Raw genomic sequence first — 57671 nt, 5'->3', positions numbered from 1 at the left:
GCAACGGGCGATAACTTCCTGCCGGGCAACGCGCCAGCGGGTTCGGTGTTGTTGTGCAAACCTTATAATGAAAACGACGTCCGTTCAGCCATCGCTCAGGCCATGAGTGAGTGATATAAGGTCGGCTTAGTAACCGCGGCCCATGTCCACGGTTGCTGGCAGGTTTCCTGTCTTCCGCCATGCGCTGATGTTTCCGGCAACGATGGCGGCGGATGTCTGCCGGTTGGTCGGCGCGGAAATATGCGGCAATACCGTCACGCGCGGGTGTTTCCAGAACGGCGATTGCTCATCAAGCGGTTCCTGTTCGAAAACATCGAGGACGGCGTGAGATAGATGCCCGGCGTCCAGCGCCGCCAGCAAATCCTCCGATACGATGACTGCCCCGCGTGCGAAATTGATAATCGCGGCGTTGGGTTTCATGGTACCGAGACGATCCTTGTTCAGCAGCCCTTTCGTATCGGCAGTCAGCGGAACGAGGCAGACGAGAATATCGCTTTTGGTCAGCAAGGTCTGAAGACCGCTGTCACCGGACAGCGTTTCGATGCCTTCCAGTGTCTTGGGTGAACGGCTCCATCCGGTGGTGTTGAAACCCGCCTCACGTAATCTTGCAGCGGCGGCTGCTCCGAGAGCACCGAGGCCGAGGAGGCCAACGGTGATATCTTTCGGATGGCGATATTCCAGCTCCTTCCACAGCGCTTTCTGCTGGTGGTCCCGATAGGCTGGCATATCGCGGTGAAGATAATAGGTCCAAGCCAGCACGGCCTCAGCCATGACGCGGGTCAGCTCCGGGTCGGTCAGCCGCACGATGGGTGGTGCTGTTATGCCAAGTTCCGCCACGAGACGTTCCACGCCCGCCCACAGGCTGTGTATCCATTTCAGATTGCTCAGCTTGGCAATATCGGCCGGATCAGGGTTGGCGACGATGGCGATTTCCGCTTGCGCCTTCTGTTCGTCACTCATTACTTTGACTGAAATGATCGTTTCGCCGGGCAGGGCGGAAGACAGCATCTCGATCCACTCCGCTTCGTTGGCGTCGGTGGTGCGGGAAACGAAGGCGATGGGAGAGGGCATGAGGGACGTGTCCTGCGCTGATATTCGTGACGTCACATCAATGCGTAAAACTTCTCTCGGAAGCCAGCCATTATTGGTCGATAGCGGGCAAAAAAATGCCCGCTTGACGCGGGCATCTTGATTTCATTTTAGGCGGGTTCGGAAACCGGCTTTTTGGCATCGCCGTAATAGGCGGAGAACTGCTCGTGATAGTGTTCCGAGCCACCTGGACCGGCATAACGCTGCAACTCGGTCATGTCGGTCTTGTTCAGTACGATGCCGAGTGTCTTGTTGGCGATCTGCGGTTCGTGGCTCATGAGGTTTTGCACCATCTGGATCGGCGTCTTGCCCCATTCGGTGACAAACACGAAGCCATCCACCTGCGAGGCGAATGCCTTGGCATCGATAACAGGCACCACTGGCGCAAGGTCGACGATGATGTAATCGCAGGCTTCGCGCGCCGAATCCATGAACTTGCGCATGCCGGATGAGGCAAGCAACTCGCTGGAATGGGCAAACTGGTTGCTGGTGGAAACCGGCAGAATACCCATCTTGGTGCGGCTATCGACCTTGACGGCCTTGGTCCAGGGAACCTCGTCCAGCACGACTTCCACGAGACCAGCGGACTGGCGCGTCGTCAACATGCGGCTGAGGCCCGGATTGCGAATATCGGCGTCCACGACCAGCGTGCGCTTTCCAGTGGTGGCGATGAGGCCGGCAAGGTTGAGCGCGACCACGGACTTGCCCTCGTTGGGCAGGCAAGAGATGACGCCGATCACACGGCACTGGCGTTCTTGAATAACCACGTCGGCTGTGAGTTTGACGTTTCGCAAGGTCTCCGTGAAGCTGGAACGGGGGCTATCGACCGCCAGCCGCAGCATCTTCTGGAATGAGACCTGCCCATTATCCTCGATGTCGGTCTCCGGAATTTCCGGTGTTGCAGCACCCGTTTCGGATTTGGCTGTCTCCACGCCTTTCTCACCGATGAAAGGCAGATAACCAAGGAAACGCATACGCAAACTGTCTCGCACATCATTGCCAGTGTGGAAATAGCGGTCACGGAACTCCAGAACAGCAGCCACACCACCACCCAGCATCAAGCCGAGAATAATGGAAAGCGCCATCGTCATCGTCTTTTTCGGGCTGGAAGGCGATGTCGGCAATCCGGCTTCGGAAATGACGCGCGCCTTGGCAATCGGGAAGGATTGCTTCTGCGATGCTTCTTCGAAGCGGCCGAGATAGGATTCGTAGAGCGTCTTCAGCGCCGCTGCCTGCTGCTCAAGCTCGCGGAGCTTGACCATGGTCATGTTGGCTTCGGAGTTGCGCCCGGCGACGCGGTCAATATTCTCGCGAAGAGACTGTACGCGGGACTGGGTCACGTCGAATTCATTCTTGAACCCACCGGTGAGCTGCAAAAGCTCCTGATAAATCTGGCGAGCGAGATCGCTTTTTTCGCTCTCAAGCGCGATGGCTTGCGGGTGATCCTTGCCGAATTGCTGCACGACACCGCGTTCCCTGTCGGAAATGGCGATGTAGCGTTTGCGCAGATCCTGGATCACCGTGTTATCCGTATCCCGCGCCGAGACGATGGCGTTGTTGACGGCGTTATCGGGACCCTGGTCGGTGATGGATTTATACTGTGTGTAGCGGGCAGAAGCCGTCGCTGCATCTGCCTGTGCGGCAATCAGTTGACCGTTCAAATCCGAAAGCTGGCTCTCGGACATCAGCTCGCCGCGCGAGGATACGATGTTGTTGTCCGACTTGTATTTTTCGACTGCGAAGGACGCGGCCTGCGAACGCTGGTTAAGGTCAGTCAGTCGCTCTTGCAACCAAACGGAAGCACGTTCCGTCGCATCGAAATTCGCGTTCAACTGCTCCGTCAGGTAGGAATTCGCATAGGTCTTGGCGATCTGTGTCGCCAGTTGCCGGTCTATCGATCTTATGGAGATCGAAATGACTGAGCTTCGGCCGACGCGCTCGACTGTCAGTGCCTGCTGGATGACCGCCGCTGCTTTTTCACGGCGGCCGTTACGCATGGCTTCTTCGGAGGCCGGTGGGGAATTTGGCGTCAGAAGATCGACCACGCCTTTGACGGAAGACTTGATCAGATCAACGGGCGACATCGGTGGATTGATGATCGTTTCGTTTTGATCAAGGGCCGCCTTGTCGACCACGGTCAGCGCCATTTCCTTGGATTTCAGAACTTCGACGGCGCTTGCTATGCGGTTATCGACAACCTGCGCGGCTGGCACGGGTGTTTCATCTTCCGCGTAACGCGACAGGCTTTCATCCAGCAGCACCTGCGTCATCGCAGTGTAGACCGGCGTTGCCAGAACGAGGTAGAGCCCTGCCAGAACCATCGTCGCGATAACGCAGGCTGCGATGATGTTGGCACGGCGCACCACGGCGGCCCAGAGGCGGTCGAGGTCGATAAATGTGTCGGCGTCCTTGGACTGGTCCGGGAAATTCATGTTCGATCTAAAGGTCTTGTGGTGCATTGACCCACCTGTGTTTAAAAAAATGACGAGCGGGACGGCAGTTTTCCTGCCCTCCCGGCTCTCCTGTTTTTAGTTTCAAGCCGCTTTGACACGGCTTTCATGGTTCAAAACCAATTCTTTGATGGAGGCCAGAACCTGGGCTTCCATATCCGAGCGCATCAGCGAGAAGGCAACGTTTGCAGAGATAAAGCCTTGCTTGCTACCACAATCGAATGTGCGTCCAATAAATTTCTGGGCATGGAAGGGCTGCGTTTCTGCAAGACGTTTCATACCATCCGTCAATTGAATTTCATTGCCCGCGCCACGTTCCTGCTTTGCGAGAATATCGAATATCTCAGGCTGCAGAATATAGCGGCCATTCAGGTAATAATTAGACGGAGCTGCGGAAGGTTCCGGCTTCTCCACCATTTCCGTCACGCGGAAGCCGTGGCTGACCGTGCTGCCGACGCCGACGATGCCGTAGGATGAGGTTTCTTCAGCCGCGCATTCCTCTACGCCGAGGATGTTGCCGCCGACTTCGTCGTAAAGTTCCATGAGACCGGCGATGCAACCGCGCGCGCCGTAAGACACCATGTCCGGCAAAAGAAGCGCAAAAGGCTCTTTGCCGACGAGTTCGCGTGCGCACCATACGGCATGGCCAAGGCCTAGTGGAACCTGTTGGCGCGTATAGCTTACGGTGCCTGCGACCGGTAGCATCTTTTCAAGCTGAAGGACCTGCATCGTCTTACCGGATTTGGTCAGGGTGTTGACCAGTTCCGGCGCGCTGTCGAAATAGTCTTCGATGGCTGTCTTGTTGCGGCTGGTGACGAAAATGATGTGTTCGATACCGGCCTGCATGGCCTCATCGACGGCGTATTGAACGACGGGACGATCAACGATCGTCAGCATTTCCTTCGGCATTGCCTTGGTGGCGGGCAGGAACCGTGTTCCATTGCCTGCTACAGGGATGACGGCCTTTCTAACAGTCCTATTCAAATCCACGGCATTCTCCTTAATTGATTTTTGAGTATTGAGGTCGGGCAGATCAGGATGCTTGCCTGTTCACCCGTTTTGAAACTGACTTTGCGGTCATGGCATCTTTGAATTTTCTCAACCGGACCTCGATGGGCATGCGCAGGTGTCGAAAGGCGATGGGGTCGCGGAAAGCGATCTTGACGATGCCGGAAACGGAGCGGTTTTTGATGCTGGATATCAACATCAAAAAATGACTCGCCTCGACAAGGCTGCGGCTGCGTTGTTTCTGTGCGTCGCGTGCGGCAGGCGAAAGGGTATAATTGGCCATGAACTCGCGATCGGCATCAATCATTGCATCGACGTGGCGAAGCTCGAGCACACGGGAAATCGAGCCTTCATGAATATTGTACACGTAGCCGGGCGACGGCTCGATGGTGCAGCGGCCACCAACGGCCAGTGCGGACGCCAGAAGCAAATAGTCTTCCCCGATCCGCAAGGTGGGGTGGAAACGCAGCTTGTGATCGTTCAGGAAATCCCGCCGGAACATCGGTTTCATGTAACCGAAATTGAAGGTCGAGCGGAAAAGGACGTTCGAGGCGATGAAATCTTCGAGCGTCAGAACGCCGCGTTCCCGCAGAAAAGCGTCGGCAAACATCGTCTCCTTCGGGCGGCCATCCGTGTAGACCACATCGAGATTATCGACGGCGATGTCTGCGCTTGCCGCCTCGGCACGAGCGATCATCTGCGCCGTGCGGTTAGGAAGGATGACGTCATCGGAATCCAAAACGGCGACCCACCGTCCCTCTGCTGCATTAAGCCCGGCATTGCGAGCGCCGCCGGGGCCGAGGTTTTTTTCCAGTGCGATCAATCGCACGCGCGGGTCGTTCATGGCAAAAGCCTTGACGATCTCTCGGGTAGCATCGCTCGACTTATCGTCCACGACGATGACTTCCAGCGTCACCAGTGCCTGCGCCAAGGCGCTTTCAACGGCCGGGACAATCGTGTCTGCGGAATTATAGGCGGCGATGACGAATGTGACGTCCGGCTGTATCGAGGCTTCCATCATGTCGCCTCCACGGTGCCGTATTGGCGAATTTCCTTTACGCCGACCGCACCGCTGACGGAACCGCAATGCAGCGCGACGCGCAGCAATTGGCGCGTCCGACGAACCGGATCGAAAATGGCAAGCAGCGCCATTCCGGCGCAGGCAGCCGCTTTCGCAGCGGCAACAGCCACCTGTGCAACGCGACGAAGCCCGGGTTTTTTCTCCGCGAGCAAACGTCCATGCGTCTGGCCTGAACGGAAGCGGCGCTTTGCAAGCCATTTGAAACTGGCGCGCGTGTCAGGCACCGGCTCGGAGAGAACGGCTTTTTCCGCATAGGCGATGCGGCCACCGGCGGCATGCATGTGCGAAAAGAAGTGCGTGTCTTCGCCACCGCTTTGGCCCAGCGACAGCGCGAAGCGACGACCGGCGACGGACGGTGCCGACATGCGAAGCAGGGTGTTGCAGGTGTAGCCGGTGATGATCTCGCCATTGACCCAGACGGGAAGCGTGGAATGAAAATCGCCCTTGCGCATCCAGTCCGGGACATTCGATTTGTAGATCGCCGTCACAGGTCCCAGCACGGTTTCCGCACCGGTTGTCTGCGCGGTCTGCAACAGCTCTGACAACCATTCGCGTGGCGCGGTTTCGTCGTCATCGATGAAGGCCAGATAATCGGCTTGCGATGTCGAAAGGCAGGCGTTCCGGGCAATCGAGATATTCGATTTGGGGCAGTGGACGTAGGTGATCTCGAAAGGTGATGTCTCGCGCAGATTGTCGATGGATGCTTTTGCGCTCGGCTCGGCATCATTATCCGCCACGATGAGGCGCACGGTCGTGCCTTTGGGAATATCGAGTTCGAACAGGGACTTCAATGTCGCAACGATCGCCGGACGGCGGTAGGTGCAGATGCCGATATCGACGGTGACGGGTGCGGAGGGGAAGGAGGTTTCAGTCATGAAACTGCCTTTCTCGCCACAGGCGCTGGTGTACCGAGGGAGCCGAGCAGCTCAAGCCAGAAACCGGTGGACCACGCAAAATGCATGACCATCGCGGCGAAGGCTGCCAGCGGGCCGTAGGAATTCTTCTCGGCGACAGCCATCCAAAGCCCGTAACCTACACATGCGCCAACCCACAAGAGAAGCGGAATGAACGCTGCCCAATGGAAGAAGCCGAGAAGCGCAAACACGGCAACTGGCATAACCGCCAGCGGTATCATCTGGCGGATCTTGGGTAGCGAGCGGTGCTTCAAAAGGTTTTTGGCGCGCCCACGGCCATAGGCCATATATTGCTTGAACAAGGGCGTGACGTTGGAACGAGGGTAATAGGTCATGCGGGTTTTGTCGGTCATCCATATGCGGAAACCGGCCTTGCGCAGCCGGTAATCCAGTTCGGCATCCTCGTTGTGGCTGAAGCTTTCATCGTAGCCGCCAGCCGTGGTGAACGCGGATATGCGCATCAACGCGTGATGGCCGTGATCGATCCAATGACCTTTCGATCCTTCACGATGTTTGGAACCGCCATTGCCGAGTTTGGAGTTCTGGGCAATCGCGGTGGCTTTCTGGAACGTGCCGTGACCGACCGTATCCATGGCGACGACGACCGAGTCCGCGCCGGTCTTCACCGCATCTTCCAGCAGGCGGTGGCAATAATCATCCGGATAATCGCCGTGAGCGTCGATGCGGATCAGGTAATCATAGTCGGCACCAAACATTTCGACCGCTAGGTTGATGCCGGCGCTCTGGATGCGTTTGGGGTTTGCAAGCAGAATGACGCGCTGGTCCTGCATGGAAAAGCTGGCGACGATATCGCGCGTACCATCGGTGCTGCCGCCATCGGCGACGATGATGCGGTCCTGCGGGTGGTTGAGACTGCTCGAGAATTTCAGCAACAGATCATCAATCGTGCGGGCTTCGTTGAGGCACGGTATGACGATCAATGTTTTGACGTCTGGAATAGTTTGCAACTTCATGGCTTAGACCCCGGCGGTTGAGAGTGCCGCTTCCACGGCGCGGCCATTGTGCGGCGCTGCCAGGGAGGCGAGTTTGTGAACGAGTTGAACGCAGTCCTGCCGGTCGATAACCCATTGTTTCTGGTCGATCGCAGCAAGCCGGGCGAAGGCATCGAGATAGGACTGTTCGGTCAGATCAGCGAAGAGCTCCTCCAGAGTGCTGACATTCGCATGGGGCAAGACCTTGCCGATGTGCCTGCTCTCCAGAAAACGTGCCGTTTCCGTTCCCGCAACGGCAATGGGTAGGGTGCCGTAAAGGCATCCCTCATAGAGGCGGTTGGGCAGCAGCCAGCTTGAGTTCTGGCCTTCTTCGAAGAAGTCTATGGCCCAGGTGAACTGAACCTCGTTATAGATCGAAGCCAAATCCTCGGGGTTCTTGTACGCGCCGAGAAAGCTGACATGAGGGGCTTTGGCAACCAAGCCATCGAAATTATCGAACTCGGAATAGGCTGGGCGCCCACGCAGGATGATCTCCACCTTGCCATCCATCTTTGCTGCAAAATCGGTCAGAATTTGCAGAGATTTGGCGCAGCGCAATGCTCCGAACCAGCCAATTTTCCAAGGCTCGCCGGGCTTTGGCGCGCGCGGCTTTGCCGGAGCTTGCCCGACAGCATCCAGCATCAGCACTTTGTTTTCCTGTAGGAGCACCGGCAACTGTAAACCCGAACGGGGCGCGAAATACTGCGCCACGAAGGCAGGTGAACTGGTAATCAAAAGCTTTGCGTCTCTTGCAAAATACCGTTGGGCTGCGTTGACGAGTTTGCCGACCGGCCCTTCGTTGAGGAGTAGCCGGTGAATATCCAGGCATTCGTAAACCACTGGCACATCACGCCCGTAAATACCCGATGCACGGCGGGCCAGTGCCAGCATTTCAAGATTACGGGCAATGATGACATCCGGCTTGCGCACCTGCCGCAAAGCGCGCGGCAGCGACAGGCTGGACTTGCCGATGGACAGGATGCGCTGTGCAAATTTTCCATCCGCGGTTTCGCCAAGCACGATCGGTGCCGTGCCATCGACATCCGCCAGCTTGTTTTCGCCACGCGTAAAGCCTGCGAGGCTAACCGTTGCTCCACCCGTCTGCAACGTCATAACCCGCCGGCGAATGGCCGGGTCGGCGAGGTCATGAGCAAAATAGAGAACATGCGTCATCAAAAACAGTCCTGAAGCGAAGGGTCATCGGGCAGTCTAGAGGTCAAAGGTGTCAGTTCGACAGGCAGGCGACGGATTCCGGAAACTGGCACTTATCGCCAAGAGCCGTAAACGCCATACGATCGACGTTCATTACCGTCGGGCCGCTATAGGCGAACTTGCCCATCCAGCTTTTCAGCGTGTCCGTGCCCCACAGGCTGAAGAAAATTTTCTGGGGGTTCTGGGGAATTTTGGAAGGATCGGTAACTTCATGGACCATCTTTCCGTTCACGAAGTAACGCAGACGCTGCGGCTCCCAGACGAAGGCATAATCGTTGAAGGCCTTGTCGGCTCCGCCTGCCACGTCCACCAGCTTTTCATTGCCGCCCTTAGCCGAAATATACTGGTTAAGCTGAACCTGAGAGGTGTTCTTGCCAAGAACCTCCATATCGATTTCATCATGCGGCTTTTTATCGGTCGGGCCGATATAGGTGAAGAAAGCGGAATTCAGGCCCGATCCCGTTGCAGTCTTGATGCGTGCTTCGTAGGTGCCGTAGCGGAAACGACCCTTTGTCTGGATTTCGCCGCAAGAGTAATTGCGATCGCCAGCCTTGCCCTCTTGATAGCCAAGTTGCAGCTGTCCGTCTTCAAACTTGACCAGCTTTTTGGACCATGTGCAGTTCTGATGCGGACCGTTGTTCCAGCCGTCAGAGACGTACCAGAAAGAGCGATCCATGCTGTCGAAGTTCTCCACGAAAGACTTGCCATTGTCTTCCTGTGCCACTGCGGCAGATGTGCCAACGCTGAGAACCAAAAGAGCAGAAGCGATGATGCGTGAGTGAACGCTGCTGAGAAATGCGGTCATGGGGTTCACCTTTGTCGTTGTGGAACGGGAGTGTCTACAGACGACCGAAGAGGATCGGCCTTCACGGATGGTGTGTTTTGGGAAACCGCCTTCGGCTTCTTGCCCCGGCTACCAGTCAAGATGCCGTATAGAGACGGTAGCTTGGCGCGAACCTGCGCGTTGCTGATGATCAAGATCACAAAGGAAAGCAGGATGGCCCCGACGTAAAAAGCTGGGTAGAAATCCGGGCCACCTTTGTTCCAGATCATCCACATGATGACGAGGAGCGGGTAGTGGGCACAGAAAATCCAGAAGCTCAGACTTCCCGTATTTGCGAGACGTTTTCCGATACGGCTCTGGATCAGCAGGGAAGAAGATGCCCACAGACCCACCGCGCCAACGACCGCCAGAAGGTTTCGCACCAGATTGAGTTCGAATGTGAACTCCGGCCCGGTGAAATAAAGGCCCGTTGCCAAGAGCGCGGTCGCAGCAAAAAGCGCAACAGTGATTTTGATTGCATATGGGTCGAGCGTTTTCAGATCGATCTTATAAAGCGCAAGCGCGATGCCAAGCGTAAAGCTGAAGAGGATGGACTTTTTCTGGACGATGAGCAGCGTCAAATCCGGCCACGCAGTGAGAACCAGAAGCGCACCTAACGTCAGCAGGGGGGCCCGTCGGACCAGAAACGCGAGAATTGGCGACAGCAGGATGCAGACGAACAGATCGCGCAGGAAATAGAGGGGAACGTTGACGGGAAACTCTTCCAAGGCCGCACCATGGCTGATCATTTCACGCGGCGTCGCATTCCACAAATCCGGGAAATATCCATCGCCCAAGCCCACACGCTGCATGGCGAGAACGGTGATCAACAGCGCTCCATTCCAGAGGAAGAACGGCAGTAAAACGGTTTTTGCTTTTGATTTGACCGTTGCAGAGTAATCGAAGGCGCTCATTCCACGGCGAAACAGAAGGTAGCCGGAGATGGCACTCAGACACGGTACGCCGACGCGAAATAGGGCGTCGCCGAGAAATACCCGTATCCAGTCAAAGAAACCGTAGAGTCCCAAGAATGGGCTGGTTTCAGGATTGTGTGGCACATGCACGAAGACAATGCCGGAAATTAAAACGATACGCATCAAATTGATGCGGGAAGATAGGTTCTGATCAAAAGTCACATCAGTTCCCCTTTATTGGGCGGTGTCTCCCCTCACCGCGTTACAACTAAGAGCGAACATAAGCCCACCCATAGAGTCTGGTTTTTACTTTGGGGTAAAATGTGGCAACGCGGGAAAAACGTATATCGAATTGTAAGGGGTGAATCTCTGGATAGGTGCATGATCCCCAAAACGGGATTCAGTTAACTGTCTGTTTTGTATAAACTAACAAACCGAAAACACGAGAAATCGCGGACGGCTTCTCGTTGCAAACTAAGCCCGGATTATGTTGCGACGCACAAAATAAAATAGACCTCACGTAACGGGATCGTGAAGAGCGATTTCTAAAATGGGCGGATTGTGGCGAAAAAGGTTTGCGCCTCACGCTACGGCAGGTTTGGCCTTGCGGTTCTTTACCATGCCGAAAATCTTTCTCAGCAACTCCCGCTCCGTCAGCAAGATCAGCACGCCGTAGATTGCGCCACCGGCGATAGCGCCGACCAAAACCTGCATATAGGCATGAGGCAAGCTGGCCTCGAACACGTGCAATATGTAACGCACGGCAAGCGCCATGACGAAAGACGCGATCATCGGGCGGCTGCTAATATAGAGACCTTTCAGCAGTGGCATTTCGCTGGCCTTGAACACCGCCCAGGAATAAGCAAACAGCGTCACGCCGTTGACGATGCAGAGCCATACCATAGCGTCGATCAAGGTGCCGTAGGTTGCGGCAATCCACACAGCAAGCGTGGTGACGACGGCGCGAATGGTTGCCGACCAGAACAGGACACGGCCGTAGCCCGCGCCTTTCAGGTAGGGGATGAAAGTACTACACGGCGTCAGGATTGCCTTGGATAGAGCGAGAAGACCAAGAACCGGCCATGCATAGGCCCAATTCGGACCGAAGATCACCAGCATCGCCGGTTCTGCAATGGCCCACAGACCAAACATCATCGGGGCCAGCAGCACTGTCAGCACCTGTGTCGAGAACATCAGGGCATCTCGTCGGCGCTGCTTGTCATCCATCATGCGGCTAAAAGCGGGGAAAAGAACGCCCATGACGGCAGATAGAACAACCTGGTTGGGAATGCTGGCGAAACGGTTAGAAGCGGAATAGGCACCCGCGTCCGCAAGGCCTAAATGCCGAGCGATGACGACCATCGGCGACTGGAACGTCACGAAATTTGCGATTTCCGATCCCATCAGGCCGGAGCTGAAGCCGAGCAGGGGGACAAGCCGCCTGGGCTTCATCACGAACCGTGGCCGGTAATGCGAGACCGCGTAAAGACCGACCAGCCTGATCAGCGCTGCGGCAAAAAGCTGAATGATGAGAGCCCAGACGCCGTAACCGGCAAAGGCAAGTATGACGGCCACAATGGCGGCAGCGCTTTCCGAAGTCATACTCCAGATGGCGTCCTTGCTGAAATTCATCCGTCGTGCCAACAGCGAGTAGGCGACATCTCCCGCCAATTGGAGGGGAATGAGAAAGGCCATGATCCGCAGCAGGTAGGCGCTTTCGACGGCACCCAGCAGTTCTCCGAAAAATTCCGCGCCAAAATAGAGAATGGCCGCCATGGTGCAGGAAATGGCAAGGTTCGCCCAGAAGACGGTATGGATCGTGTCCATGTCCTCTTCCTTTTCCACGATCAGCGCAGAGGTGAGGCCAGCGCCCGCAATCATCGTCAGGAACTGCACGACGGTGAGCCCGACGGCGACGACGCCGAATTCTTCAGGTGTCAGCAATCGGGCGAGAATTGGCACCGTGACAAACTTAAGCCCGAATGTGCCTGTTTTTGACAATACGCTCCAACCGACATTCGTGGTAATCGTCTTGACGCTCGGAGCAGGGGGCATACGTGCATCCTATAATTCTGGAGGCCAGTGGGGGCTGGCGGGAGATTTGCCACTCATCGGGGCCGCTCTTTATCGGGCCCGACACTTCTTGATCAACACAAGGGGCGAAACAATGGCGAAATTTACAGTCGTTATTCCTTATTATCAAAAACAGCATGGCGTTTTAGGCCGTGCATTGACATCGGTTTTTGCGCAGACCGTTCAGGATTTCGATCTCGTCATCGTGGACGACGAATCGCCCTATCCTATTGAAAATGAAATCGCCGAACTGAGCGAAGACCAGAAAAACCGGATTAAAATCGTCAAGCAGAAGAATGGCGGGCCGGGCGGTGCGCGCAATACGGGGCTCGATAATGTCCCGGCGGAAACCTCCTATGTCGCCTTTCTCGATTCGGACGATATCTGGATTCCAGACCACCTGAAGAACGCGGCCTACAGCCTCGAAACGTTTGGCGGTGAGTGCTATTGGGCCTCCATGCAGGCGAGTGACGAGTTCTATTATCACTTCGCAATTTCCGAACTGGAGAATGACGAGGGTGCTACTCGCCTCTCCGAATCACCAAAGGTTATCGAGCTGCCGGATCTGGCCAGTGTCATGCTGCGCAACTGGAGTTTCCTGCATCTGTCTTGCATGGTCATCGGCAGGCCGTTGTTTGAAAAAGTCCGTTTCGACCCGATATTGCGGTTGGCCGCAGAAGACGTTCTGTTCTTTTGCGATTGCATCATGGCATCCAAGCGCAGTCTTTTGTGTGACGATGCCGGTGCCATGCGCGGCATGGGCGTTAATATCTTCCACAGCATCGACAATACGTCGCCAGAGTTTCTGCGCCAGCAGTTCAATACCTGGGTGGCGCTGGATACGTTGCAGGGCCGCTTTGCCAAGCGTCCCGCCGACGTAGCATCCATTGCATCCTACAAAAACACGGCGCGCAAGCAGGCACTATGGAGCCAAGCCGGCAAGTTGAAACAACGCAAAGCGCCGGAACTTGGCCTGTTGTTCAAATGGATGATGCGTGACCCGGCTATTTTGCGTGCAGCGCTCGAATTGGGAACCGGCAAATTTGCCCGCCCGAAATGAGCCCGCGACCAACAGTCTTTTTATTCAGGAGTAGTCCATGAAACCATATCACTGGGAATCGCATCACGGTAATTTCGGCGACGACCTCAATCTTTGGCTTTGGGATTTTCTGTTGCCGGGCCTGCGCGACGTTCACCCTGATGTCCTGCTGGTCGGTGTCGGCACCGTTCTCAACGATGTTCTTTTTCCGCCCACCCAGCGCAAGCTGATCATCGGCAGCGGCTATGGCTATGGAGCAGTCCCGGATATTTCCAACAAGGAGCTTTGGGACATCCGCTGCGTGCGTGGTGAGATGACGGCTGGCAAGCTCGGCCTGCCTGCAGAGATGGGCATAATCGACCCTGCCGTCATGGTCACCGACATGCCGGACTTCAAAAATCTGCCGAAGCTGCATAAGAAGACTTTCGTTCCGCATTGGGAATCGGCTGAATTCGGCATGTGGGAGACCGTCTGCGAGCCAGCTGGGCTAACCTATCTCGATCCACGCGGTGAAGCGAAGTCGGTTATAAAGCACATCGCGCAATCGGAGTTTATCGTCGCTGAATCGATGCATGGTGCCATTCTTGCCGATGCCTTCCGGGTGCCATGGGTGGCAGTCAGCACGTCTACTTCCATCAACAGCTTCAAGTGGAGCGATTGGGCGGGTAGCGTCGGCGTGAAGTACGAGCCGCGTTACATTCCGGTTTCGACCCGTGCGGAAGCGGCCAAGAAGGGCTCCAAATTCTGGGGCATGAGCTTTCCACCACCACCGCCAGCGGAAATTGTCGAACACACGACATCTCATCATGACGGTGAGTTGCTGGTTCGACCGCAGCAGGAACAACTCTCCTTGAAAAAACTGGCAAAGCAGGTGCTGGCGGCACCATCGACATTGGCTCTATGGCAGGCTAGCCGTGCCGAGCCGCGTCTGAGCCCCAATGGTCGTTTGGAAGAGCGCAAAGAGCGTTTCCAGGCTGTGCTGGAAACGATCAAGAAAGACTATTTCTAACGACAAACAAACGCCGCTCGGCTCAAGAGTTGAGCGGCGTTGCTCTCAGCAGATAGCGAATATCTGCGACCTGTTGCGGCTTTTTGCGAAAACGCGCCGTCTTATCGCGCCATAGACCCTGCGCAATGGCCGGAGTAGCCGCCACGCGGTTCAAGGTATGCGATAAAGCCCCACCAAGACCGCCCTTTGCCTTAGCATCTAGAAAATCGCGGAGCTCGAATTTCTCGCGAATGTGGCGCTCATGCTCTTGGAGAACGGCCTTCTCATGTGGTTTCAGAGAGTAATCCGCTAAAATTTTACGGTCGGCTTCGTAGAGTTGGCGCAAATCTTCCGTCCGGTGACGACCGCTGAGCGAGTCGCCTCTCACGATGGCACCATAACCGCAATTGCGGATGACCTTGTAGCGCGCGCCGCAGGCCAGTGCCCTCACATAAAGCTCGTAGTCTTCGCCCAATCTCAATGCTTCGTCATAGCGCAAGCCATGCGCCTGCAGAAACGACCGGCGGATGACGGGTTTCAGAAAGCCTGTTTCACCACGCTCGACACCGCGTTTGGAAATATTGCCTTCCACGAATTCGGCCAGTTTGAGGAAATGCGTCTCCGGTGCAAACCGGTCTGGCACCATCGATGATGCGCCAGCTACGGATTGCTGAATGAACGCGATATTATCGGCTACCAAATCCCAGTCGTCATCTTCCAGCATGGCGGCAAAGCGGCCTGCGAAAAAGAAATCGTCGGCATCGAGAATACTGACGAGCGGGGCAGACGAGATGGCAATAGCGTGATTGCGCGCGGCTGATGGGCCGCGATTGACGTCGAACCGCTCCACTTTCAGACGCCCGGTTTCATCGTCGCAGGATTGCGCTATGGTCGCTGTCGCGTCCGTTGATCCATCGTCAATGACGACCACTTCTGCAACTTCAGGCTCAGCAAGCGCTGATTTGATAGCTGTCGCGATCGTATCAGAAGCGTTTTTTGCGGCAATAATCACGCAAATGGATTGCGAATCTCCAGTCATGACAAATCCCTGCTTGTTGCGTCGCTATTGTTTCGACGCAGAAAATGTCAGGGATAAGGACGTGACAGGATTATTTCGCACCTGCGAGAAATCCGGGTGAAGCCCGATTGCAGTGCAAACTAGAAGTCGCTGAGCTTAGGGCTGTGCGGCGACACAACAGAAATGGTTTCCGTCACCGACTTCTCCGGTGTCGGAGCAACGTCTTTCTGGAAGCTAAGCGTAGCGCGCATCTGACGTTTTTCTTTTGCAACAAGAACAAGCACGCCTATAAAATATCCAACTTGTATAATGACAAGACAGATCAGCGTTTGAATAAAGCTTGTATAGAAAGAGCCATAGATAAAATATGTCGCGATGGCGAACACCAGCAAGGCACACATCATGCTGATGAAAACACGCGGGGCGTACATATCTTTCTCCTCCGCTAAGCATTGTCCCTCTGTAGAGAAATGCATCTTTATGGCTTTCTTTTGTTGGGTTTATATTACGAAACGAATACCGGTTCAACACAGTTATACTTTCCTTAGACCGGTCAGCGTGAAATTTCGGTAATTTTTAATGGTAAAATTTGCCCAAATTTTCGTTATTTGATCCATCCGCCCGCATTTCTCTCCTGTGACCTTATCGTAAGGTTAAGGAGATGTTCTCTCTCGCTTCTTCGCCAAGCTTCAGTTCAACGTAAAGGCGAAGGATTTGACGGTGATTCCTGCACAACCAACGGCTTTCTGCCGCTTCTGTAGACTTCGTTAACCATGCGCCCGCTAAAGATAGGTGGTTGATTCCCGAAGCAGTAAGGTGTGCGTGTGACAGAGCGTTCAGAAGTAATTGCGTTTCCCGCTAAAAACCGTGTCGCAGACATAAAGCGGTGTGTTCAGATGCTTGAGGAGCTTCACGGCGAAGAAGCGAACCGCTTCTGGCGCGACGAGTGCAGGGCGCTCGCCAAGCATCTCACCAATCTTGGCTATGATGATTCTTCTATGCGGCACGAAGTCATGGCGTTTCAAGGTGCCGTTCAGGCTGAGCTATGGGCTGCCTGCCAACAGGACGAACCCGCGCGGCGTGACGCGTACTAATATAAAGGCTGGTGTCAGGGTCGAGATGACCCGCCATCCACCATCCGTTATTTGTGGGTGAACCTTTTGTTCGGCGCGCCAACGGAATTGCGGACGATAAGATCCGGTGTCAGCAAGATCTCGGGGTGGTCCGGTTGCTGGCCTCCGAGAAGATCAAGAAGCAGTGCCATCGCGTGTTTGCCGATGGATGTTCTCGGTTGGCGAATGGTCGTCAAAGCAGGGGACATGAACACCGCCTGCGGAATATCGTCAAACCCGGTTACTGAGAAATCCCTGGGGATGTCATAGCCGCGTGCCGTCAGCCCGATCATGACACCGATTGCCGTCTGGTCGTTCACGCACATGAATGCCGTTGGCAGCGTATCACGCATGAACAGCTGTTCGATGGCCAACCGACCGCTTTCCAGCGTTCCATCACCTTCGATGATCATGGCAGGCGCAGGTGTGAGGCCAGCGGCGAGCATGCCTTCGTCATAGCCTTTTCTACGTCTGTTGTAAGCGAGACGAACACGGGAATCGCCGATGAAGGCGATGCGTTGATGCCCTTCGGCAATCAACATATCGACGATTTTGCGCGCACCCGCGGTGTCGTCCACTCCCACATAGGGAATGCCACCGTTATAAATCGGCTCAAAAACGCCAACACTTGGCGGTAACCGCGCCGTCATGGCCTGATGCCCGAAGGGCAAAATTCCGGTGAAAAGGATCAGCCCGGCGGCCTGGTTGGAATTGAGGAATTTCAGATATTCCAACCCGCGCTGCGCGTCATTCTGTGTATGGCCGATCAATATGCCATAGCCATGTGAGCGCGCCTCGTTTTCGAGGCCAACGAGAATATTGGAAAAATTGGGATCGCCAATATCAGGTGCGACGACGAGAATCATGTTGGAGCGACCAAGCCGAAGGCTGCGCGCCATGGCATTGGTTGTATAACCGGTAACGGCAATGGCCTGATTAACCTTCAGACGTGTTGAATTCGCCACCTTTTCGGGATTGTGGATTGCTCGCGAGACGGTCGCGATCGAAACCTCGGCAATTCGGGCAACGTCTTCTATTGTGGCAGCTGAAGGAATGGACAAGGAAGGCCTCGGATATGTGCGCGTCCGGACACTACACAGACCTGCTGACGCGTCAAATACGATCACGCAAATCTGTTAATTCAGCCGAATGTAAACCTTTACATAAATCGTGTAAAGGTTTACATCAACAGCAGGCGTAGGGAGACGTCTGGAGGAAATCATGGATACGGACATTGCTGACGACAGCGCCACAGTGCTGTCGGCGCGTCGGGTTTCTAAATCATTCAACGGCGTCCAAGTGCTGTTTAGCATTAATTTCGACCTGAAAGCTGGCGAGATTCATGCTTTGATGGGCGAGAACGGTGCCGGTAAATCGACGCTCGTCAAAGTTCTCTCAGGTTTCGAACAGCCGAGCTCGGGCGAAATCCTTCTGGATGGCAAGCCGGTGACGCTTCCACCGAACGGTGCCGCTGAAGCGCTCGGCATTGTCATCATCCATCAAGAATTCAATCTCGCAGAACATCTGACCGTGACCGAAAGCCTGTATCTAGGCCGGGAGATCACCCGTTTTGGTATGCTGGACCGCAAAGCGATGCGGTCCGAGACGCGGCGCGTTCTCGATGTTCTCGGCTGTCATGTCGATGAAAATGCCCTGATCGGGACGTTATCCATTGCTGAAAAGCAGATGGTCGAGATTGCCAAGGCCATCAGCCGGGATGCGCGCATCGTTTTCATGGACGAGCCAACCGCGGTTCTATCTCGTGAGGAAACGAATTATCTTTTCCAGCAAGTGCGCAAATTGCGCGATAAGGGCACCAGCTTCGTCTTCGTGTCGCACAAGCTGGATGAGGTCATGGAGTTGACCGACCGCGTCACCGTTTTGCGTGATGGTCACTGGGTCAAGACCGCACCAACCTCTCTGCTTGATGGCGAGGCTATCGCCCAGCTTATGGTGGGGCGAGAGCTTTCCAGCCTTTACCCCGCCAAGCGCGAACCCGATGTGGACGAAGCAACTGTTTTAAAGGTCAGCAACCTCTCGACCCGCTATGTGCAGGATGCGAGTTTTGAGCTTCGCAGAGGCGAAATCATCGGCTTTTCCGGTCTGATCGGCTCCGGTCGCACCGAACTTGCCGAAGCGATCGTCGGTCTGCGCGGCCGTTCGTCTGGCGAGGTCGAGGTCAATGGGACAGTGTTGCCGCCCCACGATCTGCATGCATCGATAGATGCCGGTCTTGCCTATATGACCAAGGACCGTAAATCCAAAGGCTTGCTTTTGAGTGCGGGCATGGGGTTGAACCTCACGCTGCAGTCGCTGGAGCGACATGGCAAGTTTGGCTATCTCAGTGCATCGAGTGAAGCGAGGTCGCTGGAACGAGCACGTCGCCGGTTCGACATTCGCGTGCGTGATGGCAGTGTGGTCGTCGGGCGTATGTCGGGTGGCAATCAACAGAAGCTGCTGCTTGCCAAGGTCATGGAAACCGAACCAAAAATCATCATCATCGATGAGCCGACGCGTGGCATCGATGTGGGGACGAAACAGCAGATTTATCATTTTATTTCGGCATTGGCGCGCGATGGGCATTCGGTCATCGTCGTCTCATCCGAAATGCAAGAAGTCATCGGGCTGTGCACCCGTGTGGCGGTGATGCGCGAAGGGCGCCTCGTCGGCATGCTGGAAGGCGACGAAATCAATGAGCGGGAAATCATGCGTTATGCGGCTGGACTAAAAACAAAAACGGCAGCGTAGCGTCGGTCAAACGACCGGTATGACAGGGCGGGAGGTCTGTTTTGGGTATGAGTGTGAGTGAAGACAGCAAAGAAAAGAAGGCCGGAAGGTCGCTGCGCGATATCGATCTGCGTGCCGTTGCGCCATTTGTCGCCCTGTTTCTGCTGCTGATCGTCGGGGCTATGGTCAATCCCAACTTCATCAGCATCAATAATCTGGCAAACGTTGCCACGCGAAGCGCGTTTATCGCTATCATCGCTGTCGGCGCGACCTTCGTCATTTCGGCAGGCGATCTCGATCTGTCCGTAGGCTCGATGGTTGCGTTTGTTGCAAGCCTGATGATCCTGCTGATGAATTCCGGTATGGTGGCCGATCCGTTGCTCATGCTGGTTCTTGCGGTGGTCTTCACGTTGGTTGCGGGTTCTCTCTGTGGGCTAGCAAATGGCTTGATCACCACCGTTGGCAAGATCGAACCGTTCATCGCCACGCTCGGTACGATGGGTGTGTACCGCGGACTGACGACATGGCTGTCTCAAGGCGGTGCGATTACGGTTCGGGAGCCGCAATTGCAGACCCTGTATCGCCCCGTCTATTTCGGGTCGTTCCTGGGCATGCCGATACCGATCCTTGTCATTCTGGGTGTGACATGTGTGGCGGCGTTTATTTTATACCGCACCCGTTATGGACGCCATGTCACCGCCGTCGGCTCCAACCGCGACGTTGCCAAATATTCGGGCGTCGCCGTCAACCGCGTTCGCACCATCGCCTTCGTTATTCAGGGTCTATGCGTTGCCATAGCTGTGTTGCTGTACGTGCCACGTCTCGGCTCTACATCCGCCACGACCGGCATGATGTGGGAATTGCAGGCTATCACAGCCGTTGTGGTGGGTGGCACAGCGCTGAAAGGCGGGGCAGGGCGTGTGTGGGGAACTATCTGCGGCGCGTTTATTCTGGAACTCGTCGGCAACATCATGCTGCTGTCGAACTTCATCAGTGAATATCTGATCGGCGCGATCCAGGGCGCGATCATCATCATTGCCATGCTGGTTCAGCGGTCGCTGATGCGCCGTTCATAAAGTTACCGGGTTAAGGGGTCGCCCGGGCAAGGACATCGAGACCTTTATTTGTGTGGGAGGAAAACACATGCGGAAAAGACTATTGGGAGTGACTGTCGCGCTTTTGGCGATAGCGGTTGGAGCGCAAGCACAAGACAAGAAGGTAACGATCGGCGTCTCAATTCCAGCGGCAGATCATGGCTGGACTTCCGGCGTCGTCTATCACGCCGAGCGCGTGGCAAAGCTGCTGATGAAAGAACACCCCGGCCTCAACGTTATCGTCAAGACATCGCCGGATGCGGCAACCCAGGCCAATGCGGTGCAGGATCTGGAAACACAGGGCATCGACGCCTTGGTCATTCTTCCATCCGACCCGGACCCTCTGGTCAATGCCATCAAGGAAGTGAAGGGCAACGGTAAATTCGTCGCTCTTGTCGACCGTGCGCCTAGCGTCAATGACGACAGCGTTCGCGATCTCTACGTTGCCGGTAACAACCCGGCGCTGGGTGAAGTCGCTGGCAAGTACATCGCCGACACGACGCCGGAAGCGCAGGTCGTCGTCATTCGCGGCCTGCCGATCCCTATCGATCAGCAGCGTCAGGATGGTTTCGATAAGGGCATTGCCGGTTCCAAGGTGAAGGTTCTCGACCGCCAGTTCGGCAACTGGAACCGCGATGATGCCTTCAAGGTGATGCAGGATTATCTGACCAAATATCCGAAGATCGATGTTGTCTGGTGCCAGGACGATGACATGGCCGTTGGCGTTCTTCAGGCCATCGAGCAGGCGAAGCGCACCGATATCAAATACGTAATCGGTGGTGCCGGCTCCAAGGACATGATCAAGAAGGTCATGGACGGCGACAAGATGATCCCGGTCGATGTGCTTTATCCGCCAGCGATGGTCGCAACCGCCATGCAACTGACAGCGGCGAACTTCTACGATCAGGTTCCTGTGCGCGGTACCTACATTCTGGATGCGACACTGGTGACCAAGGACAATGCGGAAGGTTTCTACTTCCCTGATTCACCGTTCTGATACGCAAAATCGTGATGAAGGCCCGCTTGAGAGAGCGGGCCTTTTTTTGTTTGGCATCAGGAAAAGCGGTTGGCCCTGAAGGGATCGACCGAAATTGCCGTCTCTGCGCCGCTCACCAATTCAGTGACGAGCCTTGCGGTTGCGGCCGATTGCGTCAGTCCCAGATGCCCGTGGCCGAAAGCGTAGATCACGGACTGACTCGCCCGCGATGGACCGATCACCGGCAGGCAATCCGGCATGGACGGACGAAAGCCCATCCACTGCGTGCCACCTTCGGTTTTCAGGCCTGGCAGGAATTGAGCCGCCTTTTTCAGCATGACCTCGGAGCGCCGGAAATTTGGCGGCAGATCAAGGCCTGCCAGTTCCACCGCACCGCCAACGCGAATGCCGGAGGACAATGGCGTCACGACGAAAGCGTGATCGTTGAAATAGAGCTGTCGCGTCAGGTCGAAGGAACCGACCTGCAGCGTCGTATTGTAACCGCGCTCGGTTTCCAGAGGCGTCGCGTCGCCCAGTGATGCCGCCAGCGTCTTGGACCAAGCACCACAGGCAATCACGACCTTATCGGCGGTGATTTTCTCGCCAGTTTTCAAGGAAACGATTGTGCTTTCGCCAACCGTCTCTACGCGTACCGCCTCACCTTTGCGCAAGCTCGCACCGCGCGCGATGACGAGATCGGCAATCGCCCGCGTGAACTCGTAGGGATCACCGACCTGCAGGCCACCGGGTGTGAACATTGCATGTTGGAAACGCGGCGCAAGACCCGGCTGCAAGCGTTCTATCTCGTCGCGACCGACGCGGGAGAAGGTGAAACCGGCGCGTTCCTTCTCGTCCCAGTCCCGGCGGGCAGCGTCAAAGCTTTCCCGCGTATCGTAAAGATCAAGCGTTCCGGTGTTGGTAATGTAATGCGCCAGCTCGGGCATGGCAGCGACGTGCTGGATTTCGCTGGCGGCAAGCCACATCATGTTTTTCTGGACTTCGAGACCATGCTGGAACTTGCGAGGCGAACTCGCCTGCCAGAAACGCCATAGCCAGGGGGCGATCTTCAAGGCGTATGACGGTGGCACACTCAGCGGACCTACAGGGTCGATCAACCACTTCGGCGCCTTCTTCATGATGCCGGGGGCGGGGATGGGAATGATTTCAGGGAAGGCAAGAATGCCGGCATTGCCAGAACTTGCTCCGCGCGCAATCTCACCACGCTCCAGAAGCGTAACCGTCTTGCCAGCATTTTGAAGATACAAGGCCGTCATCACGCCGATAATGCCGGTACCGATAACCAGCACTTCGCATTTTTCTGAAGGGTTCATCGAAAATATCCCAAGGTTTGATGCGCACCGATAGCATGTTTAAATACAAACTGTCGACAAGATTGACTGCTTAGGTCCAGCTTGATTTACTGCTCTATGTCGGCTGGTCTGACGATGGCGTAACTGATGCGAAGCACTTTCCCCTTCACCGGATAATACATCGGAATATCCAGCGTGGATCGCTGCACGGTCTTCAGATTCACTTTCATCTGTCCCTCCAGCCATTCCGTCAACAAGGGGACCTCGTTGTCATCGCCGGTCCAGACCATGAGGGCCGGATGCTCATCGGACACGGTAAAAGGTGGGTCGTAATCATCGTAGATATTGGTGGCGACAGGGACGTCTTGAAACAGGAACCGAAGGTTTCCGCCGGTCGGCCAATTTGGTGTGATGATAACGGAGGGTGAAAGTTTCTCGACCTCAACGACATGGCGGTAATAAGCCTGCCAGTTGTCATTCGAATTCGATGTCCGGCCAAGGGCCGCCATGAGCGGATGCGAGACGAGCAGGGCGACCGGCACCAGCACCATCGTGATGAGGGGAATTGGCAAAAAACGCGCGACGAAGCGTGCCGTGTCGGCAAGGTACCGTTCGAGGTAAAGAGCGGCAAGGATGGGAGCTGGAAGGAGCAGCGGCAGCAGCCATCTGTCCCGCAACTCCGTCATCGTCGCCATGACGATAACGAGTGCCATCAGCACCGTGATCGCGATGAAATAGTGGAGGAAAAAGCGGAACCAGACGCTCTGCGGCGTTTGCGGCCGTTTCTCTTCACGGTGGGCCGCCAGCCAGAGCAGGAGGGCAGGTACTGCGAAGATGATGAGGGAGCCGGTGACGAAGCGACCCAGCCCCCGCGCCACTTGCAGCAAACGGGTGTCGGGTGCGTCTTCGGCCATTCGTTGCAACGTCACTTCGGACGCAAAACGGAGATTGTCGATCAGCCAGAACAGGTGAGGCAGGAAAATGATGAAGCTGACAAGGATCGTCAGCAGGAAGCGTCGATCCAGTATCCTTTCGCGGCCCTGCGGGTGCAGCCACACAGCCAGCAGCAATGCCGGCAGAGCAAGGGCGAAATTGTACTTGGATAACATTCCCAAGCCTGTGACGACGCCGACCAGAAGGTAGCCAGTCAAAGTTGGACGCTGGATCAGCCTGATGCTGCAATAGAGCAATGCAGCAAAGGTCAGCATCAGCATCGCGGTATGGGTTAGATCGCGCTGCGCCTGCCAGAATACCTGTGGAATGACGAAAAGCGCCATCGTGGCCACAACGACAAAGCGTTTGTTTTCCAGCACAAGTTCAGCTGTCTTTATGAAGACCGCGAATGTCAGAAAGAGTATCAGGTTCTTGGCGAAAGCGATGGCCAACATCGAGGTGCCGAAAACGGCAAAAACTGCCTGCTGATACCAGTTGTAAAGGGGCGGTTGGGCATCATAACCGAGCGCCAGCCATTGAGCGAACAGCACCTGCTGCGCCTCGTCGATGCGCAAAGCGGGTGGTGCAAGTTCGCGCAGGACGATCTGCAAAAGAAAGTAGGCACCGAACAGCACGATCACTGCGTTCGGACTGTCGGCCAGACGCAGCGACAACCTTTTGAACGTTCCCATAGTCTTTCCGTGCAGCGATGACCCTGCCTGCTGTCGCGATATATCCATGCTCCATCCGTCCCGCTGCCAAGCGGCAGAATCGATTACTACCCACCTTATCGCGGTGACAAAACGGAACTATGTGGCCGAACCATGGAGTGGGGTCGGGCATTCACAACTATCTTCGTGGCGTGTCTATCGGGTACCGCAGGATGACGCCCCATCACGGGGCGTCAGGTCGTCACTGTCCAGAATTATACGCGGCGATTGCGGCCATGTTGACGATATCACTGTCTTTTGCGCCCATGGACGTGATCTGCACGGATTTATCCAAACCGACGAGAAGCGGACCGATAACTGTTGCGCCGCCCAGTTCCTGCAGCATCTTCGTCGAGATGGACGCCGAATGGATGGCAGGCATGACCAGCACATTGGCCGCACCCGAGAGACGGGTAAACGGATACTGGCTCTGCATCTTCTGGTGATTGAGAGCGACGTCTGCCGCCATTTCACCATCCACCTCAAAGTTCACATTGCGCTTGTCGAGAATGCGAACGGCTTCGCGAACCTTTTCCGACCGCTCACCCAGCGGATGTCCGAAGGTAGAATAGGCCAGCATGGCAACGCGCGGCTCGTAGCCGAAGCGACGAGCCAAACCGGCTGCCTCAACCGCAATATCGGCCAGATCTTCGGCTGAAGGCATGTCATGAACGGCGGTATCGGCAACAAAAACCGTGCGGTTACGGGAGACGACAAGCGACACGCCGATAACGCGATGGCCCGGCTTGGTGTTGATGCAGCGGCGCACATCTTCCAGCGCGGTGGAATAGTTTCGGGTCGTACCCGTAACCATCGCGTCGGCATCGCCCATCGCCACCATGCAGGCGGCAAAATGGTTGCGGTCGTTATGAACAAGGCGCTGCACGTCGCGCAGCAGGAAGCCCTGGCGTTGCAGGCGCGCATAGAGATAGTCGATGTAGATCTCTACACGCTCCGACAGGCGAGCATTGGTGATCTTGATGTTGGGGCGGTCCAGGTCGATGCCAGCGCGTTCCGCATTGGCCCGGATGATGTCATCACGACCAAGCAGGATTGCAGTGCCCAGACCCTGTGCCGTGTAGGAAATGGCGGCGCGCATGACCTGCTCTTCTTCGGCCTCTGCGAAAACAACACGCTTGGGCGAACGGCGAACACGCTCGTAAAGACGCTGCGTCGTTGATGCCATCGGGTCGCGACGGGCGGAAAGCTCGTGCGCATATGCTTCCAGATCGGGCAGTTCGCGGCGCGCAACACCCGTTTCCATGGCGGCCTTTGCGACAGCGACCGGGATGGCCGCAATCAAGCGCGGATCGAAGGGGACTGGAATGATGTATTGCGGCCCGAAGCGAGGACGTACGCCCTGATAGGCAGCGGCGACATCGTCAGGAACATCTTCGCGTGCGAGATCAGCCAGAGCCTTGGCGGCGGCAATTTTCATCGCATCGTTGATCTGGCTGGCGCGAACATCCAGTGCACCGCGGAAGATATAAGGGAAGCCGAGAACGTTGTTGACCTGATTTGGGTAGTCGGAGCGTCCGGTCGCCATGATGGCGTCGTCGCGAATGCGCGCCACCTCTTCTGGCGTAATTTCCGGATCAGGATTTGCCATGGCGAAAATAATCGGCTTCGGTGCCATGGAACGGATCATCTCTTCGCTGAACGCGCCCTTCTGGGAAAGACCGAAGACGACATCCGCGCCCTTCATCGCCTCGACCAGCGTGCGGTTGTCGGTCTTCACCGCGTGAGCCGATTTCCACTGGTTCATGCCCTCGGTGCGACCCTGATAGATGATGCCTTTTGTGTCGCACAGCGTGATGTTGGCAGGGTTGAAGCCCATGGCCTTGATGAGGTCCATGCAGGCGATGGCGGCAGCGCCGGCACCATTGCAAACCAGTTTCGTCGTTTTGAAGTCACGACCCGTCAGCGCGATGGCGTTGATAAGGCCAGCCGCCGCGATGATGGCGGTGCCATGCTGGTCATCATGGAAAACCGGGATATCCATGAGTTCGCGCAGGCGGCTTTCGATGATGAAACATTCCGGTGCCTTGATGTCTTCCAGATTGATGCCACCGAAGGACGGGCCGAGATAACGCACGCAGTTGATGAATTCGTCCGCATCTTCCGTATCGACTTCCAGATCGATGGAATCCACGTCGGCAAAGCGCTTGAAGAGAACCGACTTGCCTTCCATGACAGGCTTGGACGCGAGCGCGCCGAGATTGCCGAGACCCAAAATGGCGGTGCCATTGGAGATGACCGCGACCATGTTGCCACGGGTGGTGTAGTCATAGGCCGTATCCGGGTTTTCGGCGATTGCCTTGACGGGAACGGCGACGCCCGGAGAATAGGCCAGCGACAGGTCGCGCTGGGTCGCCATGGGCTTGGTTGGTGTGATCTCGAGTTTGCCGGGTCGTCCCTGGGAGTGGAAGTCCAATGCTTCCTGATCTGTAACCGATGTCTTGCCGGTTGCGGATTTCACTTTTTCTGGCATGGCCCACCCCTTCTCGTTTGTTATAAATTCGTGGTGGTAGTTATTGTATTTTCTGGAAGGCTGCCAAGCGTTGAGTGCCGTTCGGTGCAATAAATCCAAGGATACATAGGGGTCGCGAACACTTCAATCGATTAACCGAGCTCAAATTTCGGAACCCTCGGCCTGTATCACCGTTGGTCAACGGGCTCGCGGACACACAATCGATGGATTCGATGCAGCAATTGGTTGTGTTGACCTTGGCATTCATGCTCGCACATGGTTTGCTGGCGGCCTTTAAAGCGTGATGAGTTGGAATTTGAAAGGTGAATACGTGAACGCACAGACAAGAAAGATTATCCCTGTACTTTTGGCAGGCGGGGCGGGATCAAGATTGTGGCCTGTCTCACGCGATCAATTGCCGAAGCAGTTTCAGCCGCTGGTGGGAAGCCTTTCCACCTATCAGCAGACTTTGCAGCGTGTCAGCGATGAAACACTTTACGGCGAACCGCTGGTCATAACCAACGAGGATTTTCGCTTCTTCGCCCGCAGACAGGCAGAAGAAGTCGACGTGTCCGCGACCGTCGTTCTGGAACCTGCACGCCGTGACAGCGCCGCCGCCATGGCCGCTGCCGCAGTGCTTGCGGAGCGGCGTGAACCGGGCTCGCTGGTTCTTGCGTTGGCCGCCGACCACGTCGTACTCGACAACGACAAGTTCTCCGAGGCCGTTAAACTGGGCGCAAGCGCGGCAGAGCAGGGCAATATCGTCGTGTTCGGCTTGACGCCCACGGAACCCCGCACGTCCTACGGATATATCAACCCCGGCCAGCCGATTGATGGTAATGAAGACCTTTGTGTCGTGGAAGCCTTCGTGGAAAAACCCGACGAAGAGACCGCCGTATCCTATGTCGAGAAGGGCTATCTCTGGAATTCCGGCAACTTCCTTTTTCGCTCCGATGTCATGATTGCCGAGCTTAAAGCGCACGTGCCGGAAATACTCGAAGCCGTGACCCGTTCAGTCGACGAGCATGAGACCGACTTGGGATTTGTTCGTCTGCACAAAGAAAGCTTCGAGGCATCGCCGAAGAACTCGATCGATTATGCTGTCATCGAAAACACGAAGCGCATGGCTGTCGTGCGTGGGCACTTTCGCTGGTCCGATATCGGTAGCTGGGATGCAATCTGGGAGATTGCGGACAAGCAGGAGAACGGCAACGCCGTCGAAGGGCAGGGAATATTCATCGATTCCGAGGGATGCCTGATCCATTCAAACAGCATTTTGACGACGGTCGTGGGCGCGAAGGATCTGGTCGTCGTGGCGACGAAAGACGCGGTTCTCGTTACGCCAAAGGATCGGGTGCAGAGCGTCAAAGGCTTGGTCGAGGCTTTGAAGGAAAGCGACCATTCTCGCAAAACGGAAATCCATAAACGAGCCTATCGCCCTTGGGGTCATATCGAGCAGACAGACTCTGGACCACGCTACCGCGTCAGCCATATCAAGGTAGAGCCCGGCCATAGAATATCGCTTCAGCAGCATTATCATCGCTCGGAACACTGGATCGTTGTACGCGGCACGGCGACGGTGACGATTGAAGATGAAACGCGTTTGTTGACGGAAAACGAGTCGGTCTACATTCCCGTAGGCAAGCCTCACCGCCTTGCCAATGAAGGGCAGATACCACTGGAGCTTATCGAAATCCAGACGGGCTCCTATTTTGGAGAAGACGACATCATTCGCTTGCAGGACGACTACAAGCGGGCCTGACGTGAAGGAGTGGTCTGGGCGTAGTGTTGTCCAGACCACTCGCTTTGATCAGGCGACGAGTTTTCGCCACGCACTCTCGATCAGGAGACAAACAGGCGAAGTGAGGTGGTAATTCGGTATGCAGATGCCACGCCCTAACTGCGCCTCAATACGCTCTTAGCCCATCAGTCAGTTCTTCACTCGAAGGCTCACCTTCGCTGATTTGACCTTCAAATGGATCGATTTTCCAGAACGAACGTTAAAGCAGCGCCATTCATAATCCGAAAAGGGCAAAGGGCTGCCGCGGGTCAAGAATCTAACAGGAGAAAACAAAATGAAAAAAGCTTTTGCCGTAACTTTCGCAGCGATGACTCTCGGCCTCGGCGGCACTGCCAGTGCAATTGCCGCAGATCTGGCGAGATCTCCCGAAGTTTATCAGGATCAGGACGACCGCAACGGCGTCAAGATCGGTTACCTGACATGTGATGTTGGTGGTGGCGTAGGCTACGTGATCGGTTCCTCCAAGGAGCTTGAATGCACGTTCCAGTCCACAGTTGGCGCACGCCGCACCGATCACTACAGCGGTGCGATCCGCAAGATGGGCGTAGACCTCGGCTTCACGACACAGGGTCGCGTACTCTGGGCAGTGTTCGCTCCAACTGCCGGTTACCACAAGGGTTCGCTTGGTGGCCTCTATCAGGGCGCGACAGCTGAAGCCACGGTTGGCCTGGGCGTCGGCGCAAACGTGCTGGTTGGCGGTACTGCCGGTTCCATTCAGCTTCAGACAATCAGCGTAGGCGGTCAGGTCGGCCTCAACCTTGCTGCAACAGGTACATCTGTGACGCTGAACCCGATCAACGGCTGATCGTCACTGCGGTCAATCTGACGCATGTAATGACACGCCCTCTTCGTCGTATGACGGGGAGGGCGTTTTGCTTTTCGCGTGAGGTATAGGTGTGTACATGGCAATGAGGTTGAGAATTTTGGCGGCTATGTGCCTGATCATATCCGCTTCGCCATCAATGGCGGAAGGTGATGCTGCGCGCGGCGAGCGGGCTTTCAGCAAATGTTCAGCTTGTCATAGCATTGACCACCCTCGCACCCGCTTGGGTCCCCACCTAATGGGTGTCGTAGGAAGACCCGCCGGTACGGTGCCCGAATACAAATACTCGGCAGCGATGACAGACGCCGGTGCCGGAGGTCTGATCTGGACGGAAGAGAAACTGCACGCGTTTCTGTACAGTCCAAAGAAGACCGTGCCCGGCACCTCCATGCGCTTTTTCGGGCTTTGGAGCGATAGCGAGATCGATGATTTGATTGCCTATCTCAAAACGGTAGCCGCGCCGCAATAATCTATAGCGGGTTTTGATCCAGAATCTCTTCTGCGTCCTCAAGGTTCATTTTATAGACCTTATTGGCAATCTCGAAACTGTATCCGTTGCGCGCGAAGGAAGAGATTTCCTTTTGCATGCGCTTTTCATCAGGCTCGTCGCGACGAAACGGTCCAAAACGGCGCTTTCGCGCCATGATCACAGCGGAATAAAGATCGTCCTTATCAACAAGTGCCTGCTCGGTAATATCCTTGCTGACACCTTTTATGCTCAGCTTCTGGGCGATCGCACGTCGTGATTTGCCGCTGCGAATAGCAGACCGCGTGGCGCTTTCAGCGTAGGCTACATCGTCAAGCGCTTTGATATCATAAGCGAACTTGACGGCCGCGTTGGCCAAAGCCTCGATTTGTTCTGAGGTGATATCCTCAAACTTCTGTTTTGCCTTGCGTGTGATCGCGTCGAACAGCTGCCGCTCGGTCATCATCCGCCGTTCGAGCCGGTAAATCGTCGAGTTGCGGACCCATGTCAGCATTCTTTTTGTGGGAGCATTCGCCGCTTCCATTTGGTCAGTCAACGCAATCAGTCCTTGTCGCGAATTTCCACATCACCCTTTTATCGCCTATCTAAGGCGCAACACGACAAGTGTAAAATCCGAAGCTTATGTTCGCAAGGCGTAGACGTTGATAGGATTTTCGAGGCCTCTAAGCGCATGCGCACCGACGCTTTCGAAATGCTCAGGCCCGCCTGCCATGTTTACGAACTTCTCGGACATCAGAACGGGGCGCAAGACCTGCTTGGTCAAGGTTTCCAGTCGCGATGCTATGTTGACGGCGGGGCCGATGACGGTGAAGTCCAGCCGGCTTTTCGAGCCGATATTGCCGTACATGACGTCGCCGACATGGACGCCTATTCCATAACCGAGTGGATCATGCCCGCGTTCGATATTGGCCTCGTTCAAAGCCTTGAGATGGATTTGCGCTTCTGCGATGGCCGCTAGAAGATTGGTGCAGGCATCGGGATTGCTCAACGGAAAAATTGCCAGCAGGCCATCGCCCATGAATTTCAGTATTTCACCGCCGAATTTTTCAATCGGCTCCGACATGGCGTCAAAGTAGCCGTTCAACAGTTCGATCACATCGTCTCTGGGCCAAAGGTCCGAAATATGGGTGAAATCGCGCAGGTCGCAGATGAGAATGGCCGCACCAACTGTCATGCCGCTGCCGCGGCGTGTCGCTCCATCTAAAATAGCCTGGCTCGCATGTGGTCCTACATAGGTTTCCAGTAGGGTGCGGGCTATGCGGTTTTTGAGGCGAATTTCTGAAACCAGGGATATTGCGGGAATGAGGCTTCGAAGCATCTCGATCTCCGCCTCGGTAAATCCACCGGGTCGATCGCTGCAGAATGTGACGACGTGGCGTTTGCCGAAAGTGTGCTTCAGCGGCCAAGCGCAATATTCCGTCAGGCCTTCAGCACGAAGATCCGTATAGATAGCGTGCTCAGGGGAAGTTGGCGGCGGAACATCAAGCCGATAGCGCAGTTCGGCGGCTCCTGAATGTATTTCGTAGATTGGACTATTGCGATATTCTGCTGTGTTTTCCGTGCCATAGGCATAGGTCGCGAACTCGGCTTCGGGTTTGCCCTTCAACCACAGAATTCTGGCACCGCGCCATTGCGGGTGCTCGACCATGAAATTCAACGATGCTCTGGCAACGGAAACGCCCGCCTCAGTCAGCCGTTGGCAAAGCTCGATGAAAATATTGTCGATGAAACGCTCATCATGGGTCTCCAGCACCAGCCAATTCAATATCTCATAAGGCTGGGACGGCCACGCGCTTTGCGATGAATGATGATTGGACAGGTCAGCGTGATGTGCTTCTGTCATGAGGTTCCCACAGGTCAGAGATGATGCGCCCTGCATGTGGTGGATTGTGAAAGCTTTTTGAAGGGGTAAGCCGAAACGTTTATTGTTTCGCCCGTCCTATCAAGAAACCAGTTTTCTTGGGCGACGGGCGAAAAAAGTCCTCGTTATCGAGGACGCATGGGTCAGACGATGTTGGAAATCGGGATTTGCAGCGCCGCTGCCACACGCTGAATGTGCGACGGATTGCTGTCCGTGCCGTTTTCAAGCGCTTCAATTTCCTGCGTCGTCAATCCGCAGGTAATAGCCAGTTGCTCGATCGTATAACCCGAGCTGGTTCTGGCCGCTGCGATCTTCTGCGCAAATGGCGTATGTGTCTGATCACTCGAATGGGGATGAGAAACGGATATTGTCATAATAATCTCCCTGGAATGGACATTCAATAGAACCGGGGTCCATCAGGTTCACCGGCATTTCATGCGACAACGTCGCATAAGGAGAGTTCATGTTGCAACGCAGCAGGAAAATAGCCATCTTTATGGCACTAGCAATAGTTAAATTTTGTTAAGGATTGACGAAGGCTTTTTCGGCATGTGCATGGTGCAGAAATATTATTTTAATTCAGCTACTTATATAGATTAAACGATGCTAATGCGCATGTCGCGACGAAAGTCAGAGGGCGACATTCCCGCCACCTGACGGAATGCCTTGTTGAAAGCACTAACAGAACCGAAGCCGCTCTCCAGGGCAACATGTAGAATATTGTCATTGTTCTCGATCAGCATTGCCTGCGCGCGCGACAGCCGCAACAGCGTCAGATATTTTATCAGTGTCATGCCTGTCGACTTCCGAAACAGGTTCATGGCATATTTCGGATGCAGGCTGGCCGAGCGGGCGATATCTGTCGCATCGATATCTTCCAGAAAATTTGCGGCGATGAAATCGCACATGCGAACGACGCTCAGTGAATGGGAGCCTTCGGTGTCGCTGACTTGGCTGTCAGGAGGTACAGAGGCCACCACCGAATAAGGTTCCAGAAATATCCGTTCCACCCGTAGCAGCAATTCCTCGACGGCGTTTTCTGACTTCTGCGCATCACCGGAGTTGACGTATCGAAACCAGCGGGAAAAATTTTCCTCGTCCGAGGTATCAGTCACCGATGTCAGCATGGTTGCGCCGCCCATCAACATGCTCGACACCGAAGCTGGCAACCGCATCCGAAAGAAATGGACGAGTGGAAGATGAGCCCCGGCATAGAATGAATCATCGGATGACTGGTCCATCTGATGGGCCTGCCCACCCCAGAACAGGCACATTTGCCCCGCCTCCAATCTCAGCGCGTGGTCACCCATACGGTAATGTACATGGCCGGAAATGACGTAGTTTACCTCCACCTGCGCGTGCCAGTGCGGCATGGGCATGACAGCAGGGTGGGTGCGAAAAAACTGGAGTTTGGTCGGAGAGCCTTCGATGGTGCTGGCACCCGGGTGATACACCGCCTTTTCAAGCACCTTACTTTCCGCCAAATCCATGTTCCCTTTTTACGAGACAGATTTCCTTGTGTCGCTAGTCTGCCCGTGTCGTTGGAGGACGGCAATTGAAAAGGGAGGTTTTCAATGGGTTTTAAATTTATCGGTGCTTCGGTGTCGCTCGCGCTTCTGGCTGCAACACCTGCGGCCGCGCAATCCACCACCATTACAATCTGGAGCTGGAACGTTGCAGCATCCGCTTTGAAGTCGACGCTTGAAGGCTTCAACAAGAAATATCCTGATATCAAGGTTGACGTTCAGGACTTGGGTAACAGTCAGGTTTACGACAAGTCGCTTGCGGCTTGTGCAGCTGGTGGGGAGGGCCTGCCGGACATCGTAACCGTTGAAAACTTTGAGGCTGAGGTTTTCTGGAACCGGTTCCCCGATTGCTTCACGGATGTGACAAAGCTTGGCTACACTCCTGAAAAACAGGCGCTTTTCCCGGATTTCAAACGCACTGAGCTGGAAGTGGATGGCGTTGCCTATGCGGTGCCGTGGGATTCCGGTCCAGTCGCCATGTTCTACCGCCGTGATTTCTACCAAAAGGCTGGTGTCGATCCGGCGACTATAAAGACCTGGGATGATTTCATTGCGGCTGGCAAGAAGGTGATGGAAGCCAACCCCGGCACCGTCATGACGCAAGCGGATTTCAACGGCGATAGCGAGTGGTTTCGCATGATCGCCAATGAGCAGGGATGTGGTTACTTTTCGACCGATGGCCAGAGTATAACCATCAACCAGCCAGCATGCGTTGCTACGCTCGAAAAGCTAAAGCAGATGAAAGATGCAGGCATTATCACCGCCGCGATCTGGGATGAGAAAATCCAGTCCAACACCTCTGGAAAGGTCGCAACGCAAATGTATGGCGGCTGGTTTGAGGGCACGGTTCGCTCAGGCTCTCCCGATCTCGCCGGGAAATGGGGCGTATATACCATGCCCAGCCTGACGGCGGATGGTCCCCATGCAGCCAATCTGGGTGGCTCTTCCCTCGCCATAAGTTCCGCTTCGCAGCACAAGGAAGCGGCATGGAAGTTCATCGACTATGCTCTTTTGACCAATGAGGGGCAGGTCACCATGCTGAAATCTTTCGGCCTTGTTCCATCACTGCTGACGGCAGACAAGGAACCGTTCGTGAAAGAACCGCAAGCCTATTGGGGCGGGCAGGCAGTCTGGTCGGACATACTGGCCACTTTGCCGAAGATCGTGCCGAGCCGTGGCACGGCATTCCAGTCCGATGCGGAAGGCATATACCGCGTCACGCAGACTAAGTACCTTGCGGGTGGATTCCCGGATGCCAAGGTAGCGCTGGATGATGCCGCCAAGCAGATCGAAACTGCAACAGGGGTTCCGATAGCAGAATAGTCTCCCAAGCCGACCGTTGCCGGGCGCTCTCATCGAGGGCGTCCGGCCCCCATCCCCTTCTGGCTTTGTGAGGTCGATATGCCTTTGCGCACCAGGGTCGCATATGCGTTTCTTGCCCCGTATCTTTTGATCTTCGCGACCTTCTGGCTGTGGCCGATCATCAGTTCATTTCTTTTGTCGTTCCAGAACACCCGCATCAATCCTTGGCGTTTTGCGCCGTCCATGAACTGGGGGCGTCTTGTCGGTGACCCGGCGTTCTATAACGCGCTTCAGAACACACTCGTCATTCTGGTCGTGCAGGTGCCTGTCATGATCGCGCTCGCCACGGTTATGGCGGTGCTGTTGAACTCACCCCTTCTGAAGGCTCGTCCACTGTTTCGCTTCGCATTCTTTGCGCCCGTCGTTGTCGGGGAAGTTGCTTATGCGGCGGTGTTTCGTTTGATGTTCAGCACCGATTTCGGCATCGTCAACAAGCTCATTACCTCGGTGGGACTGCCGCCCGTCGCTTGGTTCGACAATTCCACGGCGGCCATGGCGCTCATCATCATTGCTGTAACGTGGCGCTGGGCAGGTTATAACGCCATCATTATTCTAGCAGGTCTCCAATCCATTCCCGGCGATGTCTATGAGGCGGCGAGGCTGGACAATGTCAGCAGACGCCAGCAGTTTTTTCATATTACGCTGCCGCTGCTAAAGCCCATCATCATGTTCTGTGTCGTTTTGTCGGTTATCGGCACCATGCAACTGTTCACAGAACCATTCCTCATCACCAACAGGGGTGGCCCCGGTGGTGCGACCGAGACGCTCGGCATCTTCCTTTATCGCCAAGGCTTTACGTCGCTGAATTTCGGCTACGCGTCGGCCATCGCTTACACAATTGCAGCGCTTGCCGTCGTCATTTCGCTGTTCAATCTTTGGATCGGGAGGGAAGCGAAATGAGATCAAGGTCCAAATCCGCCCTGTGGCAGAAAATTGCGCTCCATGCTGCTTTGACGCCACTTGCCATCATCTGGCTGTTTCCCATCTGGATGATGTTCGTTTTCTCGACCATGCCTGACAACGGCATTTTCAGCCCTGATATCGAGCTGTTGCCATCGACGCATTTTCTTGAAAACTTTCGCAACCTTCAGGCCGACACCGATTTCCTGCGGGCCTTGTTCATTTCCATCGGCGTGGCTGTCATCTATACGGTGCTCTCAGTCATGCTGACATCCATGGCTGGCTGGGCCTTGGCACGTTACCGCTTTGCCGGGCGCTCTGTGGTGGTGGCAATCATTCTGGGCACGATCACCTTGCCCTATGCCGTCGTCGTCATTCCACAATTCATCATGGTGGCGCGTGAGTTCAAGCTCGCCAATAGCTGGGTCGCGCTCATCGTGCCGCCGCTGTTCAACTCCCTCGGCGTCCTCTTCATGCGGCAATCCTTCTCCATGATGCCGACCGAGCTTTTCGATGCCGCGCGTGTGGAAGGTGTCAAGGAATGGCAAATCTTCCTGCGCATCGCTTTGCCGTTGGCAAGGCCAACCATGGCCGCATTGTCTATCATTCTCTTCCTTGCGTCCTGGAACAACTATCTCTGGCCGCTGCTGATCAATTCCAAACCCGGCATGATGACGGCTCCGGTCGCACTCGGCACCTTGATCGGCCTCACCAAAGTCTCATGGGGCGGCATCATGTCGGGAGCCATGCTTCTGACCGCCCCAATTCTCGTCATTTTCGTGCTGTTGCAGCGCCATTTCATCGCCGGCATTTCCGCCGGTGCCGTCAAGTAATCCGGGAGGAACCGCATGGCGGAATTATCGCTTAAAAATGTCGTCAAACGTTATGGTGCCTTAAAGGTCATCCACGGTGCAAATCTTGAAATTGCAGACGGGGAGTTCGTCGTTTTCGTCGGCCCCTCCGGCTGCGGCAAGTCCACCCTTCTTCGCATGATCGCCGGGCTGGAGGATATCTCCGGCGGCGATATCAGCATCGGCGGCAAGGTGGTCAACGACGCCGAACCGACGGATCGCGGCATCGCCATGGTGTTTCAGTCTTACGCGCTGTATCCGCACATGACGGTGGAGGAAAACCTTTCCTTCGGTCTGCGGATGAACGGCAATCCAAAGGCCGATACGCAGCAGCGTGTGCAGCGTGCAGCCGACATCCTTCAGATCAACGAGTTGATGCAGCGCCGACCCAAGCAACTTTCCGGCGGCCAGCGGCAACGTGTCGCCATCGGTCGGGCCATCGTGCGCCAGCCTCGCGTTTTCCTGTTTGATGAGCCGCTGTCCAACCTCGATGCAGAACTGCGTGTGCAGATGCGGGTCGAGATATCGAGACTGCACAAACAGCTGGGTACGACGATGATTTACGTCACCCATGACCAAACGGAAGCAATGACGCTTGCCGACAAGATCGTCGTGCTGCGAGCGGGTCACATCGAACAGGTCGGCGCTCCGCTCGATCTCTATGACGACCCCGCCAACCGCTTTGTTGCTGGTTTCGTCGGATCGCCCAAGATGAATTTCTTACCCGGCAACGTTGTTGGCCAGACAGCCGATGGTGCCATTGTGCGGCTGACAGACGATCCCGGCGTGCAACTCGTCCTTCCACTGACGTCAACCATCGCGGAAGGCAGCGAGGTTGCCCTGGGTATCCGTCCAGAACATTTTGGTGAGGCAGGCACTGGTGACGCCTATCTCGCCGTCGAGATCGATGTGGCTGAGCATCTGGGCAATACGAGTTACGTCTATGCGCGGATGGCGGGGGATACGCCGCTGATCATCGAACGCCCGGAGTCACGTCATTCCGTCGACCAGCAGCGCCTGACGGTTTCGATTTTCGCCAACAAGACCTTCCTTTTCGACAGCGCAGGTGCCCGCCTGCGCTGACATAGAATCTCAAGACAATCCAAAGAGGATCTACAATGACTGACGTTCAACCCATCCGTTGGGGCATCATCGGACCCGGAACAATCGCCCGCACTTTCGCTGATGGCGTTGCGCACTCCAAAACGGGAAAGCTCGTGACCATTGCCAGCCGCAACCCGGACAAGCCCGGTCTGGGTGATGGATTCCCGGGTGCACGCATCGTGCATGGTTATGAGGCGCTGCTGAGCGACCCGGAGGTGGATGCGGTCTATATTGCAACCCCGCATACCGGCCACGCGGAATGGGCCATCAAGGCAGTGCGGGCCGGCAAACACGTGCTGGTGGAAAAGCCCATCGCGCTGTCAGCCTATGATGCCGACGCGGTTTTCCACGAGGCGAAGAAGGCCGGGGTTTTTGCCGGTGAGGCCTATATGTACCGCCTGCATCCGCAGACCGCGAAAATCATCGAACTGGTAAAAGCCGGTGCAATCGGCCAGCTCCGCATCATTCGCACGAGTTTTGGGTTCAACACGGGTGGCTTCAAGCCGGAACATCGCCTGTTTGCCAATGATGCGGCCGGTGGCGGTATTCTCGATGTCGGTGGTTATCCGGTCTCCATGGCGCGCCTTATCGCTGGGGCGGTTTCTGGCGAGCCGTTTGTGGAACCGGAAAAGGTGTCCGGCGTCGCGCATCTCGGTCAGTCGGGAGTGGATGAATGGGCGTCTGCCGTTTTGAAATTTCCAAATGGGATCGTTGCGGAAGTCTCATGCTCCATTATGGCGCAACAGGACAACGTCCTTCGCATCATCGGCTCTGAGGGTCGCATCGAAGTAGAAGACTTCTGGTTTGCCTCTGGCCACAAGGGTGGCGTTGGCAAGATCGACATCATTAAGGGCAGTGACCAGCAAACCGTTGAGGTCCAAGAGGACGGCTGGCTTTATGCTTTTGAGGTCGATGCGGCTGGAGACGCCATTCGGGCGGGCAAATCCGAGTTTGCCTATCCCGGCATGAGTTGGGCCGATAGCCTCGGCAACCTGCGCGTCATGGATCAGTGGCGTCATTCTGTCGGTCTTGAATATGGCGTCGAAACGGCGGCTAAACGCGTGTTGAATATCACAGGCGAGAAGGTCGTTGCTGGAAACGCGGTGCCAAAGAGGTCCATCCCCGGCCTGTCCAAACCTGCTTCCGTCGTCGCCCTTGGGTTCGAGTTTTTCCCGAATTTCGCTTCTGCGTCGCTGACACTCGACACCTTCTACGAGGCAGGCGGCAATCTGTTCGACACGGCCTATGTCTATGGTGCTGGCAAGACGGAAAGCATTTTCGGGGATTGGCACACCAGCCGCAACGTGCCGCGTGAAGAGATCGTCGTTATCGGCAAGGGCGCACATTCGCCGCTTTGCTATCCGGACATGATTGCCAAACAGTTGGATCAATCGCTGGAACGGTTGAAAACCGATTATGTCGATGTTTATTTCATGCACCGCGATAACACCAATGTTCCGGTAGGAGAATTCGTGGATGCCATGGATGCGGAGGTAAAGCGCGGCCGTATTCGCGGCATTTTCGGTGGCTCCAACTGGACTCGCGAGCGCATGGATGAGGCTGCAACTTACGCGCAGAAAAACGGGAAAGCAGCGCCAGCGGCACTGTCCAATAACTTCTCGCTTGCTGAAATGCTGGACCCCATCTGGGCAGGCTGCGTTGCAGCCTCTGATGACGGTTGGAAAAAATGGCAGAAAGAGCGCCAGATCCCAAATTTTGCATGGTCGAGTCAGGGTCGCGGCTTCTTCACCGAAAGAGCAGGGCGCGATAAGCGCGATGATGAGGAAATCGTTCGCGTCTGGTACTCGGATCGCAACTTCGAACGGCGCGACAGAGCGATTCAGTTGGCACAAGAGCTGGGTCGCAACCCGATCCACATAGCGCTGGCCTATGTTATTGCACAGCCCTTCCCGGTTGTCCCGCTCATCGGGCCACGTACGACTGGGGAGTTGGAAGACAGTCTGTCTGCGCTTGATATCCAGTTGACGCCCGAGCAGGTACGCTGGCTGGAAGCCTAAGGGCCGCTTGAACCTTTCGCCGCCATCGAGATTTTGATGGCGGCGAAAGACACGTTCTTACCTGTGCATTTGCGCCAGCACGTCTTCCGCCTCATATATTGCGCAGACAATGTGATAAAACGTACTGGCAGGCGCGGGCTCATCGATCATCGGCGCATCGTCTGGCCACTTGTCGAACCACAGCCCGGCGACCGGCGTGTCGAGAAATGGCTGCAAAGCGCCGATGGCACGAACCGCGGATGTCAGATATCGATAACGATCTTCGCCGTGGGTCACGGACGCAAGCCGCACGGCTGCTTTGAGCCATTCCGTCTGCGGCCACAGGCGTGCCAGCGGATCGTGCACGGTAAAATCATCGTAGAGGCTCATGACCGCAACCTTGCGGCGCGGGCAGATGCCGTATTTTTCGCCGATCTCGAACAAGCGCTTTGCCTTGGCGATCGCGGTGTTGTCGTTGCGCAAAATTCCCCAACGCGCCAGCAGCCACGCCCATTCGAACTGGTGGCCGGGTTCCATGATGCGGCCTTTGTCGCCCGGCATCGGGTTCCAGTCATGGTCGAAGAATTCACGTAGTCCGCCGGACGTCGGGTCGATGAACTTCTGCATCGCCAGATGGGCGATCTGATCGGTCAATTCATACCACGATCCATCGGGATCAACCTTTTCCCAAGCCAGCATGGCCTCGAAAAAGTGCATGTGGGGATTGGAGCAAAGAGGTTCGCGTGGCGGGTTGGCTTCCTCGAAGCCTGCGACCGGATGTGCATAGTCGTCTTGAAGCGTCTTGAGAATCGAAAGCGCGCGATCACGCATCTCATTTCGGCGCTCTGGGAAAACCATGGCAGTCTGGGCTCCAGCGAAAAGCGCGAATGCCTGATTGTAGAAATCGAAAGTCGGGTCGATCAGTTTACCGGAGGAGTCGGCGAGATTTCCGTAGAGCCCGTTTTCCAAACGGTAGACCTTATCGAACCAGTTCAGTCCGTGAGTAACGGCCTTTTGCCAGTCACCCTGCCAGCCTCTTTGTCCGGCTGCTGCGTAACAATAGGCTTGGCGCGGCTGAACGCGGGAACGACGGTTGTCTCCCAGCATCGGTTTTGCATTCTGACCTATGCGTTCGTAGAAGCCGTTGTCCCGTTTGCTGGCACCGATTTCCCACCACATGGGTAAGGCGTCTTCGTCTAGCCAGCGGCGCAATCGCTTCACTTCGTCGGAAAGTTGGCTCGTTGTGCTCATTGGTTGATCTGCCATGTTCATCCCATTGTATGTCTGCTTTTACGTCCGGTTTGTCAAAACCGCATTCATTTCAATCCCTATGGCTAAGCAAAGTTCCAAGAAAATGGCTCTCTTGCACCGGCTGCGCTGGCTCTGCTGCCACGACAGCGGAAGGCATGGGCAAAATATGATATTGCTAAATCGTTATCCTCAAGTATTTCATGCCAATGGCCTTTTCAAATCTGATTCGTTGTGTTCGCGACCTTGCAAGCATCGGTAATGCTGCGGGTTTGACGACGGCAAGAACCACTGCTCTCGTCCTTTTGCCGGGCATTGCGATGGTGCTTTCCGGCTGCAACAATCCTGGAGGCATTAGGCCATCCGGTGCGCCTAAAATGCTGCCGCCGGAAGAGGCATTGATTTTTCCACCGCCTGGTGGGCCTGAAGTCATCAGCGTTATCAGCCGTACCTATTCCAATGCCATCGAACAGCAGGTGATTTTGCGGTCTGACGCCAGAACGCCGGGTCAGAACTACCTGAAGGTCGAACTTTACGGGCCACAGCGAGCCGAAGACACTGGCAAGGATGGGCTGTCCAGCAGCAGCCTGCGCGCATCGTCCATTTCTCGTGAAATCCGCTCGGCATTTCCGGGCGCGCATCTGGCAACATCCGCCGAATATTTGCAGAACGCCTATGGCGCGTTTTCCTATGCGTCCGGCAGAGGTGCTGGCGACGATACCTGTATTTACGGTTGGCAGCACATTCGCTCCCCAGAGGATATGCGGCAGGGCTTCAAGAATCTCGGCCGCATCAATGTGACGTTAAGGCTCTGCCAATCAGGGGTGACGGTGCGTGACCTCCTGACCGTCATGTATAATTACACCATCACCGGCAGCTATGATGCCGAAAGCTGGAATCCTTATGGCACGGCGCAGAAGCCACCCGAAGGCATGGGCCGTTCCGGCAACCCGATGTATCCGGTAACAGCAACCGATGTTCCCATGCAGCCGGGCACGCAAACACCTCCACCTGCACCCGCTAGGACCATACGTCCGGCGGTTCGCGCAGCAGTCGTCCAGCCGCCTCAGCCTTCGATACAGCCGCCGCCCGTTGTGGCACCGGTACAATCGCGTGTCGTCATACCGTCTCCTTCGGTCAATCCGCCCAGCGGCGCGCGCCCTGCCGACTTGCCGCGACCCTCGGCGGGCAGCGAGACGAAACGGATCGCCATCCCTTCACCCAGTTGCGTATCTTCGGCACAGGGTACGCAGGCATGCAATTAACCATTTTTGTATAGTTTTCAGCAATAAGTATCGTCACGTCGTTATTGCCGTGAGGCTTAGCGTGCGCGTGAGGAGGCATTATGCCTTCGGTGGATTTGAAAGCGAGGGTTTGCATGAGCAAAGCCATCTCCGTTATCGTTTGGGTGCTGGTCTCGGCCTGCGTTCTCGTCATCATAACGCTGCCCGTCAGTTTGCAGACCCATCTTATCGCAACGGCGATTTCGCTTGTTTTGCTTGCGACGATCAAATCCCTGAACGGGAAAGGCGCGTGGCGGTTGATTGCCCTTGGTTTCGGCACGGCCATCGTCCTGCGCTATGTCTATTGGCGCACCACCAGCACCTTGCCGCCCATCAACCAGCCGGAGAATTTCATTCCGGGTTTTCTGCTCTATCTCGCTGAAATGTACAGTGTTGTGATGCTGGCACTCAGTCTGGTCATCGTGTCGATGCCGTTGCCGTCGCGAAAGACGCGGCCCGGTTCTCCCGGCTATGTGCCGACGGTCGACATATTCGTGCCCACCTACAATGAAGACAGCACGTTGCTGGCCAACACCCTGTCGGCAGCAAAGAACATCGACTACCCCGCAGACAAGTTCACTGTTTGGCTGCTGGACGATGGCAGTACGGTTCAAAAACGCAATGCGACCAATGTTCCCGATGCGCAAGCTGCCGCAAAGCGGCATGAGGAATTGCAGAAACTCTGCGCTGATCTGGGCGTCAAATATCTGACCCGTGAACGCAACGTGCATGCCAAGGCTGGAAATCTCAACAACGGGCTTGAATATTCGACCGGTGAACTGATCACCGTCTTCGATGCCGACCATGCGCCGGCGCGCGATTTTCTTTTGGAAACGGTGGGCTATTTCGAGGAGGACGAAAAACTTTTCCTCGTCCAGACGCCGCACTTCTTTCTCAATCCAGATCCGATCGAGCGCAATCTGCGAACATTCGAGACGATGCCGAGCGAGAACGAGATGTTCTATGGCATCATTCAGCGCGGTCTCGACAAATGGAACGGCGCGTTTTTCTGTGGTTCAGCTGCCGTTCTGCGCCGTAGCGCGCTCAAGGAAACCGATGGTTTCAGCGGCGTTAGTATCACCGAGGATTGTGAAACGGCGCTTGCGCTGCATTCACGCGGCTGGAACAGCCTCTATGTCGACAAGCCGCTGATTGCCGGACTTCAACCTGCCACCTTCGCCAGCTTCATCGGCCAGCGCAGCCGCTGGGCGCAGGGTATGATGCAAATCCTGATCTTCCGCCAGCCACTGTTTCGTCGCGGGCTCTCGTTCACGCAACGCCTTTGCTACATGTCATCGACACTCTTCTGGCTGTTTCCTTTTCCGCGCACGATCTTTCTTTTCGCGCCATTGTTCTATCTGTTCTTCGATCTGCAGATTTTCGTCGCGTCGGGTGGAGAGTTTCTGGCTTACACCGCAGCCTACATGCTGGTGAACCTGATGATGCAGAACTTTCTCTATGGCAGTTTCCGATGGCCGTGGATTTCCGAACTTTACGAATATGTGCAGACCGTGCACCTTCTGCCAGCGGTCGTTTCGGTGATTTTCAATCCTTCCAAGCCTACCTTCAAGGTTACGGCAAAGGATGATTCCATCAGCGAAGCGCGCCTTTCCGAAATCAGCCGGCCATTTTTCGTGATCTTCGCCGTGCTGGTCGTCGCCATGATCTTCGCGATCTACCGTGTTTACGCAGAGCCCTACAAAGCTGATGTGACGCTTGTGGTGGGCGGCTGGAACCTGCTCAATATCATTTTCGCAGGCTGCGCGCTGGGCGTAGTGTCGGAGCGGGGGGAAAAGTCTGCGTCACGCCGTATCACTGTCAAGCGTCGTTGCGAGTTGCAGGTGGGCGATAATGACACTTGGATGCCTGCGACCGTGGAAAATGTTTCCGTGCACGGAATGCTCATCAATATCTTCGAGCCGGGCCTGGCACCGGTCGAAAAAGGAGCCCCCACCACCATCCGCATCAAGCCATATAGTGAGGGCGCGCCGACCACGATGAGCATCAATATCGTCCGCTCCGTCAAGCAGGACGGGTTCGTTCAGGTAGGTTGCACATTTGCACCGAAACAAGCGGTAGATCACCGGCTGATAGCGGATCTGATCTTTGCTAACTCTGAACAATGGAGCGAATTCCAACGCGTTCGCAGAAAAAATCCCGGCCTTATAAAAGGGACGGCGACGTTCCTTGCCATTGCCGTGTTCCAGACGCAGCGCGGGCTTTACTACTTCTTCAGATCGTTCAAACCGGAATCACCTCGGAAAACGAAACTGGAAACGGCGAAGTCATGAGAAAGGCGCTTCTTCTCACCGCATTTTTGGCGTCTGTTTCAACTGCGGCTTTCGCGCAGTCCACACCGTTTGATATGTCTCCGGAACGGCCAGCCGTAGCCCCGCAGCCTATACGCCCGCCACCTGTCGCGCCGCCGCCGCCACAGATTCAGCCGCCTGCGCGTGTTGCTCCCGTGTCCCCCGCCGCGCCCGGCGCATCAGCGCCGCTGAATGCGTCTCCGGCGGTTCCCACGCGCTTGGCAGCCGGCAGCCCGGACGATCGGCGTCGATATATCCTGCCGTTTTCCGATCTCAGCCTTTCTGGAGAAACGGACCAGCGGCAGTGGACGCTTCACCTGACGCAGGATCAGGCCAAATCGGCTGTATCGTTGAACATCGGATATCAAAACGCCATTGTCGTTGCGCCTGAAAGCTCCAATCTCGAAGTGTCGGTCAACAACGTGCCGCTTGAGCGTAAAAGCGTGTCGTCGCCAGATGCCGAAGGCAATGTGACGATGACGATACCGCCCGGCGCGCTTCAGGCCGGTGCGAATATCGTTTCCTTGGGCGTGCAACAACGCCACCGAACGGATTGCACCATCCAATCCACCTACGATCTCTGGACCGAAGTCAGCCCCGCCAGCACTTACATTTCATTCAATTCAGACGTGGGCAGCCGGTTCGATACGATTGACGACATCCAAGCGACGGGTGCTGATCCCGCCGGTTTGACGTCCATCGAGATCGTGGCTCCGGGTCTGGCGAACCCCGTCTCTGCGCCGCCGCTTCTCAGGTTGGCGCAGGCGATTGCTTTGCGAACGCAGATGCCAAACCAGAATGTTACATTCAGCACGACGCTTCCGACGGAGCGAAAGGCTGGCACGCTGGTCGTGATCGCTGGAACATCTCGTGAGATTGCTACCGCTACCCGGTCGGTTCCGCCTGAGGCACTGGCCGGCCCCTATGCAGGGTTCGAAAACAATGTCGTTCCCGGTGTTTCGGCGCTGATCGTCAGCGGCCCGACCCCGCAAGCGGTGCAGACTGCCATCGAATCTCTGTCCTCGTCGGTGGAGCGTCCCGTCGGGACATCGCGCGCGGCACTTTCCACCAAGGCATGGCATACTCCGGATGCTCCGCTGGTGATGTCCGACCGTCGTCTGCCTTTGTCTGCTCTTGGCGTCAGGAGCAGCGAATTTTCCGGCAGGCGGTTCCGCACAGAATTTACTATAGGCGCACCAGCCGATTTTTACGCTTCCGCATATGGTGAAGCGACGCTTCTTCTGGATGCAGCCTATTCCAACGAAATTCTGCCCGGCAGCCATATCGATGTCTATGTGAATGGCAACATCGCCTCGACTGTGCCCGTATCCAACCGGGGCGGTGGCATATTCCGCCATCTTCCCATCAATGTCACGATGCGGCATTTCGTACCGGGCGTGAACACAATTGCCATCGAGGCGGTGCTGGTAACAGAGGCAGACAATGCGTGTCTGCCTGGCGCGCCGGCCAACCAGACACCGCGTTTCGCGCTGTTCGATACCTCTGAACTGCATATCCCGAACTATGCCATGATCGGCCGCGCTCCTGATCTCGCCGCCATGAATGGCGTTGGCCAACCTTACCGTGAGGGCGGCCAGCCCGTTGCCGTCTGGCTGGAGCGTGTCGATGTGGATACCATGTCGGCAGCTGCCACGTTGCTGAGCCGATTGGCACTGGCGGGTGGGCATCCCGTTCCTGTCGAACTGGTCGCGACGCCAGCAGCGGTTGGTGACAGAAACGCGCTTTTCTTCGGCACACTCGCGCAGATGCCGCAAGGGCTGGTCACCCAGCTCGATCTCGCATCCGCCAGTCAGGTGGCGTGGAAAGAAAGCGAAAATGCCGTACAGCCTGCGCAGACCGATCAACTGTTCGATGACTGGCGTCAGCGGGTCGATGGCGGTGTCTGGCAGGGACAGGTGTCATCCTTCGAGGAATGGCTGAAGCGCAATTTCGATATCAGTTCCGATACCCTCCGGTTCCTTCCCGGGGCCGAGCAAGTCTACACGCCGCCGGGGAACGTCACTTTCATGCTGGCGCAGGGTATGAGCCCGGGCGGGGAAGGCGTGTGGACCATGGCCACAGCGCCCACATCTGAGGATTTGCGAACCGGAATGGCTGCCATTGTCGAGCAAAAGCGCTGGTCGGCTCTGGCCGGGCGTGTCGCCACCTATGATGCGACCTCTGACAAGGTAGAAACCATTGCCGCCGAACAACCCGCCTTCATCGTCACGCGCCCGTTCAGCTTCTCCAACTGGCGGCTGATTGCGGCGAACTGGCTGTCCACCAATACACTATCCTATTCGCTCGTTTTCATTGGTTTTCTAACGCTGCTGGGATGCGTCACCTTCCTTATGCTGCGTGGAATGGGGCGTGACAAATGAGACGTCTCTTCGATTTGTCACTCAAACTTCTGGTGATGCTGACAGCCATGCTTGTTCCGATCAGTGCAATGGCAGCCTCGATTACGCAAACCGACTGGAGCACCTACAAAACAGCGTTTCTGGACCCCACCGGTCGCATAATCGATACGGGAAACAACAATATCAGCCACAGTGAGGGCCAGGGCTACGGCATGTGGCTGGCCGTTCTCGCCGATAGTCCCGCAGATTTTGAGCTGATCTGGTCGTTCACCAGAACGGAGCTTCTGGTTCGCGATGATGGTCTGGCCGCGTGGAAGTGGGATCCGCAGGCAAATCCACATATTTCCGACATCAACAATGCGACGGATGGGGATATTCTGATCGCTTACGCTCTGGCGCTCGCTGCAAAGCAGTGGAGCAAGCCGGATTATGCCGACGCAGCAAGGTCTATTGCAAAGACCGTGATAGAAAAGGCTGTGGTGGTGCGGGCAGGGCGCACCCTTTTGCTACCTGGTACGGTGGGTTTTGGTGAAAAAGATCGCCCGGATGGCCCGGTCGTCAACCCATCCTATTTCATTTTCGAGGCGTTTCCCGTCTTGAACGAGCTTGCGCCATCGCCGCTTTGGGGTGCGTTGACGCGCGATGGGCTTGCCCAGATATCGTCCTACGCGTTCGGTCCCAAAAAACTTCCGGCAGACTGGGTTTCTGTCAAAACCAAACCACGCCCGGCGGACGGCTTCCCGCAGGAGTTTGGATATAATTCCGTCCGTATACCGCTCTACCTGGCGCGTGCTGGCGTCGGCGATGCGAAGTTTCTTGAGAGATTGCGCGCTGCTACCGTCATCGACGGCGGTAATATGGCGACGTTCGATCTGCGAACCGGCAGCACCCAGGATGTTCTCTCCGATGCCGGATATCGCATCATTCCTGCATTGACGGCGTGCATAATCGACAGAAAACCCATTCCGGATGACCTCCGTCGCTTCACGTCAACACTTTATTATCCATCTACGTTGCATCTCTTGGGTTTGTCATTCGCGACTCAGGCGCATCAGGAGTGCTTATGAACGGAAAATCGCTCTACATATCTGCCGCCATATTGGCTGTTGGTGGTGTTGCAGCGTTCCAATGGCGTGACGAGCTTTTGGGCAGGGTGTCAAATGTTCACACGACGGGCTCGATCAACCCCGGTGGGCTGGGCAACCGTGTGTCCTTCGATCAGTCTCCGGTCAGAATCAATCCGGTGCCATCAACTGCGGGAACTCGCGTCGCGCAGACCGAAACTCTAAGGGCAGAACCCCCGGTCACAGTTCCAGCTATCGATGGGTCACAGGAGCCGACTTTGGCGCGTATGCAACGTGCTGCGCCCGCATCGTCACAAGTCGCCCCGCCGGACGCGGCTCAACCTTCTCCGGTGGTGGACGAGAGCGCACTTCGTTATTTTGCAACGCAGGGGGATACCGCCCGGCTACAGGCTGAAATTGCGCGTTTGAAAGCGCTTTACCCCGGCTGGACACCGCCGGCTGACCCTCTGGCTGCGCCTGAGCTTCGTGATCCGCAACTGGACGCCATGTGGCAGCTTTATGCCAACGGTCGTTATGCTGAGGTCAGAAAAGCCATTGCCGACAGACAATCGACAGATGCGAACTGGCAGCCGCCCTCCAATCTTTTGGATATGGTCAATCTTGCCGAGGCGCGCCGACGGCTGGTCAATTCATCCGATCTGAAACAATACAACGCGGTGATCGAAACGGCATCGACCAATCCCGGCCTGTTGACCTGCAGCGAAGTGGATGTGCTGTGGCGTCTGGCAGACGCATTTGCTCGCACGGCCAAACCGGAGCGCGCTCGCGACGCCTACACCTACATCTTGACCAATTGTGACGGCGCTGGCGAGAGGCTTGCAACGGTGCAGAAGGCCTCTGCCGTTTTGCCAATCGCAATGATGGACGATCTTCTTTCGAAGGAAAGACCCGGAGCGGACGGACAGCTGGAATTCGAGCCCATACGGGACGATCTGGCCCGCCAGCTTGTTGCAAATGCGGGCGAAGATAAGAATGTCGCCGTTCCCCCAACCTACCTGATGCGGTTGGAGCGCCTTGCAGAAAGCAATAAACTGGCAAGTGATGCTCTGCTGCTCGGCTGGTACAATCTGCGTCGCGATAAGATGGAAGATGCTGAGAAATGGTTCCGCCAGGCCAGAGCAGCAGATGATTCCGCACCTGCGTCTCAGGGCCTTGCTCTTGCATTGATTGCCAGGGATGCCCCGCAAGAGGCAGAAGCCGTCATGTACAAATGGCGCGCTTCGTCCGATGACTCCCGCAAAACCTATCTGGCGTCGGCTGCCAATCTTCTGGCGCTTGATCCACCTGTCGCTCTGGAGCCAGAGGTTCTGAAGCGTATTGCAGAAGAGGCCGTATCGCAGAAAGACGCAGCGACGGCACAGGAATTCGGCTGGTACTCCAGAGCGTTTCAGCAGCCGCAATTGGCTTTGCAATGGTTCGGCACGGCTTTGGGCTGGAAAGCAGATGATGAGGCCTCGGCCTATGGGCTGGCATTGACCTATCAGGACTTGAACAATGTTGCGGAAGTGCGCAAGCTTCAGCAACAATGGGGTGCGCAGTCACAGCGCATTGTGAACATCGGCAGGCAGGAACCCCAGAGTGCGGAACGCGTAGCGCGGCAACCGCAGGCAAGCGCTGGATCGGCTCAGGCCGTTGCGGTTCGGCCAACCGACGTTGCTTACACACAGTATGCGAACACAGTTACTCCTAGGCAGGCTCGTATTGCTGGCCAGAGCCAACCATCGCGCAAGACCAGCAGATGCGCGCCAAGTTTCAATCCAGATAGTCTCCCACCTCAGCAGGCCCTACAAGAAGGCTGGTGCCTGATGGAGGCCAACAGGCCCGCCGAAGCGCTCAAGGCATTCGGGTCTGCGCTCAAAGGTGGTCAGGAGTCTGTCAGAAGCGATGCGGCCTATGGCCAAAGCCTCGCCTATCTTCGCATGGGGCTGACCGATAATGCGGCAATATCGGCGACGAAGGCTGGGATGGACAGAACCAAGGCGACTGAGCTCCAGATCGCGATTTTGACCGACCGCGCTTTGGCGGCCTACCAGAACAAACAATATGAAAAAGCGCTGATCCTGCTTGATCAAAGGGCGCGTTTCGCAACCGAGCGTAGCGATCTGATGGTCATCAGGGGTTATGCCTACCTCAATTTGAAACGCTATGGTGAGGCAGTTCAAGTGTTCGAAGGACCGGCTTCGACGGGACAAAGAGACGCCGTCAGAGGACTTGCGGCGGCGCGCGATGCGCGTCCGAGCAAGGGGCCGAGCGGCGGCTAAAAGCCTTCGCCCTTATTTTACGATAGATTTCATGGAATTCATTGAAAGTTCATGTGACGGGCTATATGTCGTTTTCAGATACTCTCCTCTGAAAGACGACGATGCTGACCAAAAAGGGAAAATACGGGCTTAAAGCGATGATCGATCTCGCTGGTCTGGCGCAGGGCGAAACGGCTTTCGTGAGCGAAATCGCATCTCGCAACAACATCCCCAAAAAATTCTTGGACGCCATTCTGCTGGAACTTCGTAACGAAGGGATGCTTCGCTCCAAGAAAGGCCCCGGTGGCGGATACGCTCTTTCAAAAGCTGCTTCCGACATTTACATCGGCCAGGTCATCCGCGCTCTGGATGGGCCGCTTGCCCCTATCCGTTGTGCCAGCCGCACTGCTTTCGAAGCCTGCGAAGACTGTTTGGATCCGCAGACCTGTCAGGTCCGTCGGTCGATGACCGACGTGAGAGACGCGATGGCTGCTGTTCTCGATAACATGACACTGGAACAATTCGCGTCCAACAATGCAGCTATGCCTGCGGAACGTATGGCATAAATATCTGCCCCATACAGTCATCAGGGGCAGGTTGCTTCAATTCGTCATACGCTGGTGAGATTGGCATAACGTCCGCCATGATAGACGAGCGGCGAGCCTTCGGCCCGTTCAACGGATAGGACACGGCCGATGATGATTGCATGGGTGTGGCGCTCGATGACGTCTTCGACCGCACAGTCGATTGCGGCTAGCGCACCTCTGAGCGCAGATGCGCCGCTTTCCAGTTCGAACCACTCCGCATCCGTATAGCGATCAACACCTTTCAAGCCGCCGACACCGGCAAAGCGCGAAGCGACGTCCTGCTGGGCTGCGGACAGAACATTGACGCAGAAGTGGTTGTAGCGCGCGATCACCGGCCAGGTGGACGACGACTTGTTGATATTGACGATCATGGTGGCTGGCTCCATGGAGAGCGCCGTTGCCGAGGTCACAGTCGCCCCCGTGCGATGCGAGCCCGTCCCTGCCGTGATGACGGAGACCCCGCCCGCCAAACCGCGCATGGCAGCCTTAAGCTCGTTGGAATCGAATGCCGCTCTCTCACGTTCGTCGTGAAGGTAAGTCACCGTTGCCGTCATCCTGTTCATCTCCAAAGCTTCGAGTCCCCAGCCACTGAACGATAGCAGCGAGCTTAGGAGGCTGGGAGCGAAAGGATTTCATTGTTTATGGATTTTGTAGAAATCTGTTGTGGTCTGCGACGGATTGACGCGCATGGCACCTTCAATCCGTCAGATTCCTGATCGTCCGCATGAATATCCTCGCGCCCGTTTCGATCAAAGCATCCGGGAAATCGTAATCGGGATTGTGAAGGTTGGGATGGTCGGTGCCCGCACCCAGAAAAAACATCGCAGATTTGGAAACAGCACCAAAACGTCCGAAGTCTTCGGAGGCGCGCATCGGCAAAGCCCGGCCATCGTGCAGCACTTGCTCTTCATCAAGAGCGGCCCGAAGTAGGGCAACGGCATCTGAGTCATTTTCGCAATGCTGAAAAATATCGTCGTAGAAAATCTCGATTATCAGCCCGTTCGCCGCCGCCGTCTGTGTAGCCAGAGTCTCAGCCGCGGCACAGAGTTCCGCCATGCGATCATCGGTCAGGGTCCGCAGTGTCGCCCATATTTCCGCATCGGCTGGTGCAATGCCGAAAGCCGCTTCACCCATCACGGCGTGGGTAATGGTCACCATCTTGAAATCCGGCTGCGGGGGAAGACCCTGTCCGAGGGAAGAGAGCGCGGGCATCAGCGTGGAGATTGCCTGCATCGGCGAAACACCGTGTTCCGGTGAAGAGGCGTGCGCTGTCTTGCCCGCAAGCCTTATCTTCATTCCACGCGATGCGCAGTTGATCGGGCCTTCAATCAGCGAAACATGACCAAGCGGCAGTCCCGGCAGATTATGCAGCGAAAAAGCGTAGTCAGTCTTTATGTCTTGAAAACAGTGATCCGCGATAACCGCCGCAGCGCCGGCCCCGGTTTCCTCTGCTGGCTGAAACATTAAAACAACCTTGCCTGTACGCGGGCGTTTTCTTGACAGCCCCCGCGCCAAGGCCAGCAATATGGTGGAATGGCCATCATGTCCGCACAGATGCCCCCGACCTTCGACAGTAGAGCGATAAGGGACGTCTGATTTTTCCACAATGGGCAGTGCGTCGAGTTCGGCGCGGATGAGAACGCTGGGGCCATCATTGCCGCTTTCAAATATCGCCGCCACCCCGTGACCACCGAGGTCGGTTAGCAGCCGGTCTGGCGGTGACGCATCCAGATAGGTGCAGATCCGACGCGCCGTCTCTTTCTCTTCCCCCGATATTTCGGGGAACCGATGCAGTTCGTGGCGGATGTCGATAAGTTCAACAAGGTCGCGGTTCGATAGAAACATGATAACCTGCCGGGATGGCTGTAAACGATACTGCGCCCGTTCTACAGCTTCGATCCGTCAATGCAAAACCTTCGGCGGTATCCAGTGTCTATTTTGCTCCGACTCCTGTCCTGTCACCATCACTGATCTGCTCAGCGTTGCAGCCGGTTCAACGGATAGTCTTATGCGGGCAAGAGCGGCTTTTGCTTTTTCGGCATACTGCATATTGGTCGTGTCGTCTGAGTGATAGTTTTGCAGCTTTTCAAAAACGGCAATTGCTTCTTTCCGTCGTCCGGCGGCGATGAGAGAGATGCCGCATTTATAGAGTGCTTCGTGGTGAAAGGGTGCGCGTCTGATCACATCCTGAAACGCTTTTACAGCCCCGGAGTAATCACGCTGCGCAAGTCTTGTCTCACCCAGCCTCAGCAAAGCCGGTAGCGGGTCTGCCACCATTCGGCTGACGGTAAGGTAAGACTGTTCCGCCTCCCGGAATTCACCTTTTTCGAACATTAGATTGGCCAATCCGAATTCTGCGCCATAATGGTTGGGGGCAGTTTCCAGAACCTGCCGAAACGCGATTTCGGCTTGGGCTTTGGCGCCCTGCTTGTAAAGTTTCAAAGCCTGCTGATAGACAAAGCCCATGCTGAATGGATGCAGTTTGCCTTGGAGGTTTTCTCCGGATCGGCTTTTGAACAGCGTGCAGGTCGTCGTTCTCTCCTCTGGGCCGAACATGTATTTATACGGCTCGTTGCCGCGCAGGAAATCGTAGGATTTGAACCCCATGTCGATTGCGCGTCGGATGCAGTATCCGTGTAGGATCAGCCCTGGAGACGGCGTCGCCCAACTTTCATCACGCCCGGTAATGTAAAATAGAATAGCAGCCTTTTGCCGGTCCACGATGTTGGCAAGCGCACCCAGTGGTCGATCTTCATACCAGAGAACCGGTAAATCCAAAGTCCCGTCCAAAAAGCAATCCATCAGCATTTCACGTGTTGCCGAGATGAGCTTTTCGGTTCGCTCCTTGCCTTTGGACGCTGCCCATTTGATACGCCAGAGATCGAATAGGATAGTCAGGTCGTGCTCGATGGTATCGCGTGTGGCAAAGGTGATGCTATAGCTGCTGTCGTTCTCGATCTTGCGCAAGAACCTTCGCAGTTTCTGGCGTGTCTGGCTGCTCATGCAGGTGTCCAGATAGTCGTCGAACGTTGGGGGAAGAGTAACCACCGGGCAGATGCAATTATCGATATTGTTCGGGCTTTTCGGCGTGCTGTCTCGAAACATGACCAACGGTCCTTGCAGCGCCCTTATCATTGCGTCGCGACGGGAAGGCGGGCCGCTGAAATAATCCAGCTTGAGATGGGTCCAGCGCTGTTCCTTGAGAAAAGCGCAAAATCCTGAAACGGCATTTGTTTCGTAATCCGGCAGCGTGATGAAGCCGGTGTAATCCGCCGCAAAATTTCCGGCCATGATAATCTCATCGAAAAATCGACCGGTTTTTTTGTCCTGCTGGGTGACGACTCGCAAGGGGAAGAATGCCACATAGGGAGACCCTTCCGGCTTTTCTCGTAAGGCCAGAATAAACCAGCGTCCGCGACGCCGCAGATAGGCCTTCAACCAGATCCACGAAAGAAAATGCTGTGCGTGGGGATCGGCCAAGTAGACCGCGTCCCATGTTTCCCGGATGCCATCGAAACCACCCCAGGTGTCAATCACGTCAATGCGCATGGTCCCCTCCCAATTACGATTTACCTGTTGTTTGGGAGGTTTCATTCTAGTCAGAAAAGTCCGGCGTCAAATATTCCTTTCGGATTAGTGCGGGCCATCAATTGGAGCTATCGACAGTGTGTTCACCCCCGATAAGCCACGAGCACTGCGCCGCATGCGATCAGTACCACCCCCAGCCAGTTCGGTAGCGACAGGCGCTCACCGAGAAACAGCACGGCAAATATGGCGACGAAAACGACACTCAATTTGTCGATAGGGGCGACGCGCGCGGCATCTCCCAGTTTCAGAGCGCGGAAATAACATATCCAGGATGCACCAGTGGCAAGACCTGAGAGCACCAGAAAAAGCCAGGTGCGCCCCGTTACAGCGGACGGATTTTGCCAGTTCCCAGTAACATAGACCATGAAACCGGCGGCAAAAAGAATGACGACGGTCCGGACGAAGGTCGCAAAATCCGAATTGACGTTCTCAATACCAATCTTGGCAAAGATTGCTGTCAGGGCCGCGAAGCCCGCCGAAAGCAGAGCCCAGAATTGCCAGGAAAGCATAAGGTTTTTCATGTCCAGGTCCAATGCGCGGATGGATAGCAGGTCGAAACCATTTATCCCGAATGTTTGCGGCTTGGAAAGCGTTTCAGCGGGTCTACAAACGTACAAGGCCTGCGCCGATAGCATCGGGCAGGCCTTGTAACCCAGTGTTATGCGTCCAGATTACTCCGCGGGCTGTGGCACCGGCGTGGTCTGGATATCGCCGATGCTGGTGATTTCCTCGCCACTCAGCACACGAGCAAGCTGCTCCTGATCGAGTTCGCCTTCCCAGCGCGCAACGACGATGGTCGCGACCGCATTGCCGACGAAATTGGTCAGAGCGCGGCATTCCGACATGAAGCGGTCGATGCCGAGGATCAGCGCCATGCCGGCGACTGGAACGGACGGAACCACCGACAGTGTTGCTGCAAGTGTAATGAAGCCCGCGCCAGTGATGCCTGCGGCACCCTTGGAGCTGAGCATCGCGACGAGAAGCAACAGGATCTGCTCACCCCAGGACAGTTCGATGCCGGTTGCCTGCGCAATAAAGAGGGCGGCCAGCGTCATGTAGATGTTGGTGCCATCGAGATTGAAAGAGTAACCAGTCGGAATGACCAGGCCGACGACGGAGCGTTTGCAGCCGGCTTTTTCCATCTTGCTCATCAGGCCCGGCAAGGCCGCTTCCGATGACGATGTGCCGAGAACGAGCAGAAGTTCTTCTTTGATATAGCGGATCAACGCGAAAATCGAGAAGCCGTTATAACGCGCAACTGCACCAAGAACGACGATCACGAAGAAGAGTGACGTAAAGTAGAACGTACCAATCAGCATCGCCAGGTTGGTAACGGACGAAATGCCGTATTTGCCGATGGTGAAAGCCATGGCGCCGAAAGCGCCGATCGGGGCGGCTTTCATGAGGATCGCGACCAGCTTGAAGATCGGATACATCAGCGCGTGCATGAAATCGACAACGGGCTTGCCGCGTTCGCCCACGATACCAAGCGAAATGCCGAACAGCACCGAGAAGAACAGGACCTGAAGAATATCGCCATCAGCGAAAGCGCCGACGATTGTTGTCGGGATGATGTTCATCAGGAAGCCGGTGATGGACTGTTCATGCGCCTTGGCTGCATAGGTCGCGACAGCCTTGCCATCCAATGTGGACGGATCGATGTTCATGCCAGCGCCTGGCTGGACCACATTGGCCACGATCATACCGATGATGAGCGCCAGCGTCGAAAACGTCAGGAAGTAGATCATTGCCTTGCCGGCAACGCGTCCAACCTTCTTCATGTCGTTCATTCCGGCAATGCCGGTCGCGACAGTCAGGAAGATCACAGGGGCGATGATCATTTTGACGAGACGGATAAAGCCATCGCCCAGCGGCTTCAGTTGTTCGCCGAGTGCGGGATAAAAGTGGCCGAGTGCGATGCCCGCGGCAATGGCTATGAGAACCTGAAAATAAAGGTGCCGGTAAAATGGCAGTTTTACGTGGCTGGATGCCACGGTCGTGCTATCAATCATGTTAGTTCCTCCTCGGTCACAACCCTGCCTCATGGCCTCCCGGGTCCGCCGTATTTGGTTCACGGTCAAGGACCGCCTGCCCATGACGCAGCAATTCCCGTGCCAAGAGAATTTTTCTGAAGCAACCGATTGAAAATTAATCATTTTAATTTTCTGACTTTGCGAGCGGGATGATTTTGTGTATGTTCCCGCTCACTGAATTCAGGGTTTTGTGCGGAAATCCACACAGAAAGGGCGTTCTTTTTATGCGCAGTCTCGATACATCTCGTGCTCGTTGGACAGCGTTCATAGCGATGTGGTTGATCATTGCGGTGGCTGCATTCGTCGCGGCCGAAAGGCTTGGGCGCGTTCAGGCCATGAAGACGCTGCTGGCCACTGCAACCACTGATGCGGAATTGAAATCGGCACTTCTTAATGTCGCCCTAGAACGTCCACGTGTTTTGCCGCTCGTGCTGGCCCGGGACCGGGATATCATCGAAGCTTTCCAAGATGGCGGTGAAGCCATCCCACGTCTGGACCGCAAGCTGGAGGGCCTGATAGAGGGCACGCAGGCGTCGGTCATCTATGTCGCGGACACCAATGGCGTCACCATCGCGTCAAGCAATTGGCAAACGCCGGAGAGTTTCGTCGGCTCCAACTATGCGTTCCGGGAGTACTTCAAGGCCGCAATGGACACCGGCATGGCCGAGCATTACGCGCTGGGCAATGTGAGCCGGAAGCCCGGTCTTTACATTTCGCGCAGGGTGGATGGTCCTGATGGTCGTCCGCTGGGGGTGGTTATAGCCAAGGTCGAATTCAATCGTCTCGAAGCGGATTGGAATATCGGTCGCCACCCGGTCTATATCGTTGATTCCAATGGCGTGGTTTTGATGACCAGCATTCCGGAATGGCGCTTCAACACCGTCGCGCAGATTGATGACGCGCGGCGAAAGACCATCTCCGAAAGCCTTCAGTTCGGCGACGAGAAGTTGTCGCCCATGCCGGTGGAGACGCTATCCAATCCCGGCCCGCAAGTCGCGATCGTCAAGATCGACGCGCCGTCGTCTCTGAGCGGAGAGTATTTGCGGCTGGAACTGCCGGTTCCGACCACGGCATGGTCGCTGCATTATTTGCAGCCGATAAAAGCCACCATGAACGCGGCTATCCGCGGAAATCGTGTCATTGCCGCCGCTAGTCTCATGCCGCTGATGGCCTTTTCGGCGATATGGCTACGCCGCAGACAAAAAGCAGCGCAGGCGCGGGCCGAAGCCGAGCGTGATCGCTCCGAGCTTGAGCGCCGTGTGCAGGAAAGAACGATCGATCTGACGATGGCGC

The 57671-nt window shown here is 55.9% G+C and carries 48 protein-coding genes (2 of these 48 cut by a window edge); 22 read left to right on the top strand and 26 right to left on the bottom strand.

The window, feature by feature from the left end:
- On the top strand, positions 1-114 hold the 3' end of the coding sequence (locus CPJ18_RS10485; protein WP_103658090.1) for a hybrid sensor histidine kinase/response regulator. The gene continues 2823 nt to the left of window position 1, outside the view; only the last 114 of its 2937 coding nucleotides appear in the window; its start codon lies off the left edge, out of view; its stop codon occupies positions 112-114.
- 12 nt (positions 115-126) lie between these two features.
- Here the strand turns inward: CPJ18_RS10485 and CPJ18_RS10480 are convergent, their stop codons facing one another.
- The 10 genes from CPJ18_RS10480 to CPJ18_RS10435 form a co-directional block, all read right to left on the bottom strand.
- Positions 127-1071, bottom strand: coding sequence for a 2-hydroxyacid dehydrogenase (locus CPJ18_RS10480; RefSeq protein WP_103658088.1), 945 nt, complete (start codon positions 1069-1071; stop codon positions 127-129).
- Between the two features lie 128 nt (positions 1072-1199).
- A complete protein-coding gene (locus tag CPJ18_RS10475; RefSeq protein WP_103586415.1) occupies positions 1200-3548 on the bottom strand; it encodes a polysaccharide biosynthesis tyrosine autokinase in 2349 nt (782 codons plus the stop codon).
- Between the two features lie 75 nt (positions 3549-3623).
- Positions 3624-4529 carry a UTP--glucose-1-phosphate uridylyltransferase gene (locus CPJ18_RS10470; protein ID WP_103658086.1) on the bottom strand — a complete coding sequence of 302 codons (906 nt, stop codon included), beginning with the start codon at positions 4527-4529 and terminating at the stop codon, positions 3624-3626.
- 43 nt (positions 4530-4572) lie between these two features.
- On the bottom strand, positions 4573-5568 hold the full coding sequence (locus CPJ18_RS10465; RefSeq protein WP_103658084.1) for a glycosyltransferase family 2 protein: 996 nt from the start codon (positions 5566-5568) through the stop codon (positions 4573-4575).
- Complete coding sequence (locus tag CPJ18_RS10460; protein ID WP_103658082.1) at positions 5565-6503, bottom strand: glycosyltransferase family 2 protein; 939 nt, start codon at positions 6501-6503, stop codon at positions 5565-5567. Before CPJ18_RS10460 ends, CPJ18_RS10465 begins: the two co-directional genes overlap by 4 nt.
- A complete protein-coding gene (locus CPJ18_RS10455; RefSeq protein ID WP_103658080.1) occupies positions 6500-7516 on the bottom strand; it encodes a glycosyltransferase family 2 protein in 1017 nt (338 codons plus the stop codon). The genes CPJ18_RS10460 and CPJ18_RS10455 overlap by 4 nt, the downstream gene beginning before the upstream one ends.
- Positions 7517-7519: 3 nt before the next feature.
- On the bottom strand, positions 7520-8707 hold the full coding sequence (locus CPJ18_RS10450) for a glycosyltransferase (RefSeq protein WP_103658078.1): 1188 nt from the start codon (positions 8705-8707) through the stop codon (positions 7520-7522).
- A gap of 52 nt (positions 8708-8759) precedes the next feature.
- Positions 8760-9551, bottom strand: a complete 792-nt coding sequence (exoK, locus tag CPJ18_RS10445) for an endo-1,3-1,4-beta-glycanase ExoK (protein ID WP_103658077.1) — start codon at positions 9549-9551, stop codon at positions 8760-8762.
- 5 nt (positions 9552-9556) lie between these two features.
- Positions 9557-10705 (bottom strand): acyltransferase family protein, encoded by a 1149-nt coding sequence (locus CPJ18_RS10440; RefSeq protein ID WP_103658075.1) that lies wholly within the window; start codon positions 10703-10705, stop codon positions 9557-9559.
- 360 nt (positions 10706-11065) lie between these two features.
- Complete coding sequence (locus CPJ18_RS10435; RefSeq protein ID WP_103658073.1) at positions 11066-12538, bottom strand: lipopolysaccharide biosynthesis protein; 1473 nt, start codon at positions 12536-12538, stop codon at positions 11066-11068.
- A 112-nt stretch (positions 12539-12650) separates the two neighbouring features.
- Here CPJ18_RS10435 and CPJ18_RS10430 point away from each other — a divergent pair, with 112 nt between their 5' ends.
- Together CPJ18_RS10430 and CPJ18_RS10425 are read left to right on the top strand one after the other, a co-directional pair.
- Positions 12651-13616, top strand: a complete 966-nt coding sequence (locus CPJ18_RS10430) for a glycosyltransferase family A protein (protein ID WP_103658071.1) — start codon at positions 12651-12653, stop codon at positions 13614-13616.
- A 37-nt stretch (positions 13617-13653) separates the two neighbouring features.
- Entirely contained in the window at positions 13654-14604 is a 951-nt protein-coding gene (locus CPJ18_RS10425; protein ID WP_103658069.1) for a polysaccharide pyruvyl transferase family protein, read from the top strand.
- Positions 14605-14626: 22 nt separating this feature from the next.
- Here the strand turns inward: CPJ18_RS10425 and CPJ18_RS10420 are convergent, their stop codons facing one another.
- Complete coding sequence (locus CPJ18_RS10420; protein WP_103658067.1) at positions 14627-15622, bottom strand: glycosyltransferase family 2 protein; 996 nt, start codon at positions 15620-15622, stop codon at positions 14627-14629.
- A 119-nt stretch (positions 15623-15741) separates the two neighbouring features.
- Positions 15742-16032, bottom strand: a complete 291-nt coding sequence (locus CPJ18_RS10415) for an exopolysaccharide production repressor protein (RefSeq protein ID WP_103658065.1) — start codon at positions 16030-16032, stop codon at positions 15742-15744.
- A gap of 387 nt (positions 16033-16419) precedes the next feature.
- Here CPJ18_RS10415 and CPJ18_RS10410 point away from each other — a divergent pair, with 387 nt between their 5' ends.
- On the top strand, positions 16420-16695 hold the full coding sequence (locus CPJ18_RS10410; RefSeq protein WP_342352421.1) for a DUF6074 family protein: 276 nt from the start codon (positions 16420-16422) through the stop codon (positions 16693-16695).
- A gap of 47 nt (positions 16696-16742) precedes the next feature.
- Here CPJ18_RS10410 and CPJ18_RS10405 read toward each other — a convergent pair whose 3' ends face one another.
- A complete protein-coding gene (locus CPJ18_RS10405; RefSeq protein ID WP_103658063.1) occupies positions 16743-17774 on the bottom strand; it encodes a LacI family DNA-binding transcriptional regulator in 1032 nt (343 codons plus the stop codon).
- 160 nt (positions 17775-17934) lie between these two features.
- Here CPJ18_RS10405 and CPJ18_RS10400 point away from each other — a divergent pair, with 160 nt between their 5' ends.
- The 3 genes from CPJ18_RS10400 (at position 17935) to CPJ18_RS10390 (ending at position 21531) form a co-directional block, all read left to right on the top strand.
- A complete protein-coding gene (locus tag CPJ18_RS10400) occupies positions 17935-19461 on the top strand; it encodes a sugar ABC transporter ATP-binding protein (protein WP_103658061.1) in 1527 nt (508 codons plus the stop codon).
- Positions 19462-19508: 47 nt separating this feature from the next.
- Entirely contained in the window at positions 19509-20516 is a 1008-nt protein-coding gene (locus CPJ18_RS10395; protein ID WP_103658059.1) for an ABC transporter permease, read from the top strand.
- A gap of 67 nt (positions 20517-20583) precedes the next feature.
- Positions 20584-21531 carry a substrate-binding domain-containing protein gene (locus tag CPJ18_RS10390; protein ID WP_103658057.1) on the top strand — a complete coding sequence of 316 codons (948 nt, stop codon included), beginning with the start codon at positions 20584-20586 and terminating at the stop codon, positions 21529-21531.
- 56 nt (positions 21532-21587) lie between these two features.
- Here the strand turns inward: CPJ18_RS10390 and CPJ18_RS10385 are convergent, their stop codons facing one another.
- The 3 genes from CPJ18_RS10385 to CPJ18_RS10375 all read right to left on the bottom strand — a co-directional run bounded on the left by CPJ18_RS10385 (position 21588) and on the right by CPJ18_RS10375 (position 26954).
- The gene (locus tag CPJ18_RS10385; protein WP_103658055.1) at positions 21588-22841 is read right to left on the bottom strand and encodes an NAD(P)/FAD-dependent oxidoreductase; all 1254 of its coding nucleotides are present in this window, start codon (positions 22839-22841) and stop codon (positions 21588-21590) included.
- A gap of 86 nt (positions 22842-22927) precedes the next feature.
- Positions 22928-24493 (bottom strand): glycosyltransferase family 39 protein, encoded by a 1566-nt coding sequence (locus CPJ18_RS10380; RefSeq protein WP_103658053.1) that lies wholly within the window; start codon positions 24491-24493, stop codon positions 22928-22930.
- 172 nt (positions 24494-24665) lie between these two features.
- Complete coding sequence (locus CPJ18_RS10375; RefSeq protein ID WP_103658051.1) at positions 24666-26954, bottom strand: NADP-dependent malic enzyme; 2289 nt, start codon at positions 26952-26954, stop codon at positions 24666-24668.
- A 310-nt stretch (positions 26955-27264) separates the two neighbouring features.
- Here CPJ18_RS10375 and CPJ18_RS10370 point away from each other — a divergent pair, with 310 nt between their 5' ends.
- From CPJ18_RS10370 to CPJ18_RS10360, 3 genes are all read left to right on the top strand, one after another.
- Positions 27265-28695: a mannose-1-phosphate guanylyltransferase/mannose-6-phosphate isomerase gene (locus CPJ18_RS10370; RefSeq protein ID WP_103658272.1), complete on the top strand. Its 1431-nt coding sequence runs from the start codon at positions 27265-27267 to the stop codon at positions 28693-28695.
- A gap of 313 nt (positions 28696-29008) precedes the next feature.
- Entirely contained in the window at positions 29009-29539 is a 531-nt protein-coding gene (locus tag CPJ18_RS10365) for a DUF992 domain-containing protein (RefSeq protein ID WP_077103384.1), read from the top strand.
- A gap of 97 nt (positions 29540-29636) precedes the next feature.
- Positions 29637-30026, top strand: a complete 390-nt coding sequence (locus CPJ18_RS10360) for a c-type cytochrome (RefSeq protein ID WP_421424846.1) — start codon at positions 29637-29639, stop codon at positions 30024-30026.
- Between the two features lies 1 nt (position 30027).
- Here CPJ18_RS10360 and recX read toward each other — a convergent pair whose 3' ends face one another.
- The 4 genes from recX to CPJ18_RS10340 all read right to left on the bottom strand — a co-directional run bounded on the left by recX (position 30028) and on the right by CPJ18_RS10340 (position 33395).
- On the bottom strand, positions 30028-30567 hold the full coding sequence (recX, locus tag CPJ18_RS10355; RefSeq protein ID WP_407026466.1) for a recombination regulator RecX: 540 nt from the start codon (positions 30565-30567) through the stop codon (positions 30028-30030).
- A 96-nt stretch (positions 30568-30663) separates the two neighbouring features.
- Positions 30664-31887 carry an adenylate/guanylate cyclase domain-containing protein gene (locus CPJ18_RS10350; RefSeq protein ID WP_103658268.1) on the bottom strand — a complete coding sequence of 408 codons (1224 nt, stop codon included), beginning with the start codon at positions 31885-31887 and terminating at the stop codon, positions 30664-30666.
- 161 nt (positions 31888-32048) lie between these two features.
- Positions 32049-32279: a helix-turn-helix domain-containing protein gene (locus CPJ18_RS10345; RefSeq protein ID WP_077103390.1), complete on the bottom strand. Its 231-nt coding sequence runs from the start codon at positions 32277-32279 to the stop codon at positions 32049-32051.
- A 222-nt stretch (positions 32280-32501) separates the two neighbouring features.
- Complete coding sequence (locus CPJ18_RS10340; protein ID WP_167397876.1) at positions 32502-33395, bottom strand: helix-turn-helix domain-containing protein; 894 nt, start codon at positions 33393-33395, stop codon at positions 32502-32504.
- An 84-nt stretch (positions 33396-33479) separates the two neighbouring features.
- Between CPJ18_RS10340 and CPJ18_RS10335 the strand changes: the two genes are divergently transcribed.
- The 5 genes from CPJ18_RS10335 (at position 33480) to CPJ18_RS10315 (ending at position 39666) form a co-directional block, all read left to right on the top strand.
- Positions 33480-34754 (top strand): ABC transporter substrate-binding protein, encoded by a 1275-nt coding sequence (locus CPJ18_RS10335; protein ID WP_103658047.1) that lies wholly within the window; start codon positions 33480-33482, stop codon positions 34752-34754.
- Positions 34755-34832: 78 nt separating this feature from the next.
- Positions 34833-35693, top strand: a complete 861-nt coding sequence (locus tag CPJ18_RS10330; RefSeq protein WP_103658045.1) for a carbohydrate ABC transporter permease — start codon at positions 34833-34835, stop codon at positions 35691-35693.
- Positions 35690-36526 carry a carbohydrate ABC transporter permease gene (locus CPJ18_RS10325; protein WP_103658044.1) on the top strand — a complete coding sequence of 279 codons (837 nt, stop codon included), beginning with the start codon at positions 35690-35692 and terminating at the stop codon, positions 36524-36526. Before CPJ18_RS10330 ends, CPJ18_RS10325 begins: the two co-directional genes overlap by 4 nt.
- A 15-nt stretch (positions 36527-36541) precedes the next feature.
- On the top strand, positions 36542-37627 hold the full coding sequence (locus CPJ18_RS10320) for an ABC transporter ATP-binding protein (protein ID WP_103658042.1): 1086 nt from the start codon (positions 36542-36544) through the stop codon (positions 37625-37627).
- Between the two features lie 35 nt (positions 37628-37662).
- Positions 37663-39666: an aldo/keto reductase gene (locus tag CPJ18_RS10315; RefSeq protein ID WP_103658040.1), complete on the top strand. Its 2004-nt coding sequence runs from the start codon at positions 37663-37665 to the stop codon at positions 39664-39666.
- Positions 39667-39723: 57 nt separating this feature from the next.
- Here CPJ18_RS10315 and CPJ18_RS10310 read toward each other — a convergent pair whose 3' ends face one another.
- Entirely contained in the window at positions 39724-40896 is a 1173-nt protein-coding gene (locus CPJ18_RS10310) for an AGE family epimerase/isomerase (protein ID WP_188348563.1), read from the bottom strand.
- 374 nt (positions 40897-41270) lie between these two features.
- Between CPJ18_RS10310 and bcsN the strand changes: the two genes are divergently transcribed.
- From bcsN to CPJ18_RS10280, 6 genes are all read left to right on the top strand, one after another.
- Positions 41271-42158 carry a cellulose biosynthesis protein BcsN gene (gene bcsN / locus CPJ18_RS10305; protein ID WP_103658262.1) on the top strand — a complete coding sequence of 296 codons (888 nt, stop codon included), beginning with the start codon at positions 41271-41273 and terminating at the stop codon, positions 42156-42158.
- Between the two features lie 113 nt (positions 42159-42271).
- Positions 42272-44467, top strand: a complete 2196-nt coding sequence (gene bcsA / locus CPJ18_RS10300; protein WP_103658038.1) for a UDP-forming cellulose synthase catalytic subunit — start codon at positions 42272-42274, stop codon at positions 44465-44467.
- Positions 44464-46866, top strand: coding sequence for a cellulose biosynthesis cyclic di-GMP-binding regulatory protein BcsB (locus tag CPJ18_RS10295; protein WP_103658036.1), 2403 nt, complete (start codon positions 44464-44466; stop codon positions 46864-46866). The genes bcsA and CPJ18_RS10295 overlap by 4 nt, the downstream gene beginning before the upstream one ends.
- Positions 46863-47912 (top strand): family 8 glycosyl hydrolase, encoded by a 1050-nt coding sequence (locus CPJ18_RS10290; RefSeq protein WP_103658034.1) that lies wholly within the window; start codon positions 46863-46865, stop codon positions 47910-47912. Before CPJ18_RS10295 ends, CPJ18_RS10290 begins: the two co-directional genes overlap by 4 nt.
- On the top strand, positions 47909-50191 hold the full coding sequence (locus tag CPJ18_RS10285; RefSeq protein ID WP_103658032.1) for a tetratricopeptide repeat protein: 2283 nt from the start codon (positions 47909-47911) through the stop codon (positions 50189-50191). Before CPJ18_RS10290 ends, CPJ18_RS10285 begins: the two co-directional genes overlap by 4 nt.
- Before the next feature lie 101 nt (positions 50192-50292).
- Positions 50293-50736, top strand: a complete 444-nt coding sequence (locus CPJ18_RS10280; protein WP_103658030.1) for an RrF2 family transcriptional regulator — start codon at positions 50293-50295, stop codon at positions 50734-50736.
- Between the two features lie 44 nt (positions 50737-50780).
- On the opposite strand, the gene CPJ18_RS10275 is transcribed toward CPJ18_RS10280, so the two are convergent.
- The 5 genes from CPJ18_RS10275 to CPJ18_RS10255 form a co-directional block, all read right to left on the bottom strand.
- Positions 50781-51311 (bottom strand): flavin reductase family protein, encoded by a 531-nt coding sequence (locus tag CPJ18_RS10275; RefSeq protein ID WP_103658028.1) that lies wholly within the window; start codon positions 51309-51311, stop codon positions 50781-50783.
- Positions 51312-51453: 142 nt separating this feature from the next.
- The gene (locus CPJ18_RS10270) at positions 51454-52602 is read right to left on the bottom strand and encodes an amidohydrolase (protein WP_103658026.1); all 1149 of its coding nucleotides are present in this window, start codon (positions 52600-52602) and stop codon (positions 51454-51456) included.
- A gap of 57 nt (positions 52603-52659) precedes the next feature.
- Positions 52660-54306, bottom strand: coding sequence for a GNAT family N-acetyltransferase (locus CPJ18_RS10265; protein ID WP_103658024.1), 1647 nt, complete (start codon positions 54304-54306; stop codon positions 52660-52662).
- Between the two features lie 122 nt (positions 54307-54428).
- Positions 54429-54866 carry an EamA family transporter gene (locus CPJ18_RS10260; RefSeq protein ID WP_103658260.1) on the bottom strand — a complete coding sequence of 146 codons (438 nt, stop codon included), beginning with the start codon at positions 54864-54866 and terminating at the stop codon, positions 54429-54431.
- A 150-nt stretch (positions 54867-55016) separates the two neighbouring features.
- Positions 55017-56357 (bottom strand): dicarboxylate/amino acid:cation symporter, encoded by a 1341-nt coding sequence (locus CPJ18_RS10255; RefSeq protein ID WP_103658022.1) that lies wholly within the window; start codon positions 56355-56357, stop codon positions 55017-55019.
- A 245-nt stretch (positions 56358-56602) separates the two neighbouring features.
- Here CPJ18_RS10255 and CPJ18_RS10250 point away from each other — a divergent pair, with 245 nt between their 5' ends.
- A protein-coding gene (locus tag CPJ18_RS10250; protein ID WP_245445386.1) for a sensor histidine kinase crosses the window boundary here: on the top strand, positions 56603-57671 show its 5' portion. Its footprint extends 749 nt past the window's final position; the window shows 1069 of its 1818 coding nt (coding positions 1-1069); the start codon lies at positions 56603-56605; its stop codon lies beyond the right edge, outside the window.

It is taken from the genome of Agrobacterium rosae (assembly GCF_002915175.1).
In the GTDB taxonomy this organism is placed as follows: Bacteria; Pseudomonadota; Alphaproteobacteria; order Rhizobiales; family Rhizobiaceae; genus Agrobacterium; species Agrobacterium rosae.
Note: the sequence above shows the minus strand (reverse complement) of the source record. Positions and strands in the feature narration are given on the sequence as shown.

Coding starts and splice junctions, on each gene's coding strand:
- CPJ18_RS10480 (WP_103658088.1), bottom strand. CDS start 1,071: ATGCCCTCTCCCATCGCCTTCGTTTCCCGCACCACCGACGCCAACGAA.
- CPJ18_RS10475 (WP_103586415.1), bottom strand. CDS start 3,548: ATGCACCACAAGACCTTTAGATCGAACATGAATTTCCCGGACCAGTCC.
- CPJ18_RS10465 (WP_103658084.1), bottom strand. CDS start 5,568: ATGATGGAAGCCTCGATACAGCCGGACGTCACATTCGTCATCGCCGCC.
- CPJ18_RS10460 (WP_103658082.1), bottom strand. CDS start 6,503: ATGACTGAAACCTCCTTCCCCTCCGCACCCGTCACCGTCGATATCGGC.
- CPJ18_RS10455 (WP_103658080.1), bottom strand. CDS start 7,516: ATGAAGTTGCAAACTATTCCAGACGTCAAAACATTGATCGTCATACCG.
- CPJ18_RS10450 (WP_103658078.1), bottom strand. CDS start 8,707: ATGACGCATGTTCTCTATTTTGCTCATGACCTCGCCGACCCGGCCATT.
- exoK (WP_103658077.1), bottom strand. CDS start 9,551: ATGACCGCATTTCTCAGCAGCGTTCACTCACGCATCATCGCTTCTGCT.
- CPJ18_RS10435 (WP_103658073.1), bottom strand. CDS start 12,538: ATGCCCCCTGCTCCGAGCGTCAAGACGATTACCACGAATGTCGGTTGG.
- CPJ18_RS10430 (WP_103658071.1), top strand. CDS start 12,651: ATGGCGAAATTTACAGTCGTTATTCCTTATTATCAAAAACAGCATGGC.
- CPJ18_RS10425 (WP_103658069.1), top strand. CDS start 13,654: ATGAAACCATATCACTGGGAATCGCATCACGGTAATTTCGGCGACGAC.
- CPJ18_RS10420 (WP_103658067.1), bottom strand. CDS start 15,622: ATGACTGGAGATTCGCAATCCATTTGCGTGATTATTGCCGCAAAAAAC.
- CPJ18_RS10415 (WP_103658065.1), bottom strand. CDS start 16,032: ATGTACGCCCCGCGTGTTTTCATCAGCATGATGTGTGCCTTGCTGGTG.
- CPJ18_RS10400 (WP_103658061.1), top strand. CDS start 17,935: ATGGATACGGACATTGCTGACGACAGCGCCACAGTGCTGTCGGCGCGT.
- CPJ18_RS10395 (WP_103658059.1), top strand. CDS start 19,509: ATGAGTGTGAGTGAAGACAGCAAAGAAAAGAAGGCCGGAAGGTCGCTG.
- CPJ18_RS10390 (WP_103658057.1), top strand. CDS start 20,584: ATGCGGAAAAGACTATTGGGAGTGACTGTCGCGCTTTTGGCGATAGCG.
- CPJ18_RS10385 (WP_103658055.1), bottom strand. CDS start 22,841: ATGAACCCTTCAGAAAAATGCGAAGTGCTGGTTATCGGTACCGGCATT.
- CPJ18_RS10380 (WP_103658053.1), bottom strand. CDS start 24,493: ATGGATATATCGCGACAGCAGGCAGGGTCATCGCTGCACGGAAAGACT.
- CPJ18_RS10375 (WP_103658051.1), bottom strand. CDS start 26,954: ATGCCAGAAAAAGTGAAATCCGCAACCGGCAAGACATCGGTTACAGAT.
- CPJ18_RS10365 (WP_077103384.1), top strand. CDS start 29,009: ATGAAAAAAGCTTTTGCCGTAACTTTCGCAGCGATGACTCTCGGCCTC.
- CPJ18_RS10360 (WP_421424846.1), top strand. CDS start 29,637: ATGGCAATGAGGTTGAGAATTTTGGCGGCTATGTGCCTGATCATATCC.
- recX (WP_407026466.1), bottom strand. CDS start 30,567: ATGGAAGCGGCGAATGCTCCCACAAAAAGAATGCTGACATGGGTCCGC.
- CPJ18_RS10350 (WP_103658268.1), bottom strand. CDS start 31,887: ATGACAGAAGCACATCACGCTGACCTGTCCAATCATCATTCATCGCAA.
- CPJ18_RS10345 (WP_077103390.1), bottom strand. CDS start 32,279: ATGACAATATCCGTTTCTCATCCCCATTCGAGTGATCAGACACATACG.
- CPJ18_RS10340 (WP_167397876.1), bottom strand. CDS start 33,395: ATGGATTTGGCGGAAAGTAAGGTGCTTGAAAAGGCGGTGTATCACCCG.
- CPJ18_RS10335 (WP_103658047.1), top strand. CDS start 33,480: ATGGGTTTTAAATTTATCGGTGCTTCGGTGTCGCTCGCGCTTCTGGCT.
- CPJ18_RS10330 (WP_103658045.1), top strand. CDS start 34,833: ATGCCTTTGCGCACCAGGGTCGCATATGCGTTTCTTGCCCCGTATCTT.
- CPJ18_RS10325 (WP_103658044.1), top strand. CDS start 35,690: ATGAGATCAAGGTCCAAATCCGCCCTGTGGCAGAAAATTGCGCTCCAT.
- CPJ18_RS10320 (WP_103658042.1), top strand. CDS start 36,542: ATGGCGGAATTATCGCTTAAAAATGTCGTCAAACGTTATGGTGCCTTA.
- CPJ18_RS10315 (WP_103658040.1), top strand. CDS start 37,663: ATGACTGACGTTCAACCCATCCGTTGGGGCATCATCGGACCCGGAACA.
- CPJ18_RS10310 (WP_188348563.1), bottom strand. CDS start 40,896: ATGAGCACAACGAGCCAACTTTCCGACGAAGTGAAGCGATTGCGCCGC.
- bcsN (WP_103658262.1), top strand. CDS start 41,271: ATGCTGCCGCCGGAAGAGGCATTGATTTTTCCACCGCCTGGTGGGCCT.
- bcsA (WP_103658038.1), top strand. CDS start 42,272: ATGAGCAAAGCCATCTCCGTTATCGTTTGGGTGCTGGTCTCGGCCTGC.
- CPJ18_RS10295 (WP_103658036.1), top strand. CDS start 44,464: ATGAGAAAGGCGCTTCTTCTCACCGCATTTTTGGCGTCTGTTTCAACT.
- CPJ18_RS10290 (WP_103658034.1), top strand. CDS start 46,863: ATGAGACGTCTCTTCGATTTGTCACTCAAACTTCTGGTGATGCTGACA.
- CPJ18_RS10285 (WP_103658032.1), top strand. CDS start 47,909: ATGAACGGAAAATCGCTCTACATATCTGCCGCCATATTGGCTGTTGGT.
- CPJ18_RS10280 (WP_103658030.1), top strand. CDS start 50,293: ATGCTGACCAAAAAGGGAAAATACGGGCTTAAAGCGATGATCGATCTC.
- CPJ18_RS10275 (WP_103658028.1), bottom strand. CDS start 51,311: ATGACGGCAACGGTGACTTACCTTCACGACGAACGTGAGAGAGCGGCA.
- CPJ18_RS10270 (WP_103658026.1), bottom strand. CDS start 52,602: ATGTTTCTATCGAACCGCGACCTTGTTGAACTTATCGACATCCGCCAC.
- CPJ18_RS10265 (WP_103658024.1), bottom strand. CDS start 54,306: ATGCGCATTGACGTGATTGACACCTGGGGTGGTTTCGATGGCATCCGG.
- CPJ18_RS10260 (WP_103658260.1), bottom strand. CDS start 54,866: ATGAAAAACCTTATGCTTTCCTGGCAATTCTGGGCTCTGCTTTCGGCG.
- CPJ18_RS10255 (WP_103658022.1), bottom strand. CDS start 56,357: ATGATTGATAGCACGACCGTGGCATCCAGCCACGTAAAACTGCCATTT.